The sequence below is a fragment of the Streptomyces sp. SID8352 genome (assembly GCF_009862265.1).
Classification (GTDB): Bacteria; Actinomycetota; Actinomycetes; order Streptomycetales; family Streptomycetaceae; genus Streptomyces.
The window spans coordinates 139786-196492 of record NZ_WWGX01000022.1 but is presented as its reverse complement, the minus strand read 5'-3'; the positions used below and the strand labels follow the sequence as shown (position 1 = coordinate 196492).

General features: G+C 74.9%; 48 protein-coding genes (2 of these 48 running past the window's edge). 30 read left to right on the top strand and 18 right to left on the bottom strand.

Annotated features, from left to right (window positions below; genetic code table 11):
- The 6 genes from GTY84_RS06225 to GTY84_RS06200 all read left to right on the top strand — a co-directional run.
- Positions 1–342, top strand: partial view of an arsenate reductase family protein gene (locus GTY84_RS06225; protein ID WP_161225083.1) — the 3' portion only. 18 nt of this gene lie to the left of the window's left edge; 342 of the gene's 360 nt are visible here — the last part of the coding sequence; its start codon lies beyond the left edge, outside the window; the stop codon is at positions 340–342.
- Between the two features lie 221 nt (positions 343–563).
- On the top strand, positions 564–1595 hold the full coding sequence (glnII, locus tag GTY84_RS06220) for a glutamine synthetase (protein WP_161225082.1): 1032 nt from the start codon (positions 564–566) through the stop codon (positions 1593–1595).
- Between the two features lie 518 nt (positions 1596–2113).
- The gene (locus GTY84_RS06215; RefSeq protein ID WP_161225081.1) at positions 2114–2698 is read left to right on the top strand and encodes a winged helix-turn-helix domain-containing protein; all 585 of its coding nucleotides are present in this window, start codon (positions 2114–2116) and stop codon (positions 2696–2698) included.
- A 263-nt stretch (positions 2699–2961) separates the two neighbouring features.
- The gene (locus GTY84_RS06210) at positions 2962–3975 is read left to right on the top strand and encodes an SDR family oxidoreductase (protein ID WP_161225080.1); all 1014 of its coding nucleotides are present in this window, start codon (positions 2962–2964) and stop codon (positions 3973–3975) included.
- A gap of 190 nt (positions 3976–4165) precedes the next feature.
- Complete coding sequence (locus GTY84_RS06205; protein ID WP_161225079.1) at positions 4166–6124, top strand: hypothetical protein; 1959 nt, start codon at positions 4166–4168, stop codon at positions 6122–6124.
- 293 nt (positions 6125–6417) lie between these two features.
- Positions 6418–7125 (top strand): TetR/AcrR family transcriptional regulator, encoded by a 708-nt coding sequence (locus GTY84_RS06200; protein WP_161225078.1) that lies wholly within the window; start codon positions 6418–6420, stop codon positions 7123–7125.
- Here the strand turns inward: GTY84_RS06200 and GTY84_RS06195 are convergent.
- Positions 7104–7466: an isomerase gene (locus GTY84_RS06195; protein WP_161225077.1), complete on the bottom strand. Its 363-nt coding sequence runs from the start codon at positions 7464–7466 to the stop codon at positions 7104–7106. The genes GTY84_RS06200 and GTY84_RS06195 overlap by 22 nt on opposite strands.
- A 308-nt stretch (positions 7467–7774) precedes the next feature.
- Positions 7775–9490, bottom strand: coding sequence for a glycoside hydrolase family 13 protein (locus tag GTY84_RS06190; protein ID WP_161225076.1), 1716 nt, complete (start codon positions 9488–9490; stop codon positions 7775–7777).
- A 531-nt stretch (positions 9491–10021) separates the two neighbouring features.
- On the opposite strand from GTY84_RS06190, the gene GTY84_RS06185 reads away from it, so the two are divergent.
- Together GTY84_RS06185 and GTY84_RS06180 are read left to right on the top strand one after the other, a co-directional pair.
- Complete coding sequence (locus GTY84_RS06185; protein WP_161225075.1) at positions 10022–11056, top strand: LacI family DNA-binding transcriptional regulator; 1035 nt, start codon at positions 10022–10024, stop codon at positions 11054–11056.
- A gap of 145 nt (positions 11057–11201) precedes the next feature.
- Complete coding sequence (locus GTY84_RS06180; RefSeq protein ID WP_161225074.1) at positions 11202–12071, top strand: phosphatase PAP2 family protein; 870 nt, start codon at positions 11202–11204, stop codon at positions 12069–12071.
- Between the two features lie 42 nt (positions 12072–12113).
- On the opposite strand, the gene GTY84_RS06175 is transcribed toward GTY84_RS06180, so the two are convergent.
- The 4 genes from GTY84_RS06175 to GTY84_RS06160 all read right to left on the bottom strand — a co-directional run bounded on the left by GTY84_RS06175 (position 12114) and on the right by GTY84_RS06160 (position 19422).
- Positions 12114–15107 carry a bifunctional [glutamine synthetase] adenylyltransferase/[glutamine synthetase]-adenylyl-L-tyrosine phosphorylase gene (locus tag GTY84_RS06175; RefSeq protein ID WP_161225073.1) on the bottom strand — a complete coding sequence of 998 codons (2994 nt, stop codon included), beginning with the start codon at positions 15105–15107 and terminating at the stop codon, positions 12114–12116.
- A gap of 455 nt (positions 15108–15562) precedes the next feature.
- Positions 15563–17317 (bottom strand): NAD+ synthase, encoded by a 1755-nt coding sequence (locus GTY84_RS06170; RefSeq protein WP_161225072.1) that lies wholly within the window; start codon positions 17315–17317, stop codon positions 15563–15565.
- Positions 17318–18118: 801 nt separating this feature from the next.
- Positions 18119–18751, bottom strand: a complete 633-nt coding sequence (locus tag GTY84_RS06165) for a DUF305 domain-containing protein (protein WP_161225071.1) — start codon at positions 18749–18751, stop codon at positions 18119–18121.
- Entirely contained in the window at positions 18748–19422 is a 675-nt protein-coding gene (locus GTY84_RS06160; RefSeq protein ID WP_161225070.1) for a DUF3105 domain-containing protein, read from the bottom strand. The genes GTY84_RS06165 and GTY84_RS06160 overlap by 4 nt, the downstream gene beginning before the upstream one ends.
- Before the next feature lie 292 nt (positions 19423–19714).
- Between GTY84_RS06160 and GTY84_RS06155 the strand changes: the two genes are divergently transcribed.
- Both GTY84_RS06155 and GTY84_RS06150 read left to right on the top strand, forming a co-directional pair.
- The gene (locus tag GTY84_RS06155) at positions 19715–21076 is read left to right on the top strand and encodes a glutamine synthetase family protein (protein WP_161225069.1); all 1362 of its coding nucleotides are present in this window, start codon (positions 19715–19717) and stop codon (positions 21074–21076) included.
- Between the two features lie 105 nt (positions 21077–21181).
- Positions 21182–21754, top strand: coding sequence for a hypothetical protein (locus GTY84_RS06150; protein WP_161225068.1), 573 nt, complete (start codon positions 21182–21184; stop codon positions 21752–21754).
- Positions 21755–21861: 107 nt separating this feature from the next.
- Here the strand turns inward: GTY84_RS06150 and GTY84_RS06145 are convergent, their stop codons facing one another.
- The 4 genes from GTY84_RS06145 to GTY84_RS06130 all read right to left on the bottom strand — a co-directional run bounded on the left by GTY84_RS06145 (position 21862) and on the right by GTY84_RS06130 (position 26150).
- Entirely contained in the window at positions 21862–22254 is a 393-nt protein-coding gene (locus GTY84_RS06145; protein ID WP_161225067.1) for a hypothetical protein, read from the bottom strand.
- A gap of 254 nt (positions 22255–22508) precedes the next feature.
- Entirely contained in the window at positions 22509–23549 is a 1041-nt protein-coding gene (locus GTY84_RS06140; RefSeq protein WP_161225066.1) for an endonuclease/exonuclease/phosphatase family protein, read from the bottom strand.
- A 299-nt stretch (positions 23550–23848) separates the two neighbouring features.
- Entirely contained in the window at positions 23849–24496 is a 648-nt protein-coding gene (locus GTY84_RS06135) for a TetR/AcrR family transcriptional regulator (RefSeq protein WP_345943353.1), read from the bottom strand.
- 61 nt (positions 24497–24557) lie between these two features.
- A complete protein-coding gene (locus GTY84_RS06130) occupies positions 24558–26150 on the bottom strand; it encodes an MFS transporter (RefSeq protein WP_161225065.1) in 1593 nt (530 codons plus the stop codon).
- A 277-nt stretch (positions 26151–26427) separates the two neighbouring features.
- On the opposite strand from GTY84_RS06130, the gene panB reads away from it, so the two are divergent.
- The 3 genes from panB (at position 26428) to GTY84_RS06115 (ending at position 29403) form a co-directional block, all read left to right on the top strand.
- Positions 26428–27303 carry a 3-methyl-2-oxobutanoate hydroxymethyltransferase gene (panB, locus tag GTY84_RS06125; RefSeq protein ID WP_161225064.1) on the top strand — a complete coding sequence of 292 codons (876 nt, stop codon included), beginning with the start codon at positions 26428–26430 and terminating at the stop codon, positions 27301–27303.
- Between the two features lie 244 nt (positions 27304–27547).
- The gene (locus GTY84_RS06120) at positions 27548–28576 is read left to right on the top strand and encodes an ATP-binding cassette domain-containing protein (RefSeq protein WP_161225063.1); all 1029 of its coding nucleotides are present in this window, start codon (positions 27548–27550) and stop codon (positions 28574–28576) included.
- Positions 28573–29403: an ABC transporter permease gene (locus GTY84_RS06115; RefSeq protein WP_202549981.1), complete on the top strand. Its 831-nt coding sequence runs from the start codon at positions 28573–28575 to the stop codon at positions 29401–29403. The genes GTY84_RS06120 and GTY84_RS06115 overlap by 4 nt, the downstream gene beginning before the upstream one ends.
- A gap of 19 nt (positions 29404–29422) precedes the next feature.
- Here the strand turns inward: GTY84_RS06115 and GTY84_RS06110 are convergent, their stop codons facing one another.
- A complete protein-coding gene (locus tag GTY84_RS06110; protein WP_161225062.1) occupies positions 29423–33067 on the bottom strand; it encodes a BTAD domain-containing putative transcriptional regulator in 3645 nt (1214 codons plus the stop codon).
- A 608-nt stretch (positions 33068–33675) separates the two neighbouring features.
- Positions 33676–34668 (bottom strand): LacI family DNA-binding transcriptional regulator, encoded by a 993-nt coding sequence (locus GTY84_RS06105; RefSeq protein WP_161225061.1) that lies wholly within the window; start codon positions 34666–34668, stop codon positions 33676–33678.
- A 124-nt stretch (positions 34669–34792) separates the two neighbouring features.
- Between GTY84_RS06105 and GTY84_RS06100 the strand changes: the two genes are divergently transcribed.
- The 6 genes from GTY84_RS06100 (at position 34793) to GTY84_RS06075 (ending at position 40160) form a co-directional block, all read left to right on the top strand.
- A complete protein-coding gene (locus GTY84_RS06100; RefSeq protein WP_161225060.1) occupies positions 34793–35713 on the top strand; it encodes a ribokinase in 921 nt (306 codons plus the stop codon).
- A gap of 45 nt (positions 35714–35758) precedes the next feature.
- A complete protein-coding gene (locus GTY84_RS06095; protein ID WP_161225059.1) occupies positions 35759–37105 on the top strand; it encodes an NtaA/DmoA family FMN-dependent monooxygenase in 1347 nt (448 codons plus the stop codon).
- A gap of 47 nt (positions 37106–37152) precedes the next feature.
- Positions 37153–37677, top strand: a complete 525-nt coding sequence (locus GTY84_RS06090; protein WP_161225058.1) for a flavin reductase family protein — start codon at positions 37153–37155, stop codon at positions 37675–37677.
- Positions 37670–38128 carry a riboflavin kinase gene (locus GTY84_RS06085; RefSeq protein WP_161225057.1) on the top strand — a complete coding sequence of 153 codons (459 nt, stop codon included), beginning with the start codon at positions 37670–37672 and terminating at the stop codon, positions 38126–38128. Before GTY84_RS06090 ends, GTY84_RS06085 begins: the two co-directional genes overlap by 8 nt.
- Positions 38129–38243: 115 nt before the next feature.
- Positions 38244–39017, top strand: coding sequence for a nicotinamide mononucleotide transporter family protein (locus GTY84_RS06080; RefSeq protein ID WP_161225056.1), 774 nt, complete (start codon positions 38244–38246; stop codon positions 39015–39017).
- Between the two features lie 345 nt (positions 39018–39362).
- The gene (locus tag GTY84_RS06075) at positions 39363–40160 is read left to right on the top strand and encodes a site-2 protease family protein (protein WP_161225055.1); all 798 of its coding nucleotides are present in this window, start codon (positions 39363–39365) and stop codon (positions 40158–40160) included.
- On the opposite strand, the gene GTY84_RS06070 is transcribed toward GTY84_RS06075, so the two are convergent.
- Positions 40150–40347 carry a hypothetical protein gene (locus GTY84_RS06070; RefSeq protein WP_161225054.1) on the bottom strand — a complete coding sequence of 66 codons (198 nt, stop codon included), beginning with the start codon at positions 40345–40347 and terminating at the stop codon, positions 40150–40152. The two genes, GTY84_RS06075 and GTY84_RS06070, sit on opposite strands and share 11 nt — an antisense overlap.
- Before the next feature lie 124 nt (positions 40348–40471).
- Positions 40472–41206, bottom strand: a complete 735-nt coding sequence (gene npdG, locus GTY84_RS06065; protein WP_161225053.1) for an NADPH-dependent F420 reductase — start codon at positions 41204–41206, stop codon at positions 40472–40474.
- Between the two features lie 182 nt (positions 41207–41388).
- Between npdG and GTY84_RS06060 the strand changes: the two genes are divergently transcribed.
- Both GTY84_RS06060 and GTY84_RS06055 read left to right on the top strand, forming a co-directional pair.
- Complete coding sequence (locus GTY84_RS06060; RefSeq protein ID WP_161225052.1) at positions 41389–41988, top strand: hypothetical protein; 600 nt, start codon at positions 41389–41391, stop codon at positions 41986–41988.
- A 535-nt stretch (positions 41989–42523) separates the two neighbouring features.
- Positions 42524–43792, top strand: a complete 1269-nt coding sequence (locus GTY84_RS06055) for an MFS transporter (RefSeq protein ID WP_161225393.1) — start codon at positions 42524–42526, stop codon at positions 43790–43792.
- 13 nt (positions 43793–43805) lie between these two features.
- Here GTY84_RS06055 and GTY84_RS06050 read toward each other — a convergent pair whose 3' ends face one another.
- Positions 43806–44042 carry a hypothetical protein gene (locus tag GTY84_RS06050; RefSeq protein WP_161225051.1) on the bottom strand — a complete coding sequence of 79 codons (237 nt, stop codon included), beginning with the start codon at positions 44040–44042 and terminating at the stop codon, positions 43806–43808.
- A gap of 56 nt (positions 44043–44098) precedes the next feature.
- On the opposite strand from GTY84_RS06050, the gene map reads away from it, so the two are divergent.
- Complete coding sequence (gene map / locus GTY84_RS06045) at positions 44099–44956, top strand: type I methionyl aminopeptidase (RefSeq protein ID WP_161225050.1); 858 nt, start codon at positions 44099–44101, stop codon at positions 44954–44956.
- Positions 44957–45165: 209 nt separating this feature from the next.
- A complete protein-coding gene (locus tag GTY84_RS06040; RefSeq protein ID WP_161225049.1) occupies positions 45166–45813 on the top strand; it encodes a biliverdin-producing heme oxygenase in 648 nt (215 codons plus the stop codon).
- A gap of 174 nt (positions 45814–45987) precedes the next feature.
- Here GTY84_RS06040 and GTY84_RS06035 read toward each other — a convergent pair whose 3' ends face one another.
- The 3 genes from GTY84_RS06035 to GTY84_RS06025 all read right to left on the bottom strand — a co-directional run bounded on the left by GTY84_RS06035 (position 45988) and on the right by GTY84_RS06025 (position 49996).
- Positions 45988–46632: a PhzF family phenazine biosynthesis protein gene (locus GTY84_RS06035; protein ID WP_161225048.1), complete on the bottom strand. Its 645-nt coding sequence runs from the start codon at positions 46630–46632 to the stop codon at positions 45988–45990.
- Between the two features lie 69 nt (positions 46633–46701).
- Positions 46702–48351: an HtaA domain-containing protein gene (locus GTY84_RS06030; RefSeq protein ID WP_161225047.1), complete on the bottom strand. Its 1650-nt coding sequence runs from the start codon at positions 48349–48351 to the stop codon at positions 46702–46704.
- Positions 48352–48421: 70 nt separating this feature from the next.
- Positions 48422–49996 (bottom strand): HtaA domain-containing protein, encoded by a 1575-nt coding sequence (locus GTY84_RS06025; RefSeq protein ID WP_161225046.1) that lies wholly within the window; start codon positions 49994–49996, stop codon positions 48422–48424.
- A 100-nt stretch (positions 49997–50096) separates the two neighbouring features.
- On the opposite strand from GTY84_RS06025, the gene GTY84_RS06020 reads away from it, so the two are divergent.
- The 7 genes from GTY84_RS06020 to GTY84_RS05990 form a co-directional block, all read left to right on the top strand.
- The gene (locus GTY84_RS06020; protein WP_161225045.1) at positions 50097–51107 is read left to right on the top strand and encodes a hemin ABC transporter substrate-binding protein; all 1011 of its coding nucleotides are present in this window, start codon (positions 50097–50099) and stop codon (positions 51105–51107) included.
- Positions 51107–52204, top strand: a complete 1098-nt coding sequence (locus GTY84_RS06015) for an iron ABC transporter permease (RefSeq protein WP_161225044.1) — start codon at positions 51107–51109, stop codon at positions 52202–52204. Before GTY84_RS06020 ends, GTY84_RS06015 begins: the two co-directional genes overlap by 1 nt.
- 149 nt (positions 52205–52353) lie before the next feature.
- Positions 52354–53187: a heme ABC transporter ATP-binding protein gene (locus tag GTY84_RS06010; protein WP_202549977.1), complete on the top strand. Its 834-nt coding sequence runs from the start codon at positions 52354–52356 to the stop codon at positions 53185–53187.
- Between the two features lie 187 nt (positions 53188–53374).
- A complete protein-coding gene (efeO, locus tag GTY84_RS06005) occupies positions 53375–54532 on the top strand; it encodes an iron uptake system protein EfeO (protein WP_161225042.1) in 1158 nt (385 codons plus the stop codon).
- An 18-nt stretch (positions 54533–54550) separates the two neighbouring features.
- Positions 54551–55810 carry an iron uptake transporter deferrochelatase/peroxidase subunit gene (gene efeB, locus GTY84_RS06000; RefSeq protein WP_161225041.1) on the top strand — a complete coding sequence of 420 codons (1260 nt, stop codon included), beginning with the start codon at positions 54551–54553 and terminating at the stop codon, positions 55808–55810.
- Positions 55811–55812: 2 nt separating this feature from the next.
- Entirely contained in the window at positions 55813–56685 is an 873-nt protein-coding gene (gene efeU, locus GTY84_RS05995; protein ID WP_161225040.1) for an iron uptake transporter permease EfeU, read from the top strand.
- A protein-coding gene (locus GTY84_RS05990; RefSeq protein WP_161225039.1) for a hypothetical protein crosses the window boundary here: on the top strand, positions 56645–56707 show its 5' end (the start). Its footprint extends 930 nt past the window's final position; 63 of the gene's 993 nt are visible here — the first part of the coding sequence; its start codon is at positions 56645–56647; its stop codon lies beyond the right edge, outside the window. Before efeU ends, GTY84_RS05990 begins: the two co-directional genes overlap by 41 nt.

Here is a 56707-nt window from a genome sequence, read left to right as displayed (position 1 = left end):
CCGGCCTGTTCGAAGTGCCGCAGCGCGCTGAGCCTGCTCGACGCCGAGGGCGCCGACTACACCGTGCGCCGCTATCTGGAGGACGTGCCGACCGCCGACGAGATCCGCGCGGTGCTCGGCCGGCTCGGACTCGAACCGTGGGACATCACCCGTACGGGCGAGGCGGTGGCCAAGGAACTGGGGATGGGGGACTGGCCCCGCGACGAGGCGGCGCGCGACCGCTGGGTCACCGCGCTGAGCGAGCACCCCCGGCTGATCCAACGGCCGATCATCACGGCGGAGGACGGGACGGCCGTCGTCGCCCGCACGGACGAGGCGGTACGGGACGCCCTGTCCCGGTAGGGACGCCGCGCTCCCGGCGGGGAGCCTCGCCCCGGCGGGAGCACCCGGCGCGGGGGCGTGAGGCCGGTCACACCGCCGCGCGGGTAACACGGGGTTCACATTCGGGCAACGGCCGGGAAATCGCGCGTTGGCAGGCTGCGGAGCAGTGGACGCGGCGACCGGCGCCGTGGCGGGCGCGGAGCGCGTCCGACCCGCAGACCCCTCCCAAGGAAGTGGCCCCCGTGACCTTCAAGGCCGAGTACATCTGGATCGACGGTACCGAGCCGACGGCCAAGCTCCGTTCCAAGACGAAGGTCATGGCGGGCTCCCCGGCCGGCCTGGAGGCCCTCCCGCTCTGGGGCTTCGACGGGTCCTCCACCAACCAGGCCGCCGGGCACACCTCGGACTGCGTGCTGCGGCCGGTCTTCGCCTGCCCCGACCCGATCCGCGGCGGCGAGGACCTCCTGGTGCTCTGCGAGGTGCTGGACACCGACCTCACCCCGCACCCGAGCAACACCCGCACCGAACTGGCCGCGGTGAGCGAGCGGTTCGCCGGTCAGGAGCCGGTCTTCGGCATCGAGCAGGAGTACACCTTCTTCAAGGGCTCCCGTCCGCTCGGCTTCCCCGAGGGCGGCTTCCCGGCCGCGCAGGGCGGCTACTACTGCGGGGTCGGCTCGGACGAGATCTTCGGGCGCGACGTCGTCGAGGCCCACCTGGACAACTGCCTGCGGGCCGGTCTCGGCATCTCCGGCATCAACGCCGAGGTCATGCCCGGCCAGTGGGAGTTCCAGGTCGGCCCGCTGTCGCCGCTGGAGGTCTCCGACCAGCTCTGGGTGGCCCGCTGGCTGCTCTACCGCACCGCCGAGGACTTCGGCGTCTCCGCCACCCTCGACCCCAAGCCGGTCAAGGGGGACTGGAACGGCGCCGGCGCGCACACCAACTTCTCCACCCGGGCGATGCGCGAGGGCTACGCGGCGATCATCACCGCCTGCGAGTCGCTCGGCGAGGGCTCCAAGCCGATGGACCACGTCAAGAACTACGGCGCGGGCATCGACGACCGCCTCACCGGCCTGCACGAGACCGCTCCGTGGAACGAGTACTCGTACGGCGTCGCGGACCGCGGTGCCTCGGTCCGCATCCCGTGGCAGGTCGAGCGGGACGGCAAGGGGTACATCGAGGACCGCCGCCCCAACGCCAACGTCGACCCGTACGTGGTGACCCGGCTGATCGTCGACACCTGCTGCGCCGCCCTGGAGAAGGCCGGCCAGGTCTGACCCCCGCCCGGATCCTCTTTCCGGGTCCTCCCGGGTCCGTCCCGCCGCGTCCCGTCCGAAGGGGTGCTCTCCGTCACGCCGGAGGGTGCCCCTTCGCCCCGTCCCCGGGCCCCGCTCCGGCCCCCGACCGGCCCCCGACCGGCCAGGGAGCCGTCAACAGGGCCGCCCGGAGGGCCCGTTGACACCGCGGGGTGTCCACGGAGTGGTCCGGTGCGCTGTCCACGCAGTGAGAAGGCGGCTACTGCCCGGTGCCGCCGTCTGCTTCAATGAGGGCATGGCCAGCTTCCGGAAGTACGCAGCGACGGGTCGCCACGACCTCGAGCCCTTCTGGCCTTCCCGTCAGCACCACGACTTCGACCGGGTGTGTTGCCGCGCGACGATCGCGCGAGCCGGCTAGAGCCGCACACCCACGGCCCCCGGCCCGGCGCGCACGACGTACGTCCCCGCGACGCCCCGACCACCATCTCGTGGCCGTCGCCCTCCTCGACGAACATCTCGCGCGAAAGAGCTGACGTCCCATGGCGACCCACCGTTCCCTGACCACCGTCCCCCTCGATCCCTCCGCCACCGCACCCGGCCACCCCTCCCCCGGCGCACGGCACCGGCTGCGCGCCGTCGGCCGGGACGACGTGGTGGACATGGCCGACCTCATCCCGCCGGGCGCCACCTGGCTGCCCGCTCCCCCGCACACCCTGCCCTCCCTGCCGGGCCGCCCGCCGATGGTCGGCTACCTCGTGCTGGTCCCCGCCGACCGGGACCGGACCCTGCCGGGCACGGCGGCGCCGGAGGCCACCGCCACCGGGGCGGCGGACCCGCTGGTGCGGATCGATCCCGCGCGGCGGACCGCCGCCGTCGACGGACGCGAACTCGACCTGACCTACCTGGAGTTCGAGCTGCTCGCCCATCTCGTCGCGCACCCCCACCGGGTGCACTCCCGCGACCACCTGGTCACCACCGTGTGGGGCTACGGGCACGTCGGCGACGGCCGCACCGTGGACGTGCACGTGGCGCGGCTGCGCCGGAAGCTGGGCGCGGAGCACCGGCGGACCATCCAGACCGTGCGCCGGGTCGGCTACAAGTACACGCCTCCGGTGAGCCGTTGACCCCACGGGACCGTCCGGGCCGCCGGGCTCACCCGGGCCGGCCGGGCCGTGGGTGTCGCCCGGGACTTCGGGGGCACCCGGACCACCCGTCAGCGGGGGCCGGCCCCGACCCCGGCCCCGGCTGACGGCCCCGGCCTCCGACCCGGACCACGCCCCCGGGCCACCCGCCCCGCCGCACCGGCGGCTCCGCGGCTCCACGCCCCGGCTCTGCCCTCGGCAGAGCGCCGTTCCCCGGGCCGACGCGGCCCGGCAGAGTGTCCGGCATGCGACTACTGGTGCTGGGCGGTACGGAGTTCGTGGGGCGGGCCGTGGTGGAGGCGGCACTGGGGCGCGGCTGGGAGGTGACCGTCCTGCACCGCGGACGGCACCCGGCACCGCCCGGCGCCCGCCCGCTGCGCGGTGACCGGACCGGGCCGGACGGGCTCGCCGCCCTCGCCGACGGCGGCGGCTGGGACGCGGTCGTCGACACCTGGGCGGGGGCGCCCCGCGCGGTGCGCGACGCGGCCCGGCTGCTGCGGGGGCGCGCCGGACGGTACGTGTACGTGTCGAGCCGCTCGGTGTACGCCTGGGCGCCGCCCGCCGGTCACACCGAGGACGCCCCGCTGGTCGAGGGCGCCTCGGCGGACGCGGAGCGGCTCGACTACGCGCGGGACAAGCGCGGCGGCGAACTGGCCGCCGTGGACGCCTTCGGCGCGGACCGCTCGGTACTGGTCCGCGCGGGGCTGATCCTCGGGCCGTACGAGAACGTCGGGCGGCTGCCCTGGTGGCTGGGCCGGATGGCGCGCGGCGGCCCGGTCCTGGCCCCCGGGCCCCGCGACCTGCCGTTGCAGTACGTCGACGTCCGCGACCTGGCCGACTGGGTGCTGGGGGCGGTGACGCGCGGGCTGAGCGGGCCGTACACCCTCGTCTCGCCCCGCGGCCACGCCACGACGGGCACCCTGCTGGACGCCTGCGCCCGGGTCACCGGCGGCGCGGCGGAACTCCGCTGGACGGCACCGGAGGTGATCACCGGCGCCGGGATCGAGCCGTGGACCGGGCTGCCGGTGTGGGTGCCGCCGGGCGGCGAGATGCATGACGCGCTGCACGGCGCGGACGTCTCCCGCGCCCTGGCCGCCGGTCTGGTCTGCCGACCGGTCGCCGACACCGTCGCCGACACCTGGGACTGGCTCCTCTCCCTCGACGGCGTGACCCCGCTGCGACCGGACCGTCCGGCGGTGGGCCTGGACCCGGAGACGGAGGCCCGGGTCCTGGGGATCGCGGGCGCCCCGGAGGTGTAGCCGGCACCACCGCCCGGTCCGGAGGCGGGGACCGGACCGCGACGCGCGCCCGGCGACGGAGAGGGAAGACCACAACGCGCGCGGGGCGGCACGAAAAGGAAGACCGCAACATGCGCGGGGCGGCACGGAAGGGAAGACCGCGACGCGCGCGGAGCGGTGACCAAGTGCCGGGTCGCTCGTTGCGCTGGGCGTGCAGTCACAGGATGTCGCCCAGCGCCCCGCGCCCTCCTCCGCCTCCTCCGACGCGGTCGTCGACGTCGAGCAGGCCGAGGCCGCGCTCGTCGAGCACTACCCGCGACTGGTCCGGCTGGCCTATCTGATCCTGCCGCCCGGCCTCGGCCGACGCCGCCGGGTCCTGACCGCGCACGCCCTCGTCCAGCGCGCGCTGCCCCGGAACCGCACCACCTCGCCGCTGATCCCCGCGCAGTCGGCCGGGCGCGGCGGCGACCCGGGGTACGCCCTGGTGCGGTTGCGCGTGGTGCGGACGGCGCTGGAGGCGGCCCGCCCGCTGCGGCGTCCGGCCCTGCCCCGCCGGTCCCAGCTCCCGCCGCTGCTGCCCCGGGTGCGGGGGCTCGTCCTCTACCCGCGTTCCGGCGGTGCCGACGAACTCGCCCTGGACCAGGAGCTGTCGGAGCTGTCGGCACCGGCCCGGGCCGCCCATGTGCTGCGCGGTCTGGAGCGGATGTCCGACGACGAGGTGGCGGAGCTGCTGGACGCCGCCGGTGCCCCGGACCCGGAGGACGCTCTTCTGGAGGCCGGTGAGGTCCCCGCCCGGTACCGGCTGCTGTCCTCGCCGGAGTTCGACGCCTGCTCGCTGCAGGCACGGCCGACCGATCTGCTGCGCCGGCGCCAGCACGGCCGTGCCGCGCTGGTCGCCGGGGCGGCCCTGGTGGTGTGCGGGGCGCTGCTGGGCCTGCCCGGCGACGGCTGGGGGCCGGACGGTCCGGCCGCACCGGCCTACGCGCGCAATCCGGCGGCCGAGGCGGCCCTCGACCCCGGCCGACTGACCAGGGCCGGGGCCGACGACTGGCGCACCGCCGCGCGGGCCGACCTCTCGGTGTGGCCGGTCCGCGGCGACCTCACCGGGGACCGGGAGTTGCTGCGCCGCGCCCTCGCGGTGTGGGCCCGGCCCGGCGAGGCGGTGTCCGTGTCGGCGACGCCCGGCACCGCGACCGGCGGTCCCTCCGGCCCGGCCCGGCTGCTCTACGCCGGGAACGTCGACAACGCGCGGGTGGTGATCCTGTTCGACGGGCTGCGCGTCGTCCGCTACGCCGAGCCGCGGGACGACACCCGGGGCGCGGCGCTGGACTTCGCGCGGACCGACGGCGACGGGCTGAGCGGCGCGGACGCGGTGGTGCTGGGCCGCGCCGACGGCAACGTGCGCTATCTGACGGCGCCCTGGGTGACATCGGCGGCGCAGCGGGACCTGACCGACGCCGGGGCGGAGCCGACCGCGCTGTCGCTGGCCGGCGGGGTGACCTCACCGCTGGCCGGTCCGGCGGCGCAGGCCCCCGGCGGCTGCGCCTCCTGGAACGTGCTCGCGCTGACCGAGGACGCCAACGGCGCCCCGGGGGACGGTGGTTCGCTCACCCGGGTGCTGACGGACCTCGGTGAACTGGTCCCGGCCCGTCTCACCACCGGGCGGCCCGGCGACCCCGGCGACCTCTCCGACGCGGAGGCGCTGGCCGACTGGGCGCCGTACGCCTGCTCGCTGGGCGCGGTGCGCGGGCAGGGGGTGCGGTCGGTGAACGCCTGGGAGTTCGCGGCGCAGCCGCTGCCCGACGGGACGGGCGCGGGCACCTGGGTGTGCACCCGGGCGGAGACCTGGCGGGGCGAGGGGGCGCGGGTGACGGCCCAGTTCCGTACGCCGGGCGGCACCGTGGGCGCGGTGACGGCGCGCGCCGAGGACGTACGGGCCTGCGGGGAACGCGATCCGCGGGTGCTGGCGGGGGTGCTGTGGAAGTCGTCCGGCGGGCACTGGTACCTGCTCGCGGCCGGCGGCGGGGACGTGGCGTCCATCGCGGCGAGCGGCGGCGTGACCGGCTCCGCCGAAGGCGGTCTGCTGACGGCGGCGGCGGAACAGGGCGCGCGGGCGGAGCTGAAGGGCACGCTGGAGGGCGGCGGGACCATCACCGGGCTGGGCGGCTGAGGCAGGTCCGACCGTTCCCGTCCGCCTCACGACCCCATGCACGCACTCCCGCCGCACCGGCCCCGGCACCAACCCCTGCCCCTGCCCCGGCCCCGGCCCCGGGTACATCCAGCACCAAGGCCCGGGGCCGGTGAACCGGGAGCACGCACCCGACGCCCCGCGGCCGCCCCACGGGTGACGACGGCAATCGTCGGACATGCCCTGACCAGTGCCGTGACCGCAGCGTGCCGGGTCCGCCGGCGCCGGCCCGGCCGGGTCCTCCGGGGTCCGGATCCGCTCGGTAGGGTGGGCACATGGCTATCGGGGCGCGTCGCAGGATGGGCGTCGAGGAGCGCCGGGAGCAGTTGATCGGCGTCGCCCTCGACCTGTTCGGCCGCCGCTCGCCCGATGAGGTCTCACTCGACGAGATAGCGTCGGCGGCGGGCATCTCGCGCCCGCTGGTCTACCACTACTTCCCCGGCAAACTCAGCCTGTACGAGGCCGCGCTGGGGCGTGCCGCGGAGGACCTGGCGGCGCGGTTCGAGGAGCCGCGAACGGGCCCGCTGGGGGCGCGGCTGCTGCGGGTGACCGGGCGCTGCCTGGACTTCGCCGACCGGCACGGTCCGGTCTTCTCCGCGCTGTTGCGCGGCGGTCCGGCCGTCGGCTCCGCCACGGAGAACGCCCTGGTCGACTCCGTGCGGCTGGCCGCCTACCGGCAGATCCTGGCGCATCTGGAGGTGGCCGACCCGCCCGCGCGGCTGGAGCTGGTGGTCCGGTCCTGGATCTCGCTGGCCGAGTCGAAGGCGCTGATCTGGCTGGAAGGGCGGCGGGTGCCGCGCGCCGAGCTGGAGACGCAGCTCGTGCACGACTTCGCCGCGCTGCTGGCGGTGGGCGCCGTCCAGGACGAGGGGACGGCCGCGCTGGTGCGGCGCGTGATGGCCGGCGAGCCGGCCGACGGCCCCTTCGCGGAGCTGGCCGGCCGGCTCACCGGACTGCTGGGTCAGCCCGTCGACTCGCGGTAGGAGTTCTCCCGGTCGCGGGACTCGGCCGACACGTGCAGCACCATGCCGGGAGGTGTCCGCACCCGCCGCCGCACCAGCTCCACCACCGCCCCGGTGAGGCGGCGCTGGACGTCGTCGGTGCGCCCGAACGGCAGGGCGATGCCGACGTGGACGAGGACCTGGCCCCGGCCCTGGTCGCCGGGGCCGACCACGACGTCCTCGACGGGACGGAAGCGGGTCCGGCACACCGCCGGTCCGGCATACGCGATTCCGGTGACGGCGCTGTGCAGTTCCCGCGCGAGGGCGGGGCGGTCGAAACCGTCCGCGAGTTCGACGGAGTAGTCGACGGTGATCTGCGGCATGGGCCCTCCTGTTCTCCGGACAGCGAGGCTCACCCTAACTTCCCTCCGCGAGAGGCGAGTTGGCCGGAGCAAACACGGTGACGGCGCGACCGGAACCGTTCGGTGCCCGTCGGCGGGGCGCCCTCGCGGCCTCCGGCGGGGCGGCAGGGCACCCTTTCGCGCAATCCTTGCGGCAAGAACGGTGAATGCGGAGGAAAGCGCTTGCGGACCGGCGGCCCCCGTACCGCCCCCGAGGCCCTCCGCCGGCGTACGGACGACGGCGGGGCCCGGGGGCGGCGACGGCCGGAAACCGTTCCCCCGCGGGCGGGTCAGGGGGCGTCCCACCAGAGCGTCGCGTCCGGGGGCAGCACCGTCTCCGGTCCTTCCGTCGCGGTGTCGGCGCTGGACAGGAGGAGGCGTCCGGGGGTGGGGAGGACCACCGGCTCGCGGGTGGTGTTGGCCGTGCAGACGAAGCGGCCCCGGCGCAGCGCGAGGACGCCCTCGGGCGCGGGGAGCCACTGGACGGCGTCGCCCGCGCCCAGGTCGGGGTGGGCGCGGCGGGCGGCCAGCGCGGCCCGGTACAGCTCCAGGGTGGAGCCGGGCACACCGGTCTGCGCCTCGACGCTCAGTGCGCCCCAGCCCTCCGGCTGCGGCAGCCAGCTCCCCCCGCCGCCGAAGCCGTACGAGGTGCCGCCGCGGGTCCACGGGAGAGGCACCCGGCAGCCGTCGCGGAAGCCGTCCTGGCCGTCGCCGCGGAAGTAGGCCGGGTCCTGGCGCACCGCGTCGGGCAGGTCGACGACGTCCGGCAGGCCGAGTTCCTCGCCCTGGTAGACGTAGGCCGATCCGGGCAGGGCCAGCATGAGGAGGGTGGCGGCGCGCGCCCGGCGCAGGCCCGTCCCGCGGTCCCCGGCGAGGCGGATCTGGGTGCCGAGGCCGGGCGGGTTGGCGAAGCGGGTGGCGTGCCGGGTGACGTCGTGGTTGGAGAGCACCCAGGTGGCGGGGGCACCGACCGGGCGCATGGCGTCCAGGGTCCGGTCGATGACGGAGCGCAGCTCGGCCGCGTCCCAGTGGGTGGTGAGGTACTGGAAGTTGAACGCCTGGTGCAGCTCGTCGGGGCGGACGTAGCGGGCGGTCCGCTCGACGGTGGGCGTCCAGGCCTCCGCGACGAAGATCCGCTCGCCGGGGTACTCGCCGAGGATCAGCCGCCACTGCCGGTAGATGGCGTGGACGCCGTCCTGGTCGAAGAAGGGCATGACGCCGCTGCCCAGCAGTTTGAGCTGCTCCCCCGACTCCAGGTCGGGCAGGCCCTCGGCCTTCACCATGCCGTGGGCGACGTCGACGCGGAACCCGTCGACGCCCCTGTCGAGCCAGAACCGCAGGATGGACCTGAACTCGTCGCCGACGGCGGGGTGTTCCCAGTTGAAGTCGGGCTGCTCGGGGGCGAAGAGGTGCAGGTACCACTCCCCCGGTGTGCCGTCCGGCTCGGTGACCCGGGTCCACGCGGGGCCGCCGAAGACGGACTCCCAGTCGTTGGGCGGCAGTTCCCCGCGGGGGCCCTTGCCGGGCCGGAAGTGGTAGCGGTCCCGGCAGGGCGATCCGGGGCCCTCGGCGAGGGCGCGCCGGAACCACTCGTGCCGGTCGGAGGAGTGGTTGGGTACGAGGTCGACGATGACGCGCAGGCCCAGCCCGTGGGCGTCGCGGATCAGCGCGTCGGCGTCGGCGAGGGTGCCGAAAACGGGGTCGACGGCCCGGTAGTCGGCGACGTCGTACCCGGCGTCGGCCTGCGGGGAGGCGTAGAAGGGGCTTAGCCACACGGCGTCCACCCCGAGGTCGCGCAGGTACGGCAGGCGGGTGCGGGCGCCTTCCAGGTCGCCCATCCCGTCGCCGTCGCTGTCGGCGAAGCTGCGGGGGTAGATCTGGTAGATGACCGCGTCCCGCCACCAGTCGCGGGGTGCGGCGGCGGGCCGGGCGGGGGTGGGGGCCACGGCCCGGGTGGGGGCCGGTGCGGGGGTGGGGACCGGGGCGGCGGTGTGCTGCTGGCTCATGGTGTCCTCGCGTACGGGGTCGGTCGGGGGGCACGGTGGCGGCGGGCCGGCGGCGGGGCGGCTCCGCGGTGACGGAGGGGTCCGGTGGGCACCGCTGCCGCCGCCCTCGCCACCGGGGCGCGGGGGCCGGCGGGACGGTGGCCGCCGTGCCACGCCGCATGAGTTCTCCTCGGGGTGAGGGCCCGGGTGTGCGGGCGGGCCCGTCCGCCGCGCCCGCCGCCGACCGCGCCGTTGCCGCCGCCGGGCGACGTGAACGTAACAGCGACGCGAGCCGGACGAAAGGACTTGCAGAAAAAAAGCGCAAGAGATCCGGTGAGTCGCCCCGGGCCGAGGCTCCGAGCGATCACGGGAAGCCGGTTGTTGTCGACGCCCGAGCGGTATCGGGCCGGTTGTGCAAGACTCCGCAAGCCCTTGCCACGACTTCTCCCAGGGACCGCGATGACGCAGCAGCCCGCGCCGGGGCGCCCGACGGACCGCGGGCGGCGGCCCGTCGGTGCGCAAAGGGATCTACGGCAGGTACAGTCCACCGGTGTGACCACACGGCTTGCCGACATCGCCGCCCAGGCGGGGGTGAGCGAAGCGACGGTCAGCCGGGTCCTCAACGGGAAGCCGGGCGTCGCCGCCGCCACCCGCCACTCCGTACTCGCCGCTCTCGACGTCCTCGGCTACGAGCGTCCCGTGCGGTTGCGGCAGCGCAGCGAGGGGCTGGTCGGACTGATCACCCCGGAGCTGGAGAACCCCATCTTCCCGGCGCTGGCCCAGGTCATCGGCCAGGCGCTGACCCGCCAGGGCTACACCCCCGTCCTCGCCACCCAGACACCGGGCGGCTCCACCGAGGACGAGCTGACCGAGATGCTGGTCGACCGGGGGGTCTCCGGCATCATCTACGTCTCCGGGCTGCACGCCGACACCACCGCCGACACCCAGCGCTACGAGCGGCTGCGGGCCCGGGGGGTGCCGTTCGTACTGGTCGACGGCTTCTCCCCGAAGGTGCAGGCGCCGTTCATCTCCCCCGACGACCGGGCCGCGATGCACCTCGCCGTCACCCACCTCGTCTCGCTGGGGCACACCCGGATCGGACTGGCCCTCGGGCCGAAGCGGTTCGTGCCGGTGCAGCGCAAGATCGAGGGCTTCCTGACCGTGATGCGCGAGCAACTCGGCCTGGACTCCGAGACCGTGGCGGAGGAGTTGATCCAGCACTCCCTGTACACGCTGGAGGGCGGCCAGGCGGCGGCGGGCGCGCTGATCGAGCGGGACTGCACCGCGGTGGTGTGCGCGAGCGACATGATGGCGCTGGGCGCGATACGCGCCGCCCGGCAGCGGGGCCTGGAGGTGCCCCGTGACGTCTCCGTCGTCGGTTTCGACGACTCCCCGCTGATCGCCTTCACCGACCCGCCGCTGACCACCGTGCGCAAGCCGGTCCCGGCGATGGGGCAGGCCGCGGTGCGGACGCTGCTGGAGGAGATCGGCGGAACGCCCGCCCCGCACAGCGAGTTCGTGTTCATGCCGGAACTGGTGGTGCGCGGTTCGACCGCCTCGGCGCCGGGCGATCGCGGACGGGGCTGAACACCCGCCGGACCAGGCACTTTCTCCCCTTTCCCGGCCCTTTTGGGGGCCCGCTCCGGGCGGTTCGCGGGGCCCTGCGTGTGCGCGCGTGGACCGGTGGGGGGATGATCGGGGAAAGAAGGCTTTTCTGGCAGACTCTGGACCTATGGGCGACGCGATCACGACGACTTCGGAAGGCCTCGGCGAGGCCCCCCGGCGCCCTGTCGCTGACGGGGCGTCGGGGCGGCGGCTCCTGCGCCGGATGCGCACCCCGCGGCGGCCCCGGCTGTGGTTCGAGGTCCTGCTGATCGCGGTGAGTTACTGGACGTACTCGATGGTCCGCAACGCCGTGCCGGAACAGCGGGGGAAGGCGCTGCGCAACGCCGACTGGATCTGGCAGACCCAGCAGCAACTCGGCATCGCCGTCGAGAAGTCGGTGAACCACGCGGTCAACTCCGTCACGTGGCTGATCGTCGGCATGAACTACTACTACGCGACACTGCACTTCGTGGTGACGCTGGGTGTCCTGGTGTGGCTCTACCGCTACCACCCGGGACGGTACGGGGCCACGCGGCTGGTGCTGTTCGCCACGACCGGCGCGGCGCTCGCCGGTTACTACTTGTATCCGCTCGCACCGCCCCGGTTGATGAACGGGGGCGGGTTCATCGACACCGTCCTGGTCCACGACACCTGGGGGTCGATGGCCTCCGGCGACCTGAAGAACATGTCCAACCAGTACGCCGCGATGCCGTCGATGCACATCGGGTGGTCGGTGTGGTGCGGGCTGACCCTGTTCGCGCTGGCCTCGGTGCCGTGGGCGCGGGTGCTGGGGCTGCTGTACCCGGTGCTGACGCTGGTGGTGATCGTGGCGACGGCCAACCACTTCTGGCTGGACGCGGTGGGCGGGCTGCTCTGCCTGGCCGCGGGGTTCGCGGTGGCGACGGCCTGGTACGGGCGGCTGCCGTACGCGCTGCCGAGGGTGCCGGAGCCGCTGCCGGAACGTTCCGGGGACGGGCGGAGCGTGCCCGCGCGCTGAGGCGGGCCCGGCGCGGGCCGCCGTGCGCGCCGGGCCGGCGGCCTATTCCGCGCCGTAGAAGAGGGATTCCACCACCGTCCTGGCCCGCCGGGTGGTGCGCCGGTAGGCGTCGAGCATGTCCCCGGCGTGACCGGAGCCGTAGCCGAGGTAGCGGCCCACCGCGGCCAGCTCGCGGGCGTCGGAGGGGAAGGTGTCGCCCGCCCTGCCCCGGACCAGCATGACCGCGTTGCGCACCCGGGTGGCCAGCACCCACGCCTCGTCCAGGACGGCCGCGTCCTCGGCACCGATCAGCCCGGCGCCGGTCGCGGCGGCCAGGGCCCGGCGGGTGCGGGTGGTGCGCAGTTCCGGCACCTCGTGGCCGTGCCGCAGCTGGAGGAGCTGCACCGTCCACTCCACGTCGGACAGCCCGCCCGGGCCCAGCTTGGCGTGCAGCTTGGGGTCGGAGCCGCGCGGCAGCCGCTCCGTCTCCATCCGGGCCTTCAGGCGCCGGATCTCCCGCGCCGCCTCCTCCGGCAGCCCTCCCGCCGGATAGCGCAGCGGGTCGGCCAGGGCGGTGAACCGCCGCCCCAGCTCCTCGTCCCCGGCCACGAACTCGGCCCGCAGCAGGGCGTGCGACTCCCAGGTCAGCGACCAGCGCCGGTAGTACGCCTCGTAGGAGCCCAGGGTGCGGGAGAGGGGCCCGGTGCGGCCCTCGGGGCGCAGGTCGGCGTCGATGACCAGCGGCGGGTCGGCGCTGGGGACCTGGAGCAGCCGGCGCATCTCGGTGACGACCCGGGTGGCGGCCGCGGCGGCCTCCCGCTCGTCGACGCCCTCGCGGGGCTCGTGCACGAAGAGGACGTCGGCGTCGGAGCCGTAGCCCAGCTCGTGGCCGCCGAAGCGGCCCATGCCGATGATCGCGAACCGGGCCGGCAGGGTGTCGCCCCACCCCTCGCGGACCACGGCGCGCAGGGTGCCCGCGAGGGTCGCGGCGGTGAGGTCGGAGACGGCGTCCCCGACCCGGTCGACCAGGGTGCCCTCGTCGCCCTCGGCGGGGCGGGCCTCGGTGCCGTAGGTGGCGATGATGTCGGCGGCGGCGGTGCGGAACAGCTCGCGGCGGCGCATGCCGCGGGCCGCGGTGACGGCCTGGACGGCGCCGTCGGCGCGGCGGACGGCGGCGAGCGCCTCCTGCTCCAGTTGCGCGCGGGCGCGCGGGGCCAGCCCGCCGCCGCCGTCGCCGAGCAGGGCGACCGCCTCGGGGGCCCGCATCAGCAGGTCGGGGGCGAGGCGCCCGGCGGACAGCACCCGGGCGAGGTTCTCGGCGGCGGCCCCCTCGTCGCGCAGCAGCCGCAGGTACCAGGGGGTCTTGCCGAGGGCGTCGGAGACCTTGCGGAAGTTCAGCAGCCCGGCGTCCGGGTCGGCGGAGTCCGCGAACCAGCCGAGCAGCACCGGCAGCAGGGTGCGCTGGATCGCGGCGGCGCGGGTGACGCCGGAGGCGAGGGCCTCCAGATGGCGCAGGGCGGCGGCGGGGTCGGCGTAGCCGAGGGCGACCAGGCGCTCCCGGGCGGCCTCCGGGCTGAGCCGGGACTCCCCCGGCGCGAGCTGGGCGACGGCGTCGAGCAGCGGCCGGTAGAAGATCTTCTCGTGGAGCCGGCGGACCACGGCCGCGTGCCGCCGCCAGGCGCGCAGCAGGGTGGTGACGGGCTCGTTGCGCAGGCCGAGGGAGCGGCCGAGGCGGCGCAGGTCGGCCTCGTCCTCGGGCACCAGATGGGTGCGGCGCAGCCGGTGGAGCTGGATGCGGTGCTCCATGGAGCGCAGGAAGCGGTACGCCTCGTCGAGCTGGGCGGCGTCGGCCCGGCCGACGTAGCCGCCGTCGGCGAGCGCGCGGAGCGCGTCCAGGGTGGTGCCGCTGCGCAGGGAGGTGTCGGCGCGGCCGTGCACGAGCTGGAGGAGCTGGACGGCGAACTCGACGTCCCGCAGGCCGCCGGGGCCCAGCTTGAGCTGGCGGTCGACCTCGGCGGCGGGGATGTTCTCCACCACCCGGCGGCGCATCTTCTGCACGTCGGGGACGAAGTTCTCGCGCTCGGCGGCCTGCCAGACCAGGGGCTGGAGGGCGGCGGTGTACGCGGCGCCCAGCTCCGGGTCGCCGGCGACCGGGCGGGCCTTGAGCAGGGCCTGGAACTCCCAGGTCTTGGCCCAGCGCTGGTAGTAGGCGAGATGGCTGCTGAGGGTGCGGACGAGGGGGCCGTTGCGGCCCTCGGGGCGCAGATTGGCGTCGACGGGCCAGATGGAGCCCTCGACGGTGGTCTCGGAGCAGATCCGCATCATGTGCGCGGCGAGCGAGGCGGCGGAGCGCATGGCCTTCGCCTCGTCGGTGTCCCCCGCGGGCTCGGCGACGAAGATGACGTCGACGTCGGAGACGTAGTTCAGCTCGTGGCCGCCGCACTTGCCCATGGCGATCACGGCGAGCCGGCACCGGGCGGCGTCCTCGGGGGCGGCGGCCGCGGCCAGGGCGAGCGCGGCGCGCAGGGTGGCGGTGGCGAGGTCGGCCAGTTCGGCGGCGGTCTCGGCGACGTCGATGGTGCCGCAGACGTCGCGGGCGGCGATGGAGAGCAGGCAGCGGCGGTAGGCGACGCGCAGCGAGACGGGGTCGGCGGCCCCGGCGAGGCCCTCCTCGAACTCCTCTATGCCGCGGTGCAGGTCGCGCGGCCCGTAGGTGACGAGGGACTGCCAGTCCGAGGAGTGCCGGGCGAGGTGGTCGGCCAGCGCCTCGGAGGCGCCGAGCACCCCGAGGAGGCGGTCGCGCAGCGGCTTGGCCGAGACGAGGGTGTCCAGGAGCCCTTGGCGGGCGGTGGCGTCGGGCTGGGCCTCCAGCAGCCGCACCAGCCCGGTCAGGGCGAGGTCGGGATCGGCGGTGGCGCCCAGGGCCTCCAGGAGCACGGGGTCCTCGCGCACGGCCGGGTCCACCCCGTCGAGGAGGCGCTCGGCGGCCGAGGGGTCGGTGAAGCCGTGCCGCAGCAGTCGGGTGAAGGTGCTGCTCCTGCGCCCCGGCGACGTCATTCCGGCCTCCCGCCGCACCATCGGATCGAACCCACGGGCCGAGCCTAAGGGCTGTGCGCCCCGGATCCGCGGCGGACCGGCCCCCGGCGGCGGCCCGGGTGCGTCGCGGAGCCGCCCGCCCCCGAATGTACGCGGGCGGCGGCCCTGGCCGCCGGGGGCCCTTCCGGGCGGGCGCCACCGCTCAGAGGCGCCCCGGGGACCCGGCCCGGCCGCGCCCTTCCCCGGGCTGCCCGCCGCACGCGCGACGGGCCGCCCGCCCCTGAGCCGCCGGTCTCCCCGGGCCGCCCCTGGGCCGCCGCCCCTCCCGGGCCGCCCGCCCCCGGGGCCCGCGGCTCCGGGGCGCGACGGACGGGGCCGGTTCGGTGGGGGCGTGGGCCTCACCCCGGAGCCGGTCCCGCCGCCGGTGAGCGGCGCCGGCCGGGACGGGGCCTCCACCGCGACCGTGGCGGTGCGCGTCAGCCCGTCTCGCGCCAGCGGTTGGTGATGGGCAGCCTGCGGTCCTTGCCGAAGCCCTTCGGCGAGATCTTGGTGCCCGGCGGGTACTGCCGCCGCTTGTACTCGGCGGTGTCGACCATCCGCAGCGTCCTGAGCACCAGCTCGCGGTCGTACCCGGCGGCGACGATCTCGTCGGCCCCGCGGTCCCGGTCGACGTACAGCTCCAGGATGGCGTCGAGCACCGGGTAGTCCGGCAGCGAGTCGGTGTCGACCTGGTCCGGGCGCAGCTCCGCGCTGGGCGGCTTGGTGATGGAGTTGCCGGGGATCGGAGGCGTCCCGCCGCGCTCCTCGGCCGCCCGGTTGCGCCACTCGGCGAGGCGGAACACGGTCGTCTTGTACACGTCCTTGATCGGCCCGTACGCGCCCACCGAGTCGCCGTAGAGCGTCGAGTAGCCGACCGCCAGCTCGGACTTGTTGCCGGGCGCCAGGACGATGTGGCCCTCCTGGTTGGAGATCGCCATCAGCAGGGTGCCGCGCAGCCGCGACTGGAGGTTCTCCTCGGCGAGCCCGGTCAGTCCCAGGGCGCCCATGTAGGCGTCGAACATGGGCTCGATGGAGACGGTCCGGTAGTGCAGTCCGGTGCGGCGGGCCAGGTCCGCCGCGTCGTCCCGGGAGTGCTGCGAGGAGTACTTGGACGGCATCGACACGCCGTACACGTTCTCCGCTCCGACCGCGTCGCAGGCGATGGCGGCGACCAGCGCCGAGTCGATGCCGCCGGACAGGCCGATCAGCACCGAGCGGAAGCCGTTCTTCTCGACGTACGCCCGCAGCCCCACGACCAGCGCGGAGTAGATCTCCTCCTCGTCGTCCAGCCGCTCGGCGCACCCTCCGGGCAGCTCCGGCCCGTAGGCGGGCACCGGCTCCTCGGAGAGCACGACCCGGTCGATGCGCAGCCCGTCGTCCACCACGCCGGACGGGGCGTCGGGGCCGGCCGCGGGCAGGTCGAGGTCGACGACCACGCAGCACTCGGAGAACTGCGGGGCCCGTGTCAGGACCCGGCCGTCCCTGTCGACGACGATGGAGTCGCCGTCGAAGACCAGCTCGTCCTGGCCGCCCGTCATGGCGAGGTAGGCGGTGGTGCAGCCGGCCTCCTGGGCGCGCTTGCGCACCAGTTCGAGACGGGTGTCGTCCTTGTCCCGCTCGTACGGCGAGGCGTTGACGGAGAGCAGCAGTCCGGCCCCCGCGGAGCGGGTGGCGGGCACCCGGCCGCCGTCCTGCCAGAGGTCCTCGCAGATGGCGAGGGCGACGTCGACGCCGCGCACGCGCACCACGGGCAGGGTGTCGCCGGGCACGAAGTAGCGGTACTCGTCGAAGACGCCGTAGTTGGGCAGGTGGTGCTTGGCGAAGGCCAGGGCCACCTCGCCGCCGTGCAGCACCGCCGCCGCGTTGCGCGGGGCGCCCGCGGGCCGGCCGTACACGGGCCGCGCGCTGTCGGCGCGGTCGAGGTAGCCGACGACCACCGGCAGCTCCCCGAGGCCCTCCTCGGCGAGGCGGGCGGCCAGCGCGCGCAGGGCCGTGCGGGAGGCCTCGACGAAGGACGACCTGAGGGCCAGGTCCTCGACGGGATACCCGGTCAGCACCATCTCCGGGAAGGCCACGAGGTGGGCCCCCTGCTCGGCGGAGTGCCGGGTCCAGCGGACGACCGAGTCCGCGTTGGCGGCGAGGTCGCCGACACGGGAGTCGATCTGGTTCAGGGCGAGTCGTAGTTGGGGCACGGCACCAGTGTAATCGTCAGACCGACGCGATGGGGTGGTGCGGCGGGTCCGGACCGCTCCCCCGCACGCGGGACGCGCCCGGCCCGGCCCCGATGGCGCGCGGACCGGCGGGCGGACCGGCGGGCGGGCGGACCGCGCCGGGCCCGGCGCCCGGCCCCGGGCGGGACCGCAGCCCCGCCGCCCCGGGCGCGGCCCCGGCCAGGTCCCGGTCCCCGCAAGGCACTGGACGGACGACGGGAGCACCCACGGCGCACCGGGCGCCTCTCCGCACGCACCGGGGCGGGCCCTGCCGGACGGGTGCCCGCGCGCCCGTCGCCGAGGTCCGGGGCCCCGCCCACGGCGCCGGACACCGGCCCGCCCGGGCGCGGGGCGGGGCGACGCGGGGCGCCCGAGGCGGGGCGGGCCTGAACCACACGGCACGAACCGGGGCCTGGTGGCCCGGGCCGGGGCCTGGTACCCCGGGCCGGAGCCGGGCGGCACCAGCCGGGGCCGGGACCGGGCGGCACGAGCCGGGACCGGGACCGGGCGGCACCAGCCGGGACCGGGACCGGGCGGCACCAGCCGGGGCCGGGACCGGGCGGCACCAGCCGGGACCGGGACCGGGCGGCACCAGCCGGAGCCGGGACCGGGCGGCACCAGCCGGGACCGGGACCGGGCGGCACGAGCCGGAGCCGGGGCCGGGCGGTACCAGCCGCCGCCGGGGCCCGGTGGCTCGGGCCGGAGCCGGGGCGCGGGCCGGAACCGACAGCCCGGGCCGGAACCGGGCGGCAGCGGCCGGAGACCGGCGCCCCGGTCCCGGGATCAGCCCCGCTGTCTGGCGCCCCGCTTGATCAGCAGGTCGACCATCAGCCGGATCTCCGACTGCTGCGACTCGACCATGCCCCGCGCCAGCCGCTTCTCCGCGTCCACCCCGCAGCGCTCCACACATCCCTCGGCCATGTGCACCCCGCCCCGGTGGTGCTCGATCATCAGTTGGAGGTAGAGGACCTCGGCCTTCTTCCCGCTGAGCCGGCCCAGCTCGGCCATCTCGGCGTTGGTGGCCATGCCCGGCATCAGCGAGCCGTCCCCGGCCGTGGGCGCGTCGCCCATGCCCATCCAGGTCATCGGCGGGTCGGGCGAGACCTTCGACAGGCCCCACAGGTCCAGCCAGCCGATCATCATGCCCCGCTGGTTGGCCTGGGTCTGCGCGATGTCGTAGGCGAGGCGGCGGATCTCCTCGTCGTCGGTGCGGTCGCGCAGGACGTACGACATCTCCACGGCCTGCTGGTGGTGCACCATCATGTCGCGCGCGAACCCGGCGTCGGCCGAGTCGGACGCCGGGACGGCCGGCGCCGCGGGGCCGTCGTCCCCCGCGACCGCGTAGGTGACGGCACCGGCCGCGACGAGCGCCGCCGTCACGGCCCCGGCGATCCAGCCGGCGGCGGCCCGTCTCACTGCGCCAGCCCGTTGGTGCAGGCCGCGCCCGGCTCGGGGGTCTGCTCGCCCTGGACGAACTTCCCGAAGAAGGCGTCCACGGCGGGGTCGTCGGCGCCGGTCACCGTGCGCTGGTGGCCCCAGGCGGAGAGCATGATCGGGTCCTTCTGCTTCCCGTCCGGGCTCATCAGGGAGTACGGCGTCTTCTTCACCTTCGCCGCGAGCGCCTCGACGTCGGCCTTGGGCGCCCGGTCGTTGTAGGTCACCCACACGGCGCCGTGCTCCAGGGAGTGGACGGCGTTCTCGTTGTTCAGCGGCTTGGTGTAGACGTCGCCGTTGCAGTTCATCCAGACCTGGTTGTGGTCACCGCCGACCGGGGGGTCGACCGGGTAGGTCACCTTGGTGGTGACGTGGTCGCGGCCGAGGGTGCCCTTCCAGGTGTTGACGCCGTCCGCGCCGGCCTCGAACCTGCCGGAGACCTTGGCCTTCGTCGCCGCCGTGTCGTCGGAGCCGCCGCCGTCGGACTGGGAGCGGACGAGGGCGACGCCGCCGGCGACGAGTCCGGCGACGACCACCACGGAGGCCGTGATCACGAGGACGCGGTTCCGTCGCTCACGTGCCTGCTCGGCACGGCGCATCCCGGCTATGCGGTCCTGGCGCGCCGTGTTGCTGCTCTTGTTGGCGGAACCCATGGGGTGTGCCCTTCTGGGAAACGGGAGGCGGTGAAAGTCCGCTGATCGTAGTGGTACGGACCAACTCTCCCGTAGAGAGATCACACGATCTGTCGCGCCGGGCACTCAGGAATGGCCCGATCGAACGGGCGGCCTCTACGCTGCGGGAGGAGCGGTGCGCCCGGGGTACGCGGCGCCGGCGGTGGGTCCGCGACGCGTACGACATGCCGTCATGGTGTGATGCTCAGGTGCCCGACCGCCTCCACCGTGCCGGAGACGGGCGGCCTGACCAGCAAGGATGGGGAAGCGGAAGATGGACAAGCAGCAGGAGTTCGTGATCCGGACGCTGGAGGAGCGCGACATCCGGTTCGTGCGGCTGTGGTTCACGGACGTGCTGGGCTTCCTGAAGTCCGTGGCCGTGGCCCCGGCCGAGCTGGAGCAGGCCTTCGACGAGGGCATCGGCTTCGACGGCTCGGCCATCGAGGGCTTCGCCCGGGTCTACGAGTCCGACATGATCGCCAAGCCGGACCCGTCCACGTTCCAGGTGCTGCCCTGGCGCGCGGAGGCCCCCGGCACGGCCCGCATGTTCTGCGACATCCTGATGCCGGACGGCTCCCCGTCCTTCGCGGACCCGCGCTACGTCCTCAAGCGGGCCCTGGCCCGCGCCTCCGACCAGGGGTTCACCTTCTACACCCACCCGGAGATCGAGTTCTTCCTGCTGAAGGACAAGCCGGTGGACGGCTCGGTGCCCACGCCCGCCGACAACTCCGGGTACTTCGACCACACCCCGCAGAACATCGGCATGGACTTCCGCCGCCAGGCCATCACCCAACTGGAGTCGATGGGCATCTCGGTGGAGTTCTCCCACCACGAGGGCGCCCCCGGCCAGCAGGAGATCGACCTGCGCTACGCCGACGCGCTCTCCACCGCCGACAACATCATGACGTTCCGCCTGGTCATGAAGCAGGTGGCGCTGGAGCAGGGCCTCCAGGCCACCTTCATGCCCAAGCCGTTCTCGGAGTACCCCGGTTCGGGCATGCACTCGCACCTGTCCCTGTTCGAGGGCGACCGCAACGCCTTCTACGAGTCCGGCGCCGAGTACCAGCTCTCCCGGGTCGGCCGCTCCTTCATCGCGGGGCTGCTGCGGCACGCGGCGGAGATCTCCGCCGTCACCAACCAGTGGGTCAACTCCTACAAGCGCATCTGGGGCGGCGCCGAGCGCACCGCCGGGGCGGGCGGCGAGGCACCGTCGTACATCTGCTGGGGCCACAACAACCGCTCGGCGCTGGTCCGGGTGCCCATGTACAAGCCGGGCAAGACCGGTTCGGCCCGGGTGGAGATCCGCTCGATCGACTCCGGCGCCAACCCGTACCTGACCTACGCCGTCCTGCTCGCCGCCGGCCTCAAGGGCATCGAGGAGGGCTACGAACTCCCGCCGGGCGCCGAGGACGACGTGTGGGCGCTGTCCGACGCGGAGCGGCGCGCCCTGGGCATCGAGCCGCTCCCGCAGAACCTCGGCGAGGCGCTGGCCCTGATGGAGCGCAGCGACCTCGTCGCCGAGACGCTGGGCGAGCACGTCTTCGACTTCTTCCTGCGCAACAAGCGCCAGGAGTGGGAGGAGTACCGCTCGCAGGTCACCGCGTTCGAGCTGAAGCGGTCCCTGCCGGTGCTGTAGGGCGGGCCGGGTCCGGGCGGGCGTCCCCAGGGTGTCGGCCCGGGGCGCCGGACCGGGCGCCGGGCGCCTCCCGCGCGGGTGTCCCGGGGCGCCTACGATGGCGGGATGGTGGTGCTGCTCAAGGTCGCGCGGGGCGACTCGGTGACCGGTTCCCGGCTGGGGGGCGATCCGCCGGGGGTTCTCGCCGGTCACCCCGTTCTGGACACGCACCACTACCTGTTCACCCTCGCCGCGGGCACCGCACCGTGGCAGGCGGACCGCGAGGTCTCCGTCCTCGTGCGGCGGGGGTACGCCGTCGGCGATCCCAACGACCGCCATCCGGACATCGCCCTGCGCGCGGTGCTGCACTCCCCGTCCCCGAGGTGCGCGCGGGCCCCCGGAGCCCATCCGTTCCTCGCGAGCCGGTCGCTTGAGGCCGGGGCTCCCGGGGCGCCGGACCCGGCGCTGATCCGGATCGCCGACGAGGCGCACCGGGTGCAGTGGGAGGAGTCGTCCGTGCGGCCCCTGCTGGATGCCGGCCTACGGTTCCTGTTCACCTTCGACGAGGACGGCTACCCGGTCGACGACGACGTGGTGACCGAGTACCAGTTCGGGTACGGGGCGGTCCACTTCTTCGGGCGGCTGGACGCGGACGGCCTGGCCGTGGACGTCGTCGCGGGCTTCGTCGAGAACTCCTGAGGAGCGGCCCGGACCGCCGACCGTGCCCCGGACGGGAGCGGTCAGGCGGGCACGGGTCTCCCGGCGGTCACGGTCAGGCGGGCACCGGCCTCCCCCGGCGGCCACGGTCAGGCGGGCGTGCCGCGCCGGGGCGCCTCCCGGGGGCCCGCGTCCCCCACCACGGGCTGCGCGGGGTCCGCCGCCTCCCCCGGAGCCGCGGCCTCCCGCGGAGCCGGGGCCGCCGGCTCGAACTCCGGCGCCCCGGGCCTCGGCGCGGGCGGTCCCGGTACGACGTCCGCGTCCGCCCGGGGCGGATCCGCCTCCGTCGGCCGCTCCGGGTCCCGCTCGCCCCGCTCGCCCCGGTCGCGCATCGCGCGCCGGGCGCGGTGGTAGGAGGCGAAGAACTCGGGCAGGTCGTCGAGGAATCCCTGCAGTTGCTTGAGGAAGCTCTGCAACGACCAGACGAAGATGGCCAGGACGCCGAAGCAGGCGAGTACGACGAGAATGATCGTGCTGTCCATGGGTACCTCCGCGGACTTGGCGCACACGGACAACGCGCCCCGCGAGACCTCCACGGGGGTCGCACGTGCCGGGTCCCTGTACCCGCGCGTGCGTAGGCGGTGTCTGTGTGGGTCGGGCCGCTCCCTACCGGGTCCGGAGTGATGGACAGCGCGAACCAGAATACCGCCCTCGCCCCGTCAAGTGAAGGCGTCGCGGCGGGTGTTGACCGTCGGGGCGGCGGTGGCCGGGGGCGGGCCCCGCGCCCCCGGACGGGTCAGGACCCGTCGGGGTGCAGGGTGAGCCGGGCGGCGAGCGGGAGGTGGTCGCTGCCGGTCGCCGGGAGGGTCCAACTGCTCCTCGGCTCCACGCCGGTGACGAGGATCTGGTCGATGCGGGCCATCGGGAAGGAGGCCGGCCAGCTGAAGCCGAATCCGTTGCCCGCCGCGCCCTGCGAGGAGCGCATCTGGGAGGTGACGGCGTTCAGCGACCGGTCGTTCATGGTGCCGTTGAGGTCGCCGAGCAGGATCTTGCGCGGGAGCGTCTCGTCGGCGATGGCCTCACCGAGGGCGTCGGCGCTCTTGTCCCGCTGGCGGGCGGTGAACCCGGCCTCCAACTTGACGCGCACGGAGGGCAGATGGGCGACGTACACCGCGACGGGCCCGTCCGGGGTGGTGACCGTGGCGCGCATCGCGCGCTTCCAGCCGAGCAGGATGTCCACGGCCCGGACCTCGCCCATCGGGTACTTGCTCCAGAGCCCCACCGTGCCCACCACCGCGTGGTGGCGGTACGTCGGCGCCAGGGCCTTCTCGTAGGTGGGGACCGCTGACGCCTTCAGCTCCTCCAGCGCCAGGATGTCCGCGCCGGAGGCGGCCACGGCACGGGCGGTGCCCTCCGGGTCGGCGTTGTCGGCGTTGACGTTGTGGGTGGCCACCATCAGGTCGCCGCCGGGGCCGGTCTTGTCGAAGAGCAGGCCGCCGAAGAGGTTGCACCACACGGTGGCCGGGAGCACCAGGGCGATCAGCGCAGTCAGCGACTTGCGGAGCAGGGCGACCAGCAGCAGCACCGGGACCAGCAGGCCGAACCAGGGCAGGAAGGTCTCCGTGAGGCTGCCGAGGTTGCCGATGGTGTTCGGGATCTGCGCGTGCGCCGCCATGACCGCGGCGAGGGCCAGGGCGACGGCGGCGGTGACCAGGCCCCGGCGCCAGACGCCCCGGTCGCCGCGCCATCCGCTGAACAGGCGCCGGAACCGGGCTCCTCGGCGCTCGGGTCCCGGGCCGCCGTTGTCCGTGTCCGCCATGTACGCCTGCTGCGCCATACCGCCGCCTCACTGCCTGCCGTGCCCACCGTCTCCCCGCGTCTCAGACCCTAGGGGATGAGCGGCTCCGTTCCCGCCGCCCCGCGGACGGCCGTACCGGCAGGATGACGAACGGGCCGCCGCGCGGAGTTCCGGAACGGGCCGGGAGGGCGCGCTCTGTGACAGAACCCGCACAATCGGCTCCCCTGCCGTACCGTCACCGGGCCCCGCCCCCGGTGCCACCCGGCCCTCCGCGCCCCACCGGTGCGGCCCGCGCGGTCGCCCTCCCCGTACCGTCGGGCTCCCGCCCCGAGGGGGCGTCACACGGGCGGCCCGGCGGCGGGTCGCGCGGCGACGGGCGGGCGCAGGCCCTCCAGGACGGTGTCCACGATTTGTTCGGCCAGCCCCTCGGGGAGCCCGGCCTCCGGGTGCAGGATGGCGCGCACCAGCATGGGGCCGACGAAGATGTCGTTGAGCACCTCCAGGTCGACGTCCGACCGGAGTTCGCCGTTGTCCCGGCCCCGGCGCAGGACCTCGATGCCGATCCTGCGCCGGGGTTCGACGACGGTGGTGTGGTAGGCGGCCCAGACCTTCGGGCTGCTCTTCATCTGCGAGTGCACGCTGTGCACCAGCGCGGACGAGCGGGCGGCCAGTCCGCGCCGCCGCAGCCACTCCAGCAGGACGACGAGGTCGTCGCGCATGGAGGTGCCGGGCAGCGGCGGGTCGGGGGGCTCGACGGCGCGCAGGACGTCGACGAACAGCTCGTCCTTGCCCCGCCAGCGCCGGTAGATCGCGGCCTTGCCGACGCCCGCGGTGCGGGCGATGCCCTCGATGGACAGCTCCGCGAGCGGGATGCCCTGCTCCAGCAGTTCCATCACGCCCTCGATGATGGCGCGTTCGACCGCCTCGCTGCGGGGTCGTCCCCGAGGGGGGCAGTCGCTCTCCGGGCGGTGGTCGGCGGGGCTCACGTCGCGGTGTCCTCTCCCTTGCTGGCGGGCACTGATTGTCCCCCGTCGCGGGGGCGCGGCGTCACTCCACCGCGCCCGCCGGTTCCGCCCCGGGCTCGCGGGACACGTCCGCCGGGACCCGGCCGGGCAGGAAGAGCGCCAGGACGACCACGCCGATCACGGCGACGCCCGCGCCCCAGACGGCGGTGATGTGCATGGCGTGCAGGAAGGCGTCGTTGGCGGGGCCGACCAGGGCCTCGCCCCGCGGTCCGAGCCCGGCGGCGACGCCGAGGGTGGCCTCGATGGACTCGCCGGCGGTGTGCCGCAGCGCGGCGGGGACCACGCCGAGGTCGCCCTCGATGCCGTCGCGGTAGGCGGTGGAGAGCACCGAACCGAGGACGGCGATGCCGAGGGCGCCGCCGACCTGGCGGAAGGTGTTGCTGAGCGCGGAGGCCGAGCCGGCCTTCTCCCGGGGCAGGGCCTGCATGATGACGACGCTGGTCGGGGTCATGATGTGCGCCATGCCGGTGCCCATCAGGAAGAAGTAGATCTCCAGCAGCCAGAGCGGCGTACCGGTGTCCAGGGTGGCGAACGCGGCCAGCATCAGGGCGACGAGGCCCATGCCCACGCTGGTGGTGGCCCGGTAGCCGAAGCGGTCGACGAGCAGGCGGGCACGGGGCGCGAAGACCAGTTGCGCGACGGCCAGCGGCAGCATCAGCAGACCGGTCTCCAGCGGGGTGTGGCCGAGCACGCTCTGCAGGTAGAAGACGGAGAAGAAGGTGACGCCCATCAGCGCGAAGAAGACCAGCGCGATGGCGGAGACGGCGGCGGAGAAGACCTTGTTCCGGAAGTGGCCGATGTCGATGGACGGATGGTCGCTGCGCTTCTCGAAGACGACGAAGACGACGAGGACCGCGAGTCCCGCGCCGCAGGTGGCGAGGACGGCGGGGTCGGTGAAGTCGGCGAGCTGGCCGCCCTTGATGATGCCGTAGACCAGCAGGACCAGGCCGACGACGGAGAGCAGGACGCCGATCGGGTCGAGGCGTCCGGGCCGGGGGTCGCGGGAGTCGGGGACCAGCCAGAGCATCAGCACGACGGCCAGCGCGACGATCGGCACGTTGACCAGGAAGACCGAGCCCCACCAGAAGTGGTCCAGCAGCAGGCCGCCGGTGATCGGGCCGATGGCGATGGCCAGGCCGACGCCGCCCGCCCACAGGCCGATGGCCTTGGGCTGCTCGTCGCGTTCGAAGACGTGCATGAGGACCGCGAGGGTGGCGGGCATGACGAAGGCGGCGCCGAGGCCCATCACCGCGCGGTAGGCGATCAGCTCGCCGGGCGAGCCGGAGAAGGCGGCCAGCGCGGAGCCCAGGCCGAACACCAGGAGTCCGCCGAGCAGCACCTTCTTGCGGCCCAGCCGGTCACCGAGCAGTCCGGCGGTGAAGAGCAGTCCGGCGAAGACGAGGGTGTAGGAGTTGATCGCCCATTCCAGCTCGCTCTGGCTGGCGCCGAGCCCGGTGGGTCCGGGCGTGGAGATGGTCTTGATGGCGACGTTCAGGATCGAGTTGTCGAGCACCACGATCAGCAGGGCCAGCATGAGCACACCGAGGATGGCCCAGCGGCGCCGGTGGACCTCTTCCGGTATGCGCCGGGAGGCCGGGGCGGCAGGAGTAGTCATGGGCCGAGCCTAGGGTATTTACAATACGAGACGGTTCCGTATCGGAAATCTTACCGAGCTTTTACGGTGCCGGAGCGGGTACCCGGCCGGAGCGGGCCGCCCGCCGTCCGGCGGAGGCGGGGGTGCCCCGGGGTCGTTCGTCCGGATCAGGCCCGCTCCCTGATCCGGCCTGATCCGGACGAGAGGCCCTAGCCATCCGGCGGACCCGGGTGCCACCATGGAAACGATCCGGGGACGCCGTCAGGGCGCCACGAGATGACATGAAGGAGCCGTTGCCATGACGCAGCCTTCCGCTGCCCAGACCCCCCAGCACCCGCCCGCCGGGGCCGGTCCCACGCTGTACGGGGGCAGGAGCAGCCGGCGCATCACCGTGCGGGACATCGCCGTCGCCAAGGAGCGGGGCGAGAGGTGGCCCATGCTCACCGCCTACGACGCCTCGACGGCGTCCGTCTTCGACGAGGCGGGCATCCCCGTGCTGCTCGTCGGGGACTCAGCGGGCAACTGTCACCTGGGCTACGAGACCACGGTGCCCGTGACGCTGGACGAGATGACGATGCTGACCGCGGCGGTCGTCCGGGGCACGAGCCGCGCCCTGGTCGTGGCCGACCTGCCGTTCGGCTCGTACCAGGAGGGGCCGGTGCAGGCGCTGCGCTCGGCCACCCGCCTGGTCAAGGAGGCCGGAGCCGGGGCGGTCAAGCTGGAGGGCGGCGAGCGCTCGCACCGGCAGATCGAGCTGCTGGTCGGGGCGGGCATCCCGGTGATGGCCCACATCGGGCTCACCCCGCAGTCGGTCAACGCGATGGGCTACCGCGTGCAGGGCCGGGGCGAGGAGGCTGCCCAGCAGTTGCTGCGCGACGCCAAGGCGGTGCAGGACGCCGGCGCCTTCGCGGTCGTCCTGGAGCTGGTCCCGGCGGAGCTGGCCGCCGAGGTGACGCGGACGCTGCACATCCCGACGGTGGGCATCGGCGCGGGCGCGGGGACGGACGCCCAGGTGCTGGTGTGGACCGACATGCTCGGACTGACCGGCGGGCGGGTGCCGAAGTTCGTGAAGCAGTACGCCGACCTGCGCGGGATCATCGGCGACGCGGCGAAGGCGTACGCCGAGGACGTCGTCGGCGGAACGTTCCCGCTGGAGGAGCACTCCGTCCACTAGGGAAGGCCCCGCCCGGGGCCACCGCGGCACCGCACCGGCCCCGTCGGCCACCCCGGTCGGCGGGGCCGGTCCCGTTGCCGGGGCCCCGCGGTGCCGTACGCGGGGGCGCGCCCTGCCGGGGCCCTCCCGCCCCGCCACCGGACGGTCCGACGTGTCGGCGGGATGTCGGCGGCCCGGCGGCGGCCCCCCGGGATGTCGGCGGCCTGTCGGAGGTTTGTCAGTGCCGCGTGGGAGCGTCTGGGGCATGAAGCGAAGCGATCGAAACGCCCCGGCCGCCGAGGGCGCGGTCACCGTACGGGGGCTGGTCAAGCACTACGGCGAGACCAAGGCGCTGGACGGCGTCGACCTGGATGTGCGGCCGGGCACCGTCATGGGGGTGCTGGGCCCCAACGGCGCCGGGAAGACCACCCTGGTCCGCGTGCTGTCCACACTGATCACGCCCGACTCCGGGGAGGCCCGCGTCGCCGGCTACGACGTCGTGCGGCAGCCCCGCCAGCTCCGCCGGGTGATAGGGCTCACCGGGCAGTACGCCTCCGTTGACGAGAAGCTCCCCGGCTGGGAGAACCTCTACCTCATCGGCCGGCTGCTCGACCTGCCCCGCAAGGAGGCCCGCGCGCGGGCCGACGAGCTGCTGGAGCGGTTCTCCCTCACCGAGGCCGCCCGGCGGCCCGCCGCCACCTACTCCGGCGGCATGCGGCGCCGCCTGGACCTGGCCGCGTCCATGATCGGCCGCCCGGCCGTCCTCTACCTGGACGAGCCCACCACCGGCCTGGACCCGCGCACCCGCAACGAGGTGTGGGACGAGGTCAAGAGCATGGTCGGCGACGGCGTCACCGTGCTGCTCACCACCCAGTACATGGAGGAGGCGGAGCAGCTCGCCTCCGAGCTGACCGTGGTGGACCGCGGCAGGGTCATCGCCCGGGGCGGCATCGAGGAGCTGAAGGCCAGGGTCGGCGGCCGGACCCTGCGCGTGCGCCCCGCCGATCCGGCGCAGACCCGCCCCCTGGCCGCGTTCCTGGACGAGCTGGGCATCACCGGCCTCGCCTCCTCCACCGTCGACGACGGGGCGGGCGCCGTGCTGGTGCCCATCCTCAGCGACGAGCAACTGACCGCGGTGGTCGGCGCGGTCACCGCGCGCGGCGTCACCATCGCCTCCATCACCACCGAACTGCCCAGCCTGGACGAGGTGTTCCTCTCCCTCACCGGCCACCACGCCTCCGGTGACCAGCAGGACGCCCCGGCCGCCGAGACCCGCGAGGAGGTCGCCGTATGAGCGCCGCCACCACCATGACGTCCGCCCCCGCGGCCCCGGCCGCCGACAGCCGGATCACGCTGCGCGGGCATCTGCGGCACACCGGCGCCCTGGTCCGCCGCAACCTGCTGTGGATCCGGCAGGACCCGGAGTCGATGTTCGACGCCATCCTCTTTCCGGTGATCTTCACCCTGCTGTTCGTCTACGTCTTCGGCGGCTCGATCGGCCAGTCCCTCGGCGGCGGGCAGCAGGAGTACGTGCAGTACGTGGTGCCCGGGCTGATGGCCATGATGGGCATGAACATGGCCCAGGGGGTCGGCACCGGCTTCAACCAGGACTTCAACTCCGGCGTGATGGACCGCTTCCGGTCCCTGCCGATCGGCCGCGGCTCGGTGCTGTTCGCCAAGATCGCGGTGGAGCTGCTGCGGATGCTGTTCGCCACCGTGGTGCTGCTGATCGTCGGCGTCCTGGTCGGCTTCGACATCACCAACTGGCCGGGTCTGGTGGCCTCCGTGGGCCTGTCGGTGCTGTTCGGCTCCGCGCTGATGTGGATCTTCCTCACCCTCGGGGTGACGATGAAGAACGCGCAGTCCGTGCAGGCGATGGGCTTTCTGGTGCTGATGCCGCTCCAGTTCGGCTCCTCGATCTTCGCGCCGACCGGTTCCATGCCGGGCTGGCTGCGCAACTTCACCGAGTACAACCCGCTGTCGAACCTGGCCGACGCCGCGCGCGGTCTGATGGTGGGCGGTCCGGTCGCCCACGGCCTGTGGATGACGCTGGCCTGGTCGGCGGGGATCACCGCGCTGATGGCACCGGTCGCCATCCACAAGTTCCGCACCAAGAGCTGACCGGCGGGCCGTCCGCGGCTCACACCAGGGCGGCGGCCTCCCCCAGGGAGAGACCGCCGCCCTCGGCGCGGGCGGCCGTCAGCGCGTCCTCGTCGAGGACCTCCCGGAGCCGCAGCAGGGCACGGTCGTGGCTCTCCCACTCCACGGCCGACCGCACATGGCCGGGGGGCAGCAGCGCGTCCGCGGCGCCCAGGCACCGGGCGGCGTCCACCGCCCGCCGGCCGCCGTCCAGCCGGGCCAGCGCCATCGCCGCGACGGTCAGGTAGACGGAGCCCATGTGCGGGGCGATGGCCGCGGACAGCGGGTCCTCGGCCCGCCGCAGCGCGTCGCGGACCATCGCCAGCGACTCCCCGTGCCGCCCCTCCAGCGTCTCGATCCAGCTCTCCGAGGCGAGGATGAAGCCGTCGAAGACGGCGAAGCTGGAGAGGGAGAACTCCTCGCGCAGCAGCCTGAGCTGCTCCCGGGCCTCCCCGGTGCGGCCGGTCAGCCCCAGATGGGCGGCGAGGCCGAGCCGGGCGGAGGGCGTCGCGCTGTGGTGGCCGCCGCCCTCGGCGCGGTCGATCACCCCGCGCAGGATCTCCTCGCCCCGTCCCGCGTCGGCCGGGTCCCCGGTCTGGAGCAGGACGCTGCCGAGCCGGGCGGCCAGGTTGTCGACCTGGACATGGGCGCCCAGCTCTTCGGCGCGCTCGGCGGCGGCCCGGTAGTCGGCGGCGGCGAGCCGGTAGTGGCCGGTGCGCTCCCGGGCCTCGGCGCGGGCGGCGAGGGCCTCGGCGACGCCCCAGCCGTCGCCGAGCCGCTCGTAGATCTCCAGCGCCTCGTCGGCGTCCCGGGTGGCGTCGCCCGCCCAGTGGGTGCGGTTGGCCAGCATGTTGGCGCGCATCTGGAGGCTCCCGGCCAGCTCCCACTCGAAGCCCGGGGTCTCGCGGCAGGTGCGCACCGCGGCGTCCATGATCTCGTGCAGCCGGTCCACCTGGCCGGTGAGCATCACCGCGAAGAACCAGAGCAGCCCGGGGCTGGTGCAGGTCTGCGGCATGCCGGGCTCGTAGGTGCGGGCGATGGTGGCGAGCTTGCGCTGGGCCGCCGGGTTCTGCCAGGCGTCCAGTTCGGTGTCCATACAGGCGAGATGGGCGAGGTGGACGCCGCGCCGGGCCTCGGCGAGCAGTTCGCCGCCCAGCGGCGGCGGCACGTCCGTGCACCGCTGCCAGACCGGCTCGGCGGGGCGCGCCGGCTCGGTGAAGGGGTCCGGGCCCAGCCCCATGACCTCACGGAGCCAGTTCCGGGCCTCCACCCGCAGATCGCGCATCTGCCAGTACCAGATCAGCGACAGGGAGAGGGACAGTGCCTCCTGCTCGTCCCGTTGGGCCACGGCGTGGCGCAGGGCGGTGCGGAGGTTCTCGTACTCGCGCTCCAGCCGTTCCACGGCGGCGAGCTGCCGGGGTCCGCGCAGCAACGGATCGGTGGTGCGGGCCAGTTCGCGGTAGTACGTGAGGTGCGCGCGCTCGGCCCCGGCCCGGCCGCCGGCCTCGTCGAGCCGTTCCCGGGCGTACTCCGCGACGGTCTCCAGCAGGCGGTAGCGCATCTCCCCGTCGCCCGAGGGGGCGGCGACGACCAGGGACTTGTCGACGAGGGAGCCGAGGGTGTCCAGGGCGGTGGGCCCGCAGACGGCCTCGGCCGCGGCGAGGTCGCAGCCGCCCGCGAAGACCGACAGCCGCCGCAGGGTGTCCCGCTCGTCCTCGTCGAGCAGGTCCCAGGACCAGTCGACGACCGCGCGCAGGGTCTGCTGGCGGGGCAGCACGGTGCGGCTGCCGGAGGTGAGCAGGCGGAAGCGGTCGTCGAGGCGGTCGGCGATCTGGCGGGGGGTGAGCATCCGCAGCCGGGCGGCGGCCAGTTCGATGGCGAGCGGCAGCCCGTCGAGGCGGCGGCAGATCTCCGCGCAGGCCGCGGCGGTCTCCTCGTCGGCGCCGGGGCGGAAGCCCGGCCGGGCGGCGGCGCCCCGGTCCGCGAGCAGCCGGAGCGCGGCGGGCTCCGGCAGCGGCTCCACCGGCCGCAGCGACTCCCCCGGAACGCCCAGGGGTTCGCGGCTGGTGGCGAGGACCGTGAGGTGCGGGCAGCGGGCGAGCAGCTCCTCGGCGAGGCGGGCGGCGGCGTCCACGACGTGCTCGCAGTTGTCGAGGACGATCAGCATGCGGCGCCGTCCGCAGTGCTCCACGAGGCGTTCGACGGCGGTGGCCCGGCGCTCGGCGACGGCCCTCAACTCCTCGGCGCCGGCGCCGTAGAGCACGGTCTCGCGGGCGCCGACGGCGGTCAGCACCGCCTCCGGCACGGCGTCCGGGTCGTCCACGGGGGCCAGTTCGGCCAGCCAGGCACCGTCCCGCGCGGCGTCCGCCGCCCCCTCGGCGGCCTCCAGCGACAGCCGGGTCTTCCCGGCCCCGCCGGGCCCGAGCAGGGTGACCAGCCGGGCGCCGGAGAGGTCCTCCCGCAGCGCCGCCAGATCGGCGTCCCGCCCGACGAAGGAGGTGAGCCGCGCCCGGAGGTTGCCGCGCGGACGGGCGGCCGGGGCGCCGGGGGCGGGGGCGGGACGCGGGCCCTGCGGCGCGGAGTCCGCCGGTGCCCGTGTCCCGGGCGCCGGGGCCGCCGGTGCGGGCGCCCGCGCGGGCCCGGGGGCCGCCGGCGCGGACGGCGCCGGGGCCGGGCGGGACGGCCCCGGGCGGCCGGGGCCGAGGGGGCGCTCCGCCGGGCCGGGGCGCGCCGGAGCCGGGTGCGGCGCGTCCGGGTGCGGCGCGTCCGGGTGCGGTACGTCCGGGTGCGGTACGTCAGGGTGCGGTACGTCAGGGCCCGGCGCGCCGGTGTCCGGTGGCCCGGTGCTCGGGGTGCCGCGAAGCGACGGGCCGGTGTACGACGCAGCCCCGGGGCGGGCAGGACCGGGGCCGGACCCGCCGGGGTCGAGCAGCCTCGCGTGCAGGGCGCGGAGTTCTGGCCCGGGGTCGGTGCCCAGCCGCTCCGCCAGCAGCCGCCGCACGTCCTCGTAGGCCGCCAGCGCCTCGGCGGCCCGGCCGGTGTCGCGCAGGGCGCGCAGCCGCAGCGCCTGGAGGGGTTCGTCGAGGGGGTGGCTGTCGCACAGGGCGGTCAGCTCGGGCAGCGACCGCTCGGCCCGGCCGAGGCCGAGGGCGGCGGTGTGCCGGGCACGCAGGGCATCCAGCCGCCGGGTGTCCCAGCGGGCGGCCTCGGAGGTGCGGTCGGGGAGATCGGCCAGGGCCGGGCCGCTCCAGAGGGCGAGGGCGTCGTCCAGGCACTCGGCCGCCTTGGCGGGGTCGCCGTCGGCCAGCGCCCGGGTGCCCTCGGCGGCGAGCCGGTCGAAGCGGTACAGGTCGATGTCGTCGGCCGCGGCGACGAGCCGGTAGCCGCCGCCCTCGGAGGCGATCGCGGCCGCCCCGAGCGCCCGGCGCAACCGCGCGACCAGCGCCTGCAGCGCGCCCGGCGCGTCACCGGGCGGTTCGTCCCCCCACACCTCCTCCACCAGCAGCCCCGCGGGCACCGCGCGGCCGGGTCGCAGGGCGAGCACGGTCAGCAGGGCACGCAGCCGCGCGCCGCCGACCGGGACGGCGGTGCCGTCGGGGCGGAGTGCCTGGGTGGGGCCGAGAATGCGATAGCGCACGTCCTCCATTGTCCCCGCTGCCGTCGCCGCGGGTCACCGGGTTTTGGCTCCCCGGCGCGTCACCCCCGACCCGCCCCTCCGGGGACCGTCGCCCCACCCCACCGGGGACCGTCGCTCCGCACCCCGGGGGACACCGCCCCGCGCGCTCCGCGGGCCCGGTCGGGACACCCCGCGGCAGGTCCCTCACCCTGTTGCCCAACCGGCGGCGGGGCCCCGGGTCCCGGGCCCCTTCAGGCCGCCCAGCCCCCGCCCCCGCCCGGACACCCTCGCCCTCGCACCCGACGCCCCGCCGCACCCGCGCGGGCACCCCGAACCGGCCCGTCCCGCCGCGCACGACCGGAGCAGGCACCCCGCCCCGCCGGAAGAGCCGGGACACCGCCCGGGCCATCCGCGCCCCGGGGCCCCAGGCCCCGTCCGCCCGCCTCCACCCCCGGCAGGCCGTCCTCAGCCGCACCGGGCCTCCACCGCAAGCGCCCCGCACTGCACCTCCCCGCACGACCGGGACCGGCACCCCGCCCCGTCGGACGGGCCGGGGCACCACCGGGACCGCCCGCGCCCGGGGGCCCCGGCGCCGGGCGCCCGGCGCTCGGCCTCCGCCGACTCGCCGCCGGGCGAGGTCAGTCGGCCAGTTCCGTGGAGGCGCGGACCACCAGTTCCGGGGCGAACCGCTCGACCCGTTCCGAGCGCTGCCGGGCCGGGCCGCCGAGCAGGGTCAGCGCGCGTTCGGCCATGGCGGGGAGCGGGTGCCTGATGGAGGTGATCGGCGGGTCGAGGAGTTCCAGGATCTCGGTGTCGTCGAAGCCGGTGACGGCGATCTGGCCGGGCACCGCGACGGCGGACCGGTGCAGGGTGCTGACCAGGCCCACCGCGAGGACGTCCGCGCCGCAGACGACGGCGTCGATCCGGTCGCCCTGCTCGATGATGCGGCGGCCCGCCAACCGCCCCGAATCGGTGGTGAAGTTGGGCAGCAGGACGGTGGTGGCGTCGGGGCCCTGCGCCGCCACGAAGGCGGCGAGGCGCTCGGCGCCGGAGGAGGACGCCTGGTCGGCGGCCACCAGGGCGATCCGGCTGCGCCCTATGCCCCGCAGATGCTCGACGAGGAGCCGGATCGCGGCGGCGTTGTCCAGGGTGACGGCGACCGTGCCGGAGCCCTCGGCCCAGCGGTCGAACAACACGACGGGACGGCGTTCCGCCGCCGCGCGGACGGCCGCCCCGGACCCGCCCGCCGAGACGGGGACCACGATCAGGCCGTCCACCGGGCCGCCGAGCAGGGCGTCTATCTGCTCGGCCTCGATCCGGGTGTCGTTGTCCGCGTCGGAGACCACCAGGGTGCCCCCGCCCGCCCGCACCCGCCGCGCCAGGGCGTCGGCGAGCTGGACGAAGTAGGGGTTGGCGAGCGAGGGGACGACGACGCCGACGGTGCCGGTGGTGCCGGTGCGCAGGGCCCGCGCGGAGTGGTTGGTCTGGTAGCCGAGCCGCTGGGCGGCCTCCTCCACGCGGCGCGCGAGATCGGGCGCGACGTTGCGGGGCGTACCCGCGAGTACGCGTGACGCGGTGGCACGGGAGACACCGGCCGCCTCGGCCACGTCGATGAGTCGGGGCGCTGTCACGTGGGCGTGTCCTTCTCGGTCGATGGACGGCTGCGGCGGTCGCCGGGAGATCTTGCCTGAGAGTACTTGACGGCGGGGAACCCCTGATACAGCATGTGGGAGATCGATCTCCCAAGGAGTGTCCATGTCGTCCATCACGGTCGTCGGTTCGGTGAACCGAGACTTCGTCCTGACCGTCCGGGACCTGCCACGCCCCGGCGAGACCGTTCTCAGCCGGCACTTCGTGGAGGGCACCGGCGGCAAGGGCGCCAACCAGGCCGTCGCCGCCGCCCGCCTCGGTTCGCGGGTGCGCCTCGTGGCCCGGGTCGGCGCGGACGGGACCGCCATCCTCGGCGCGCTCGCCGCCGAAGGGGTGGACATCGCCGACGTGCGGTCGGACGAGCGGGTCCCCACGGGGATCGCCGCGGTGGTCGTGGACAGCGACGGCGAGAACACCATCGTCGTGAACGCGGGGGCCAACGCCGAACTGGGCGTCGAGGACCTCCCGGCCCGCCTGGTCCGCTCGCCCGGCGAGGTCGTCCTCGTCCAGAACGAGATCGCCCAGGACGTGGTGGACGCCGCCGTCCGGAGCGGCCGTGAGCAGGGCGGACTCGTCGTCCTCAACCCGGCCCCCGCCCGTCCGGCGTCGCGGGAGACCCTCGCCGCCGTCGACGTCCTCGTCCCCAACCTGGGCGAACTCGCCACGCTGCTCGGAACCGAGCCGCCCACCACCCTCGACGGGGCGCGCGCGCTGCTGGCCGGTGCCGCGCTGCCGTGCCGGGCCGTGGTGGTGACACTCGGCGCGGACGGCGCCATCCTGAAGGAGGCGCACGATCCGACGATCACCCACGTTCCCGCGCCCGTCGTGAACGCCGTCGACACCGTGGGCGCAGGCGACACCTTCTGCGGCGCCCTCGCGGACGCCCTCGGCCGGGGCGGAAGCCTCGCGGCCGCGGTGGAACGCGCCGTGCGCGCCGCGTCCCACGCCGTCACCGGACTGGGCGCCCAGTCGTCCATGCCGTACGCGGCCCAGCTCGACGTACCCGCGGTCACCACCGCCTCCTGACCACCCCAACGCGGGTCACCCACCAGCACAACGGAGAACCACCCCATGAGGAACCTCAAGATCGGCGTCTTCGAGAACGCGCAGACCAACGCGAGCGGCACGGCCACCTGGCGCCACCCCGACAGCCAACGGCACCTCTTCGACACCCTTGAGTACTGGCGCGACCTCGCCGCGGTCTGCGAGGACGCGAAGCTGGACTTCCTCTTCCTCGCGGACGCCTGGGGCTGGTCCGAGATCAACGGCTCCCGGCCGCCCATCGCCACCGAGGAGACCCTCGACCTGCCGCGGCTCGACCCGATGGTCGTCGCCTCCGCGCTGCTGTCGACGACGAAGAACCTGGGTCTCGTCATGACCGGCTCCGTCCTGGTGGAACCGCCGTACGCGTTCGCCCGCCGCATGGCCACGATCGACCAGCTCTCCGGCGGCCGCATCGGCTGGAACGTCGTCACCACCGGCACCGCCGACACCGCCGTGAAGGCGTTCGGCATGGACATGGTGGCCCACGACGACCGCTACCGCATGGCCGAGGACTTCCTCGACCTCGTCTACAAGTACTGGGAGGGCGCCTGGGAGCCGGACGCCCTGGAGAAGGACAAGGACGGCCGGTTCGCCGACCCCGCCAAGGTCCACCTGGTCAAGCACGAGGGCCCGTTCTTCCGCTCCGAGGGCTACGGCAACACGGCCCGCTCCCCCCAGGGCACGCCCGTCCTCTTCCAGGCCGGCGCCTCCCCGGCCGGCCGCCGGGTCGGCGGACGGCACGGCGAGTGCATGTTCGTGGGCAGCGGCTCGGTCGAGCAGCTCGCCGGGCACACCGCGTCCATCCGCGAGGAGGCCGTCAAGGCGGGCCGCCGCGCCGACCAGGTGAAGGTCATGTCGGCGTTCTCCTGTGTCGTCGGCGCCACCACCGCCGACGCCGAGCGCCGCTACCGGAGCATCCTCGACGCCCAGCGCCCCGAGGTCACGCTCGCCAGCTACGCCATGTTCACCGGGCTCGACCTGTCGAAGTACGCCCCCGAGACGCCGATGACGGAGCTGTCCACCGAGATGTCGCAGACCCAGGTCGCGCGCTTCGCGGGCAAGACCGTCGGCGACGTCCTCGCCGACTGGCACACCCACGGCGTGGGCGCCCGGCCGGTGGTGGGCACCGCCGAGGAGATCGCGGACGAGATCTGCGCGCTCGCCGAGGGCGCCGACCTCGACGGCTTCCTGCTCTCCCCGGCCGTCCAGCCGGCCTCGACCACGGACTTCGTCGAGTCGGTGCTGCCGATCCTGCGGGCCCGCGGCGCCTTCCGCGGCGAGTACACGGAGGGCGAGAGCCTGCGCGAGCGGCTCACCGGCGCCCCCGGCAGCGCGCTGCCGGACACCCACCCCGCCGCCCGGTACCGGCACTGACCGGCGAAGCGCCCAGAACCCCCCGTGACGAGAGGAAGTCGAGCACCATGGTCACGTCCGTCCACCACCCGCCCGGTGCGCCCGTGCCCGCGGAGCTGACCGCGGCGACGCTGCGGCAGGCGTTCGGGGCCTACCCGACCGGCGTGGTCGCCATCGGCGCGCTGCGCGGTACCGAGCCCGTCGGGTTCGCGGCGAGTTCGTTCGTCTCGATCTCCCTCGAACCGCCGATGGTCGCGATCAGCGTGGCCCGCACCTCGACCACCTGGCCGCGGCTGGCGGAGGCGCCCGTCCTCGGGCTCAGCGTGCTCAGCCGCGACCAGGGGGGCCTGTGCCGCCGCCTGGCGTCCCGGGGCGTGGACCGCTTCGACGGCGTCACCTGGCGCGCCACCCCCGAGGGGGGCGTGCTGATCGACGACGCGGCGCTCTGGCTGACGGCCCGCGCGGGCGCCGTGTACGACGGCGGCGACCACGAGATCGTCCTGCTGGAGCTGCTCACCGCCGAGCTGTTCTCCGGTGTCGAGCCGCTCGTCTTCCACACCAGCCAGTTCCGGGAGCTCGCTCCCCATGCCTGACCGCCCGACCGCCCGCGCGCTCCTGACCGGCACCGTGGTGCACGGTGCCGGGCGGGGCCGCGGGCTCGGGTTCCCGACCGCCAACATCGCGGCCGACCCGGACTCACCGGTCCCGGCGCCCGCGATCTACAGCGGGTGGCTCGTCCGCCACACGACGGGTGCCGTTCACCGCGGCACGATCAGCATCGGGTCGAACCCGACCTTCTGCGACACGGCGGACATCCACATCGAGGTGTACTGCCACGACACGACGGACGAGTTCTACGGAGAGCGCGTCGGCGTGTGGTTCGTGGCACGGATCAGGGACACCGTGAAGTTCTCCTCGCCGGCCGCCATGGTGCACGCCGCGCGACGGGACGTCTCCCGCTCCGACGCCCTCCTCGCCTCCCCCTCCGGGAGACGGGCGCTGACCGCCGTGCACGCGCTGCACCGGCGGACCGCGTCCCTCTGAGCGGCCCCCCGCTCCCCCTCCGACGGCCCCGCGCCGCCGCCTCCGGCCCGTCACGGCCGCCAACGACACCTGGACCCCACGCCAGACCTGCTCCGACGAACAAAGGTGTTTAACAATGAGCGCATTCGAGTGGTTGAACACTCAGTTCGACCTGTTCGGAATCCCCGTGTACTGGTCGGACTTCCTGGGGAACATCCTGGCGCTTGCCACCGTGTGGCTGGCCCTGCGACGGTCCCTGACGGCCTGGCCGGTTCAGATCCTCGGCTCGGTGCTGCTGCTGATCGCGAGCCTCAATGTGCACCTGGGGGGCAACGCGGCCCGTCAGGTCGTGATCATAGCATCGGCCTCCTGGGGCTGGGCGACGTGGAAGCGCAGCCGCGAGAAGGAGGGCTCCATCAACGTCCGCTGGGCGATGGGGCGTGAGCGCGCGGTGCTCGTCGCCGCGATGGTGCTGGGCACCACCGGTTTCGCCGCCCTGCTGCGGGCCACCGACGCCTCGTTCTACCCGGGCGCCCCGATGTGGATGATCCTCGCGGACGCCTGGATCTTCGTCGGCTCGATCCTCGCGATGTACACGCAGGCCCGCCGGTACGTGGAGTTCTGGTTCGTCTGGCTGGCGGTCGACCTCGTCGGCGTGCCGCTCGCCATCCACTCCGAGCTGTACTTCTCCGGCATCGTCTACGCGATCTTCTTCGTGATGGTCCTCGTCGGCATCCGCGACTGGGCCGCGCACAGCCGCAACCAGGACGTCACCTCCCCGCTGGAGCCGGCCGTCGTGGTCGAGGGCCGGGACGACGTCCCGGCGGGCGCCGCCNCCCCGGCCGCCACGACCGCCACCGCGGAGCGGACGGCACCGGAGTCCGCCGGGGGCGGCCGGACCTCCGGCTGACCGGGCGGTCCCGGGGCCGCGGCCCCCGGAGGCGACACCGTCGCGCGCGTCCGGGGAGGGGCCGTACGAGGGGGATCGACCGGTGCGAGGCGCACCGCGGGCGAGGACGCCCGCGGTGCGCCTCGCGCGTGTCACGGGGCGGTGCGGCGGGACACCGGGGACACGGGCGCCCGCCCGGACGCGCGCGGTGTCCCCGGGACCGGCGCTCACGGTGTCCTCGCGGGGCGGGTGCTCACGGCGTCCCCGGGGCGGATGCTCGGGGTGGACGCGGGGCGGATGCTCGCGGTGGACGCGGGGCGCGGGATACCGTCGGACGGTCCCGTCCCCGAGCACGGTCGGAGTCCCATGGCCGGCGTCACCGTCCGTCCCGGCGAGCGGCGGATCAGCCCCGTCTTCCTGGGGATCGCCGCGGTGTCGGCGGCCGCCGGCTGGGCGGCGTGGACCGGGTTCGCGGAGCGGCCGGGCCTCGCGGTCTTCCTGTTCGTGACGGCGGCCTGGGTGGTGTCGCTGTGCCTGCACGAGTACGCGCACGCCCGCACCGCCCTGCACGCCGGCGACCTCACCGTCGGCGCCAGGGGCTACCTCACGCTGAACCCGGTGAAGTACACCCACGCGCTGCTGAGCGTCGTGCTCCCGGTGCTGTTCGTCGTCATGGGCGGGATCGGTCTGCCGGGCGGCGCGGTGTACATCGAGCGCTCCCGGATCCGGGGCCGCCTGCGGCACAGCCTGATCTCGGCCGCGGGCCCGCTGACGAACGTGCTGTTCGCCCTCGTCTGCACCGCCCCGTTCTGGCTGGGCGCGGCGGACGGCGTGCCGCGCGGCTTCCGGCAGGCGCTGGCCTTCCTCGCGCTGCTCCAGGTCACCGCGGCGATCCTGAACCTGCTGCCGGTGCCGGGCCTGGACGGCTACGGCGTCGTGGAGCCGTGGCTCTCGCGGGCGGTGCGGCGGCAGGCTGAGCCGCTGGCACCGTTCGGCCTGCTGATCGTGTTCGCGCTGCTGTGGCTGCCGTCGCTGAACGGGGCGTTCTTCGACGCGGTCCACACGGTCCTGCGGGGGCTGGGCGTCGGCGAGCCGGACACCTACTGCGGCTTCGAGCTGTACCGCTTCTGGCAGACCGACGACCTCTGCGCGGTCAGCCGGTAGCGGGCCCGCCGTCGCCGCCCCGGGCGGCCCGCCCGCGCTTCAGGTAGTACCAGCACATGTTGGACGACAGCCCCGCGAGCAGCACCCACACGACCCCGATCAGTACGCCGCCGCGGGCGAAGGAGACGACGGCGGCGGCCACGGCGAGCAGGCAGACGGCCAGGGTGTAGAGGGCGAGGCGGGGCATGGGGCTCTCCTGTCGGGGGACACGGGCGGGTGCCGGGGCACCGCGGGCGCCGCGCCGCCCCCGCCGCGCGGCGGACGGCCGCGCCCCGGGTGCTTCGCGGCAGCCACCAGTGTCCCCCATGACCTCATACGTCGGTGAGGCGGAGCCCCGCGTGCGCCCGGTAGCGGCGGTTGACCGAGATCAGGTTGGCGACCAGCGCCTCGACCTGGTGGGCGTTGCGCAGCCGCCCGGCGAAGACGCCGCGCATGCCGGGGATGCGCCCGGCGAGCGCCTGCACGATCTCCACGTCGGCCCGGTCCTCCCCGAGCACCATCACGTCGGTGTCGACCGAGACGGTGTCCGGGTCCTGGAGCAGCACCGCGGACAGGTGGTGGAAGGCGGCGGTGACCCGGCTGCCGGGCAGCAGGGCGGCGGCCTGCTCGGCGGCGCTGCCCTCCTCGGGCCGGAGCGCGTAGGCGCCCTTCTTGTCGAAGCCGAGCGGGTTGACGCAGTCCACGACGAGCTTGCCGGTGAGTTCCGCGCGCAGTGACTCCAGCGTCGCGGCGTGGCCCTCCCAGGGGACGGCGACGATGACGATGTCGCTGCGGCGGGCGGTGCCGGCGTTGTCGTCGCCCTCGACGCCGTACCCGATCTCCGAGGCGGCGGCGCGGGCGCGCTCGGCCGCGCGGGAGCCGACGATCAACCGCTGGCCGGCCCGGGCCAGGCGCTGGGCGAGCCCCCTGCCCTGGGGGCCGGTGCCGCCGAGGACGCCGACGACCAGGCCGGAGACGTCGGGCAGGTCCCAGGGGTCCTTGGCGGGGGTCCTGGCCGCGGGGCGGTCGGCGCCGTGGGGGCTGTCGGTGCGGTCCGTGGAGGTCATGGTGCGACCCTACGTCGCCCCGGCGGCGGCGGTGGCCCGACGGGAGCGGTGTGGCCGGGAGGCGCGGGGTGGCGCGGCCGGGGGCGCGGGGCGGCGGTGGGCGCGGTCCGCCGTCCCCGGGCCGGGTGAATCCGGGGCGAACCCCGCCTGCTGGCACCCCGGTTGCGGCAGGATGCGCCGGTATGGACGCCGTACGGGTAGCGCTGCTGCGGGAAGTGCTCGCCGGGACGGAGTGGCTGGGTGCCACCCGGAGGTTCGCGGGGGCGCTGCGGGGCTCGGTCGTGTCGCACGGCGGCGGGCTGCTGCTGGTGGGGACGGCGGCGCACGAACCGTGGCACCTGGCGGCGCACCTGGTCGACGAGGCCGCCTGGTCGGGGACGCCGGAGCTGGCGCCCACCCTGGTGCGGCACGCGGCGCGCCCCTCGGACCCGGCGCACCTGGCGGTGGGGCTGGGGCGGCTGGCGGCGGCCCGGCGCGGGGAGACCGTGCTGGTGGTGGCGCCCGGAGCGCCCGGCGCCCCGCTGCTGGAGCGGGTGCACGACGCCCGGCGGGCGGGGGCGACGGTGCTGTCACTGGGCGCGGGCGAACGGGAGCTGGTGGCGCTGGCGCACGAGGCGCTGACCGTGCCGGACGGCGCCGAGCTGGACCTGGACACGGTGCAGCACCTGGTCAGCGCGGCGGCCGGGGAGAACGCGGTGCCGCCCCGGGGCCACCACCGCTTCCGGGACCGGCTCTCCCGGCTGGCCGACCGGCTCACGGCCCCGCCCCCGCCGCGCTGGTGACGCCGGGCGGCACGGAAAACCGGTTGCCCGGGGTTTCCGCGCCGCCCCACGATGACCCCTCGTGACCGGAGAACCCGCCGCCGAGCCCACCGCACCGCCCACCGCCTCCTCCGGACCCGCCACCGGGCCGCCCGCCGGACCCGCCGACGGTTCCACCGGGTCCGCCGCCCGCCCCGCCGGTACGCCCGCCACCGCCCCGGGCGCTCCCCCCGCGCCGTCCGGCTCCCCCGGCACCGCCGCCGTGTCCGCGGAACCCTCCCCCGAGCCCGCCTCCCCGGCCCGCCCCGGGGCCGTCGCCGCTCCCTCCGCCGCCCCGGTCGCCGCTCCCGCCTCCGCCACCGCCCCCCTCACCGGTGCCGTCACCGGCGCTCCCCCCGCGCCGTCCGGCCTCCCCGGCGCCGCCACCGTGTCCGCGGAACCCGGTGCCCCCGCCGCGGCGACCGCCGCACCGTCCGCCGCTCCGGACGGGCCCGCGGAGCCCGCCCCGCCCCCGGCCGCTCCCGAATCCGCCGGAGCCCCCGCGCGGCGGGCGGGGCTGCGGGGGCTGCTGCCCGATCTGTCGCCCTGGCGGGCCTCCGCCGACTTCCGTCGGCTGTGGGTCTCCGGGCTGATCACCAACTTCGGGAGCTTCCTGACCTTCGTCGCCCTGCCGGTGCAGGTCAAGGAGCTGACCGGCTCCGCCGCGGCCGTCGGCGCGATCGGCGCCGTGGAACTGGTGCCGCTGGTGGTGTTCGGGCTGTACGGCGGTGCCCTGGCCGACGCCGCGGACAAGCGGCGGCTGATCCTCTGGACGGAGGCCGGCCAGGGCGTGCTCTGCGCGGTGCTGCTGGCCAACGCGCTGCTCCCGAGCCCGGCGGTGTGGCCGCTGTACCTCGTGGCCGCCCTCACCTCGGCGCTCGGCGGGGTGCAGCGGCCCGCGCTCGACTCGCTGATCCCGCGCATCGTGGCCCATGAGCACCTGCCCGCCGCCGCCGCGCTGACCTCGCTGCGCTGGCAGCTCGGCGGGGTCGCCGGTCCCGCGCTGGCCGGGGTGGTGGTCGCCTGGGCCGGGCTGGGCTGGGCGTACGCGGTGGACCTGCTGACGTTCGCCGTCTCGGTCGTCCTGGCCCTGGGGCTGGCCGCCTCCCCCGCCTCGCGGGAGGCGGTGCGGCCCTCGTGGTCGGCGATCGCGGAGGGCGCCCGGTACGCGTGGGGCCGCAAGGAACTGCTGGGCACCTACGCGGTCGACCTGGCGGCGATGTTCCTGGCCATGCCGCTGGCGGTGCTGCCGTTCCTGGCGGACGAGCTGGACGCGCCCTGGTCGCTGGGGCTGATGTACGCGGCGATCCCGGCCGGTTCACTGCTGGTGAGCCTGAGCAGCGGATGGACGTCGCGGGTGCGGCGGCACGGGCGGATGGTGGTGCTGGCGGCGGCCGGCTGGGGCGCGGCCATCGCCGCCGCGGGCGTCGCCGGGAACGTCTGGCTGGTGCTCCTGTGCCTGGCCGCGGGCGGCGCCTGCGACATGGTGAGCGGCGTCTTCCGCAGCGCGATGTGGAACCAGACGATCCCGGACGGGCTGCGCGGGCGGCTCGCCGGGATCGAGGTGCTGTCCTACTCGGTGGGTCCGCAGCTCGGCCAGGTCCGGGTGGGCGGCGCGGCGGCGCTGATGGGGGTACGGGCCTCGGTGTGGTCGGGCGGGCTGGTGTGCGCGGGCGCGGTGGGGCTGCTGGCGCTGTGCCTGCCCGCGATGATGGCCTACGACTCCCGGACCGACGAGCACGCGGTGCGGCTGCGCGCCGCGCGCGCAGCCGCCGCGGAGGACTGAGCGGCCCGGCCGCTCAGTCCGTGCCGTCCTCCGGGCGGCCGGCGGGGGCGTCGTGCCACTTGGGGTCGTTCTCCCACTCCAGGTTGCGCTCCCGGGCGGTGCGCATCGCCTGCTCGGCCTCGGCCCTGGAGGAGTACGGTCCGAAACGGTCCCTGGCCGGGCACTCCGGGCCCTCCTCCACCTTCTTGTGCTCCAGGCAGTAGTACCACTCGCCCGGTTTGCCCACCGTGCGCTTCTTGAACAGGGCCATGACCAGCTCCTCTCGTCCTCGTCATGTTCCCCCATCCGCTGGTTAGACTCGCTGTCATGTCTGGCCAGTCGCTGCTCGTTCCGGGGGAGCTGTCCCCCACCCGTCCCGTGCCCGGGAACATCCGCCGGCCCGAGTACGTCGGGCGGCCCGCCCCCGCCCCGTACACCGGGCCCGAGGTGCAGACCCCGGAGACCGTCGAGGCGATGCGCCTGGCCGGGCGGATCGCGGCGCGGGCGATGGCGGCGGCGGCCGAGCGGATCGCGCCCGGCGTGACCACGGACGAACTGGACCGGGTGGCGCACGAGTACATGTGCGACCACGGCGCCTACCCCTCGACGCTCGGCTACCGCGGCTACCCCAAGTCGCTGTGCACCTCGGTCAACGAGGTCATCTGCCACGGCATCCCGGACTCCACGGTGCTGCGCGACGGCGACATCGTGAACCTGGACGTGACCGCGTACATCGGCGGGGTGCACGGGGACAACAACGCCACCTACCTCGTCGGCGACGTGGACGAGGAGAGCCGCCTCCTGGTCGAGCGCACCCGGGAGTCGCTGGACCGCGCGATCAGGGCGGTGCGGCCGGGCCGCCAGATCAACATCATCGGCCGGGTGATCGAGTCCTACGCCAAGCGCTTCGGGTACGGGGTGGTGCGGGACTTCACCGGGCACGGGATCAGCTCCGCGTTCCACTCCGGGCTGATCGTCCCGCACTACGACAGCCCGCACGCGACGACCGTGATCCGGCCCGGGATGACGTTCACCATCGAGCCGATGCTGACCCTCGGGACGCACGAGTACGACATGTGGGACGACGGCTGGACGGTCCTCACCAAGGACCGCCGGCGGACCGCCCAGTTCGAGCACACGCTGGTGGTCACGGACTCGGGCGCGGAGATCCTCACCCTGCCCTGACCTCCCGGACCACCCGGTGCCGGCACCGGCGCCGGCACCGCGGAACCGGATCTTCCGGCCCGTGCGCACGGCCCGCCCCTCCCCGGGGGCGGGCCCTTTCGCGTTCCGGGGAAGTGCGGCACACTTTTCCGACGCCGTGTCGGAAACTTTACCGACGAACTGTCGGCAAAGGATTGACTTAGGCAAGCCTAACCATAGAAGATCACCCCATGGACTCCTTCTCGACCCTTATCCGCACGGCCTCGCACGAACAGCACGTCGAAGCGGAAACCTCGACGTTCATGAGCGATCTGCTCGGGGGCCGGCTCGGCGTGGACGCGTACGCGCGCTACACCGAGCAGCTCTGGTTCGTCTACGAAGCCCTGGAGGCCGCCGCCGACCGGCTGGCCTCCGATCCGCTCGCCGGACCGTTCATCCGCCCGGAGCTGATGCGGCTGCCGTCGCTGGAGCGGGACCTCGCCCATCTGCGCGGCGCCGACTGGCGTGCCGGGCTGTCCGCGCTGCCCGCCACCGAGGAGTACGCGGCCCGGGTCCGCGAGTGCGCCGAGGAGTGGCCGGGCGGCTATGTGGCGCACCACTACACCCGCTACCTCGGTGACCTCTCCGGCGGTCAGATCATCCGCGACAAGGCCGAGCGCACCTGGGGCTTCGACAAGAAGGGCGACGGGGTCCGCTTCTACGTCTTCGACGGGATCGGCAACCCGGCCGCCTTCAAGCGCGAGTACCGCGAGCTGCTGGACGGCATACGCACGGACGAGCTGGAGCAGCAGCGCGTGGTGGGCGAGTGCAAGCGGGCGTTCGCCCTGAACACCGCGGTCTTCCGGGCACTGGGCGAGGAGTTCCCGCTGTCCGCCTGACGGACCGGGCGGCCGAGGGGCCGGGACGGGGCGCTGTGGCGGCCTCCGTCCCGGCCCCTCGGCCGTCGCCGACGACGCACCGGTCCCCCGGCGATCCGTACGCCGGGGGACCGGTGCGTCGCGCTCGCGGGGACGGCCCGGCGGGCGCGCGGGCGGCGGGCGCGCGAGCGGCGGTCAGCGCTCCAGACGGACCCGGCCGCCGATCTCCACCCAGCCCCCGGGCTGCGGCGCGGTGAGGATCTGGGAGCCCGCCCCCTGGGTGATGTTGAGGGCGCGGCCGAGGCGTTCGGTCAGCAGCAGGGCCGCGGCCCCGGTCGCCTCGTCCTCCTCGATGCCGTCGCCGCGGCCCGGGAAGCCGCGGGCGCGGACGCGGCCCGCCGCCTCGTCCTCCCACGCCCAGGCGTAGACCCACTCCCCCGGCGGCGGCACCGCCAGGTCCTCGACCTCCGCGACGGTGGCGTACCGGCGCAGGGTGCGCGGCGGCGCCCACTCCGGGCGGGCCTCGATCCAGCTGAACTCCCCGTCCAGCCGGGCCCCCATCACCCCGGCCGGGGCGACCAGTTCGGGGACGTCGAGGAGCCAGGCCGTGCCGACGCAGGGGTGCCCGGCGAACGGCAGCCGCAGGGTGGGCGTGTAGATGTCGACGACGCCGCGCTCGGGATCGTCGACGAACACGGTCTCGCTGAAGCCGAGTCCGGCGGCGAACTCCTGCCGTCCCGCCGGGTCCGGCAGGTCGGAACCCTCGCGGACGACGCCGAGTTCATTGCCGTAGCCGCCGTTCGGGGCGCAGAAGACACGCAGTACGTCGTAGTCGGTCACCGGGGCATTCAAGCACCGCCGGGGCGGGGGCGCGGGCCCCCGCCCCGGCGAAGGGGCTTCCCGTGAGGGTCAGTTGCCCTCGGCCTCGCGGCGGCGGCGGGCGAAGTAGACCGCGCCCGCGCCGAGGACGACGGCGGCGCCGGCCGCGGTGCCGATCGCGGCGCCGGGCAGGTCCGAGCCGGTGGAGGCGAGGCTGCCGCCGCCGGTGGTGCCGAAGCCGCCGGTGGAGCCGCCGATGCCGCCCGTGCCGCCGGTGATCCCGCCGGAGCCGCCGAGTCCGCCGGTGGAGCCGGTGCCGCCGGTGGAGCCCGAACCGCCGTTGCCCGAGCCGCCGTTGCCCGTCCCGCCGGAGCCGTTGCCGTTGCCGTCGGGGAGCTGGGCGCCCTCGCTCAGCGCCACCGAGAGGTTGACGGTGTCGAGCGCGGTGCCCGCGGTGTAGAAGTCGCCGAAGGCGGTCGCTCCGGCCTCGGTGAGGGTGGCGGTCACGCCCTCGACGGTGATGACGTCGTCCTTGGCGGTGAGGGTGGTGCCCGGGGCCTTGAGGTCGGCCAGGACCACGTTCGCCGTGCGCTCACCGAGGCTGGAGACGTCGGCGGTCAGGGTGCCGCTGCCGCCGCTGAGACCGGCCCGCAGGTTGCTCAGGGTCAGGTCGAGGCCGTAACTGCCGCCGTCCTCGTGGCCCTTGAAGTTGACCGCGCCCTTGAAGGCGGCGCTCAGGGTGCCGGCCTTGGTGTCGTAGGTGCCGGTGGCGTCCTTGAAGGTGAAGACGCCGTTGCCCGCGGCCTGGACGGCACCGCCGGAGACGGTGACCCGGCCCTTGGCGACGGGGCCCACGACGTAGGCGCGGAAGGAGTCCTTGACACCCCAGCCGAGGGTGCCGTCGGCGATGTCGCCCTTGGCGGGGGCGGGGGTCCGGGTGGCGGTGGCCGACGGCGTGGCGGAGGGGGTGCCCGGCTGCGGGGACTGGGTGGCGGGGGGCGTGGTGGTCGCGGTGGCGGTCGGCTCCGGGGTGCCGGTGGGCTCCTCGGTCGGCTCCTTGGTGGGCTCCGGGGTGCCGGTCGGCTCCTCGGTCGGCTCCTTCGTCGGCTCCGGGGTGCCGGTCGGCTCCTTCGTCGGCTCCGGGGTGCCGGTCGGCTCCTCGGTCGGCTCCGGCTTCTTCTGGACCAGGGTCAGCGGGTCGCCGGCCGCGCCCTTGTAGGTGTCGCTGCCCAGGACGTCCGCCGCCTCGTCGGTCAGCGTGGTCGCCATGTCCTTCATGTCGCGGGTGACCGCGACGGTGGCCAGCGGCACGTCGTCCCGGGTGGTGCCGCCGGTGGTGACGTCGGCGGTGATCGCGCCCGCCTTGCTGTCGAACTTCACGTCGGAGAGCGTGAGCGCGAAGCCGTGCGCCTCGGACTTGATGCCCAGGCTGCCCTGGAAGCCCAGGTTCATGGTGTGCCCGACCGGGTCGTAGGTGCCCTTGCCGCCGGGGAAGGTGAAGGCGCCGTTGCCGTCGGCCTGGCTCGCGCCGCCGGCGGGGGTGAACTCGCCCTTGGCCCAGGTGGCGACGTAGGTGCGGTACGTCTGCTTGATGCCCCAGGTCAGTTCGTAACCCTGGAGGGGGACCTCGGCGGCCGAGGCGGTGCCCGCCCCGGCGGTGGCGAGGACGGTGGCGCCGAGCGCGGTCACGGTGGCCACGGCGGCGGCGAGGGCGGTGGAACGGCGTCGTCTGACTGACATGGCGGTTGTCTCCTTGAGTGGTGGGGCCGCCGGGGGGAACGGCGGCGGGCGGGGGCTCGGCCCGGTGCGGTCAGGCCGTGTCCCCGGGGGACCCGGGGGACGCCGGGGAGGCGGGGGGTTCCGGCGAACCGGCGGGGTCCGCCGGGGAGTCGGAGGGAGCCGCGGGCGAACCGGCGGCGGGGTCGGGGGAGTCGGCGGCCGAGGCGGCACCGGCGGCCGTCGCGGCGCGGCGGCGGCGGAGGGCGAGGGCGCCGAGACCGCCGGCCACCAGCAGCAGGGCACCGCCCGCGATGCCCACGGCCAGGGCGGGGAAGCCGCCGTCGCCGGAGGACGCCGCGACGGGCTCGGCGGAGGTCTCGGGCGCCGCCGACGGCTGCGGGGCGGCGGACGCGGTGGCGGGATCCCCGGCGGACTCGGTGGCCGCGCTGCCCAGGTCGGGCAGGGCGGGCAGTTCGGCGTCACCGGTCAGGGCGACGGCCAGGGAGACCGGGTCCATCTCGGTGCCGCCCCGGTACATGCCGCCGAATGCCTTGGCACCGCGCCCGGTGAGCTTCGCGGGGGCCTCGGTCACCGAGACCAGTCCGTCGGCGGGCTTGAGCTTCCCGGCGGCGAAGGTGACCAGCGCCACCTTCTTCGCCGTCAGCCCGGGGGCGGCCACGTCGGCGAACAGCGTGCCCTTCTCGCCCTTGACGGTGACCCGGACGGAGCTGAGGGCGAGGTCGAGCCCGTGGGCGCCGGTGAAGCGGAGCGTGCCGGTGAAGGAGGCGTCGAGGGCCCCGTCACGGAAGGTGCCCTTGCCGCCGGGGAAGCGGAAGAGGGCTCCGCCGTCCTGCGCCCCGCCGGTGAGGGTCCACTTGCCGTCGGCGATGTCGCCGGTGACGTACTCCCGGAAGGTGCGGCGCACGCCCCAGTCGACGGCGCCATCGCGCAGGGCGGTGCCCTCGTCGGACTTCTTCGGCTTCTTCTCGGTCTCGGGGGCCTTCTCGGTGGGCCGGGAGGTCTCGGTGGGCCGGGTGTCGGCCGCCGCCGGGCGGACGTCCGCCGCCAGGCTGACCGGGTCGAGGGGGGTGCCGGCGCCGTAGAACCCGGCGAACGCCTGGGCGCCCTGGGCGGTGAGGGTGGCGGGCAGGTTGTTGAGGACCACGGCGTTGCCGTCGCCCCGCATGTTGACGCCGCCCAGGGAGAGGGAGGCGAAGGGCACCTGACGGGCGGTCGTGACCGCCCCGGTCTCCTTGGACTTGCTGACGATGTCCACGAAGAGCGTCCCGCCGCCGCCGGATATGCGCACCGTGGGGCTGCTGACGGTCAGGTCGAGCTGATGGGAGCCGTCCGCCGCCCGGTGGCCGACGAAGCGCACGCCGCCGGCGAAGGCGGCGCCGAAGGCTCCGGTCGAACCGTCGTAGGAGCCCTTCGCGGAGTGGAAGCGGAACGTGCTGCCCCCGACGGTGGCGGCGCCGCCCGTCAGGGAGTAACCGCCCTTCGCCACGGGCCCGGTGACATAGCTCTGGAAGGAGGACTTGATGCCCCAGTCCAGCCGTCCGCCCTGCACGTTCCGGGCCTCGGCGTGTGCGGCGGAGAGAGGGAGCAGCGCCCCCAGGACGGCCGCGCACACGACGGTGACCAGGGCACGAAGGCGGGCAGGCATGAGAATTCCTCCGGGTCGACGACCGGTAGCGAGCGAGGTAAGGCTAACCTAAGCCACAACGGCCGATACCGGCAGGTGACGGAAAGGAACGGACGCGACCGTGCGACCCTTGCGAAGAAGACTGACGGGAGCGGCGCTGTCCGTGCTCGCCCTCGCCCTCACCGCGACCGGATGCGGGAGTTCCGGCGCGGCTCCGGCCCCGGCCGCGGCCCGGACCGAAACGGCCCCGGACCGGGTCGAACCGCTGCCGCAGAAACCGAAACCGGAACTTCCGGTAACCGTCCGCTCCGCGGGCGGGGGCGAGGTGACGGTGGAACGGGCCGAGCGGATCGTGCCGCTCTCCGGAAGCCTCAGCGAGATCGTCTTCACCCTGGGCCTCGGCGACCGCGTCGTCGCCCGGGACGTCACCGCCACCTTCGAGCAGGCCGCGAAGCTGCCCGTGGTCACCCGGGGCCACGACGTCTCCGCCGAGAGCGTGCTCTCGCTGCGCCCGGACCTCGTCATCGCGGAGACCACCACGGGCCCCGAGGAGGCCGTGGAGCAGATCCGCTCCGCGGGCGTCCCGGTGCTGTTCGTCGAGGCCGCCAAGAGCCTGGACGACGTGGGCCCCCGGATCGCGGCCGTCGCCGGGGCGCTCGGTGTGCCGGACGCCGGGAAGGATCTGACGCGGCGTTCCTCGGAGCGGATCGAGGCCGCCCGCGCAAGCGTGCCGAAGCACGCCGACACCCCGCGGGTCGCCTTCCTCTACCTGCGCGGCTCGGCCTCCGTCTATCTCCTCGGCGGCCGGGACTCCGGCGCCACCTCGCTGATCGAGGCCGCCGGGGGGCTCGACGCGGGCGCCGACTCCGGGCTCCGGAAGGACTTCACCGCGATCACCAGCGAGGCCCTGGTCAAGGCGGCGCCCGACGCCATCCTCGTGATGAGCAAGGGCCTGGAGTCGGTCGGCGGCGTCGACGGGCTGGTGGAGATACCCGGCGTCGCGCAGACCCCGGCCGGGATGGACCGGCGGATCGTCTCCGTGGAGGACGGCGTGCTCCTCAACTACGGCCCGCGCACCGACGAGGTCCTCGCCTCCGTCGTCGACCAGCTCTACGCGAAGGACGGCGCCTGATGACCGCGCCGGTGAAGCCGGCCCGCCCGGCGGCCCCCGCCCCTGCCCCGGACGCCGCCCCCCGGCGGCGGCGCGGCACCCCCTGGCTGCTGACCGCCGCCCTGCTGGCCGGGCTGCTCGTCCTCGTCCCGGTCGCGGCCGGCACCGGCGCCTACCCGATCCCGGTCGGCGACGTCGTCGGCTCCCTGCTGCACCACGCGGGGCTGGGCGGCGGCGAACTGGACCGGGTCGCCGAGTCGGTGCTGTGGAACGTGCGCCTGCCGCGGATCGTGCTGGCCCTCCTCGTCGGCGCCTCGCTGGGCTGCGCGGGCGCCCTGATGCAGGGCGTCTTCGGCAACCCGCTGGCGGAGCCGGGCACCATCGGCGTCTCCACCGGCGCGGCCGTCGGCGCGGTCGCCGCCATCGCGCTCGGCCTGGACTTCCTGGGCCGCTGGACCCTGCCCGCGATGGCCTTCGTCGCCGGTCTGGTCACCGTCCTGCTGGTGTACGCCATGGCGCGGGCGCGGGGGCGCACCGAGGTGGTGACGCTCATTCTCATGGGCATCGCCATCAACGCGTTCGCCGGTGCCCTGATCGGCCTGTTCGTCTTCCTGGCCGACTCGGCCGGGGTCAGCCAGATCACCTTCTGGCAGCTCGGCTCGCTGTCCCAGGCGACCTGGTCCAAGGTGCTCGCGGTGCTGCCCTGCGCCGCGGTCGGGCTGGCGCTCGCCCCGGCCTACGCCCGCCGGCTGGACCTGCTCTCCCTCGGCGACCGCCCGGCCCGGCACCTGGGCGTGGACGTGGAACGGCTGCGGATCGTGCTGATCCTCGTGGTGGCGCTGCTGACGGCCGCCGCGGTCAGCGTCTCGGGCGTCATCGGCTTCGTCGGCCTCGTCGTCCCGCACCTGATCCGGATGGCCGCGGGCCCGGGGCACCGGTTCCTGATCCCGGGCAGCGCGCTCGGCGGGGCGCTGGTGCTGCTCGGCGCCGACCTCGCGGCCCGCACCCTCGTGGCCCCCGCGGAGCTGCCGCTCGGGGTGCTGACGGCGCTGATCGGCAGCCCGTTCTTCTTCTGGCTGCTGCGCCGCACCCGGCGCCGGCAGGGAGGCTGGGCATGAGCCGCGCGCACGGCGGTCCGGCCACCCCGGCCCCCGCTCCGGCTCCAGCCCCGGCCTCGGCCCCCGCTCCGGCTCCGGCTCCGGCACCGGCACCGGCTCCGGCCGCCGCCCCCTCCCCCGTCCCCCCTGTCACGAAAGGCGCCAGGCTCTTGAGACTCCCGCGGCTGGTCCCGCCCCGTCCGCTGCCGCCTCCCCCGGCCACCCCCGGCGAGGTCCTCGCCGAGGCCGAGGGGCTGCGGGTCGACCTCGGCGGGCGGCGCGTCCTCGACGGCGTGGGCGTCGCGGTCCGCGCGGGCGAGGTCCTGGCCCTGGTGGGCCCCAACGGGGCGGGCAAGTCGACCCTGCTGGGCGCCCTGTCCGCGGACGTCCCGGCCGCCGGCGGGGTGGTGCGGGTGCACGGCAGACCGGTGGACGACTGGTCGGCGCCGGAGCTGGCGCTGCGCCGCGCGGTGCTGCCGCAGTCCGCCTCGCTGTCGTTCCCGTTCCCGGTGGAGGAGGTGGTCCGGATGGGCCGCGCCCCCTGGGCGGGCACCGACCGGGAGGACGAGGACGACGCGGTGGTGGCCGACGCGATGGCGCGCACGGAGGTGTCCGGCTTCGCCGGGCGGCCGTTCTCCGCGCTCAGCGGCGGTGAGCGGGCCCGGGTGGCGCTGGCCCGGGTGCTCGCGCAGCGCGCCCCGCTGCTGCTGCTCGACGAGCCGACCGCGGCGCTGGACCTGCGCCACCAGGAGCTGGTGCTGAGGCTGTGCCGTGAAAGGGCGCACGCCGGGGACGCGGTGGTCGTGGTGCTGCACGACCTGGGGCTGGCGGCGGCCTACGCGCACCGGGTGGCGATCCTGTGCGCCGGGCGTGTCAGGGCCGAGGGACCCCCGGCCGGCGTCTTCTCCGACGAACTGCTCTCCGAGGTGTACGACCAGCCGGTGGAGGTGCTGGCGCACCCGAGGACGGGAGCGGTGCTGGTGACCCCCCGGCGCGATTCTTGACACAGCTTTGACCGAGCCATGATCACCCTTTTTCATCACCGTGACTGATTCGTGTCACCACGCCCGCCGTGAGATCCGGATCACCGCATCGACGGGTATCAAGAGGGGGTTCCTTCGATATTTTTAGGCGAGCCTCACCTTCCCTGTGAGGACCGCCAGCCCTCACGGCCACCCCTTGGAGTCCCCCATGCGAGCCGCAAGACTCTCCGTCGCCACCGCCGTCGCCACCGCCGCGGCCCTGGCCGCCGTCACCGGCTGCACGGCGAAGGGCGGCTCGGGGGACGGGGACAACGTGATCGCCGTGACGTCGACCGACGACAAGTGCGAGGTCTCCCGGAAGGAGTTCCCCGCCGGGCACGTCGAACTCGCCATCGAGAACAAGGGATCCAAGGTCACCGAGGTCTATCTGCTCTTCCCCGACGACCGGGTGGTGACCGAGCGGGAGAACATAGGCCCCGGCACCAAGCAGCGGGTCACCGCCGAGGTGAAGGCGGGCGACTACCGGATCGCCTGCAAGCCCGGCATGAAGGGCAAGGGCATCCGCCAGGACGTCCGGGCCACCGGCGGCGGCACCACCGCCAAGCGGGACCCCCGCCTCGACGAGGCCGTGGCCAACTACCGCGAGTACGTGCAGGCGCAGGCCGACGAAACGCTGCCGAGGGCCGAGGCGTTCGCCAAGGCCGTCAAGGCGGGCGACGTGGCGGCGGCGAAGAAGGCGTACGCGCTCTCCCGCATCGGCTGGGAGCGCACCGAGCCGGTCGCGGAGTCCTTCGGCGACATCGACCCCAAGGTCGACGTCCGCGAGGACGGGCTGGAGGACGGCCAGGACCCGGAGACCGACTGGACCGGCTGGCACCGCCTGGAGAAGGCGCTGTGGCAGGACGGGAAGATCGGCGACCGGGAGAAGGAGCTGGCCGACCGGCTGATCACCGACCTGAAGGACTGGCAGAACCGGGTCGGCAAGGCCGACATCACCCCCACCTCCATGGCCAACGGCGCCAAGGAACTGCTCGACGAGGTCGCCACCGGCAAGGTCACCGGCGAGGAGGAGCGCTACTCGCACACCGACCTGGTCGACTTCAAGGCCAACGTCGAGGGCGCGGAGATGTCGTACCGGCTGCTCAAGCCGGTCGCCGCGGAGAACGACGCGGCGCTGACCAAGGAACTGGACCAGCAGTTCGCCGCGCTGGACAAGCTGCTCGACGCGTACCGCCCGGACACCAAGTCGTACGCCTTCACCTCCTACGACAAGGTCTCCGAGGCGGACCGCAAGAAGCTGTCCGACGCGGTCAACGCCCTGGCGGAGCCGCTGTCCAAGCTGGCCGCCGCCGTGGTCACGAAGTAGGCGGGGGAGCCGGCCACCATGACGGACACCGACCGCACCGAGCGGACCGGCCCCGACCGGCCCTCCCGCCGGGCCCTGCTCGGCTGGGGCGGCGCGGGCCTGGCGCTCGGTGCCGCCGCGGCCGGCGGCGCCATCGCCGCGGCCCGCACCGGGGACGACGTGGACCCGGCCGGCGCCGACACCGCCGTCCCCTTCCACGGCGCCCACCAGGCGGGCATCGCCACCCCGGTGCAGGACCGGCTGCACTTCGCCGCGTTCGACGTGACCACCGAGGACCGCGCCGCCTTCGTCGCGCTGCTCAAGGAGTGGACGGCGGCGGCCCGCCGGATGACCGCCGGGGACCCCGTCGGCGACGGCGCCTTCGGCGGGCTCGCCGAGGCCCCGCCGGACGACACCGGCGAGGCACTGGGCCTGCCGCCCTCGCGGCTGACCCTGACCATCGGCTTCGGGCCGTCGCTGTTCACGCGGTTCGGCCTGGCCGGGCAACGCCCCGCCGCCCTGGTCGACCTGCCGAAGTTCCCCGGCGACAACCTCGACCGCGACCGCAGCGGCGGCGACCTGTGCGTCCAGGCCTGCGCCGACGACCCCCAGGTCGCGGTGCACGCGATCCGCAACCTGGCCCGGATCGGCTTCGGCCGGGTCGTGGTGCGCTGGTCCCAGCTCGGCTTCGGCAAGACCTCGTCGACCACGCCCGACGCGCAGACCCCGCGCAACCTCTTCGGCTTCAAGGACGGCACCCGCAACATCTCGGGCACCGAGACCGGACGGCTGGACCGGTTCGTCTGGGTCGGCCGCGAGGACGGGCCGGAGTGGATGGCCGGCGGCTCCTACCTCGTCGCGCGGCGCATCCGGATGCACATCGAGACCTGGGACCGCGCCCCCCTCCAGGAACAGGAGGACCTGTTCGGCCGCAGCAAGGGCGAGGGCGCCCCGGTCGGCCGGGCCAAGGAGCACGACGAGCCGTTCCTGAAGGCCATGAAGCCGGACGCGCACGTCCGGCTCGCCCACCCGGACTCCAACGGCGGGGCGACACTGCTGCGCCGCGGCTACTCCTTCACCGACGGCACCGACGGGCTGGGCCGCCTGGACGCGGGACTGTTCTTCCTCGCCTACCAGCGCGACGTGGAGGGCGGCTTCGTCCGCGTCCAGCGCCGGCTGGCGAAGGACGCGCTCAACGAATACATCCAGCACGTGGGTTCGGCGGTCTTCGCCGTCCCGCCCGGCGTCCGGGACGCGGACGACTGGTGGGGCAGCACGCTGTTCGCCAAGGAGGCGTAACCGTGTTCTCCAACTACCTGATCGGACTGCGGGAGGGCCTGGAGGCCACCCTCGTCGTCTGCATCATCATCGCCTATCTGGTCAAGACCGGCCGCCGGGACGCCCTCCGGCCGATCTGGACCGGCATCGCCATCGCGGTGGCCCTGGCGCTCGCCTTCGGCTGCGTCCTCGAATTCGGCTCGCAGGAGCTGACGTTCACGGCGCAGGAGGCGCTCGGCGGCTCGCTGTCGATCATCGCCGTGGTCCTGGTGACCTGGATGGTGTTCTGGATGCGGCGCACCGCCCGGCACCTCAGGTCGGAGCTGCACGGGAAGCTGGACTCCGCCCTGCGGATGGGCACCGGCGCCCTGGTCGCCACCGCCTTCCTCGCGGTCGGCCGCGAGGGCCTGGAGACGTCCCTGTTCGTGTGGGCGTCGGTGCACGCGGCCGGCGACGGCACCCCGCGCCCGCTGATCGGCGTGGCTCTGGGGCTGGCCACCGCGGTGCTGCTGGGCGTGCTGTTCTACAGGGGCGCCCTGCGCATCAACCTGGCCAAGTTCTTCACCTGGACCGGCGGCATGCTGGTCGTCGTCGCCGCGGGCGTCCTCGCGTACGGCGTGCACGACCTCCAGGAGGCTGACCTGCTGCCGGGCCTGACCAACCTGGCCTTCGACATCAGCAACGTCATCGACCCGTCGAGCTGGTACGGCACGCTCCTCAAGGGCGTGTTCAACTTCCAGCCGGACCCGACGGTGCTTCAGGTCACGGTGTGGCTCCTGTACTTGGTCCCGGTGCTCGCGCTGTTCCTCTCCCCGGTAGGGTTCGCCTCCGGGAAGGGGAAGGGGACGGAACCGGATGAGCAGGGATCGCGGCCCGCGGAGGCCCCGCAGTCGTGACCGGGGCGCCTGGGCGGCCCTC

Excerpts from the sequence above, each read along its gene's own strand:
- GTY84_RS06215 (WP_161225081.1), top strand. The coding sequence starts at position 2,114 with ATGGCGACCCACCGTTCCCTGACCACCGTCCCCCTCGATCCCTCCGCC.
- GTY84_RS06210 (WP_161225080.1), top strand. The coding sequence starts at position 2,962 with ATGCGACTACTGGTGCTGGGCGGTACGGAGTTCGTGGGGCGGGCCGTG.
- GTY84_RS06200 (WP_161225078.1), top strand. The coding sequence starts at position 6,418 with ATGGCTATCGGGGCGCGTCGCAGGATGGGCGTCGAGGAGCGCCGGGAG.
- GTY84_RS06195 (WP_161225077.1), bottom strand. The coding sequence starts at position 7,466 with ATGCCGCAGATCACCGTCGACTACTCCGTCGAACTCGCGGACGGTTTC.
- GTY84_RS06190 (WP_161225076.1), bottom strand. The coding sequence starts at position 9,490 with ATGAGCCAGCAGCACACCGCCGCCCCGGTCCCCACCCCCGCACCGGCC.
- GTY84_RS06180 (WP_161225074.1), top strand. The coding sequence starts at position 11,202 with ATGGGCGACGCGATCACGACGACTTCGGAAGGCCTCGGCGAGGCCCCC.
- GTY84_RS06175 (WP_161225073.1), bottom strand. The coding sequence starts at position 15,107 with ATGACGTCGCCGGGGCGCAGGAGCAGCACCTTCACCCGACTGCTGCGG.
- GTY84_RS06160 (WP_161225070.1), bottom strand. The coding sequence starts at position 19,422 with ATGGGTTCCGCCAACAAGAGCAGCAACACGGCGCGCCAGGACCGCATA.
- GTY84_RS06155 (WP_161225069.1), top strand. The coding sequence starts at position 19,715 with ATGGACAAGCAGCAGGAGTTCGTGATCCGGACGCTGGAGGAGCGCGAC.
- GTY84_RS06150 (WP_161225068.1), top strand. The coding sequence starts at position 21,182 with ATGGTGGTGCTGCTCAAGGTCGCGCGGGGCGACTCGGTGACCGGTTCC.
- GTY84_RS06145 (WP_161225067.1), bottom strand. The coding sequence starts at position 22,254 with ATGGACAGCACGATCATTCTCGTCGTACTCGCCTGCTTCGGCGTCCTG.
- GTY84_RS06140 (WP_161225066.1), bottom strand. The coding sequence starts at position 23,549 with ATGGCGCAGCAGGCGTACATGGCGGACACGGACAACGGCGGCCCGGGA.
- GTY84_RS06130 (WP_161225065.1), bottom strand. The coding sequence starts at position 26,150 with ATGACTACTCCTGCCGCCCCGGCCTCCCGGCGCATACCGGAAGAGGTC.
- panB (WP_161225064.1), top strand. The coding sequence starts at position 26,428 with ATGACGCAGCCTTCCGCTGCCCAGACCCCCCAGCACCCGCCCGCCGGG.
- GTY84_RS06120 (WP_161225063.1), top strand. The coding sequence starts at position 27,548 with ATGAAGCGAAGCGATCGAAACGCCCCGGCCGCCGAGGGCGCGGTCACC.
- GTY84_RS06115 (WP_202549981.1), top strand. The coding sequence starts at position 28,573 with ATGAGCGCCGCCACCACCATGACGTCCGCCCCCGCGGCCCCGGCCGCC.
- GTY84_RS06110 (WP_161225062.1), bottom strand. The coding sequence starts at position 33,067 with ATGGAGGACGTGCGCTATCGCATTCTCGGCCCCACCCAGGCACTCCGC.
- GTY84_RS06100 (WP_161225060.1), top strand. The coding sequence starts at position 34,793 with ATGTCGTCCATCACGGTCGTCGGTTCGGTGAACCGAGACTTCGTCCTG.
- GTY84_RS06095 (WP_161225059.1), top strand. The coding sequence starts at position 35,759 with ATGAGGAACCTCAAGATCGGCGTCTTCGAGAACGCGCAGACCAACGCG.
- GTY84_RS06090 (WP_161225058.1), top strand. The coding sequence starts at position 37,153 with ATGGTCACGTCCGTCCACCACCCGCCCGGTGCGCCCGTGCCCGCGGAG.
- GTY84_RS06085 (WP_161225057.1), top strand. The coding sequence starts at position 37,670 with ATGCCTGACCGCCCGACCGCCCGCGCGCTCCTGACCGGCACCGTGGTG.
- GTY84_RS06075 (WP_161225055.1), top strand. The coding sequence starts at position 39,363 with ATGGCCGGCGTCACCGTCCGTCCCGGCGAGCGGCGGATCAGCCCCGTC.
- GTY84_RS06070 (WP_161225054.1), bottom strand. The coding sequence starts at position 40,347 with ATGCCCCGCCTCGCCCTCTACACCCTGGCCGTCTGCCTGCTCGCCGTG.
- npdG (WP_161225053.1), bottom strand. The coding sequence starts at position 41,206 with ATGACCTCCACGGACCGCACCGACAGCCCCCACGGCGCCGACCGCCCC.
- GTY84_RS06060 (WP_161225052.1), top strand. The coding sequence starts at position 41,389 with ATGGACGCCGTACGGGTAGCGCTGCTGCGGGAAGTGCTCGCCGGGACG.
- GTY84_RS06050 (WP_161225051.1), bottom strand. The coding sequence starts at position 44,042 with ATGGCCCTGTTCAAGAAGCGCACGGTGGGCAAACCGGGCGAGTGGTAC.
- map (WP_161225050.1), top strand. The coding sequence starts at position 44,099 with ATGTCTGGCCAGTCGCTGCTCGTTCCGGGGGAGCTGTCCCCCACCCGT.
- GTY84_RS06040 (WP_161225049.1), top strand. The coding sequence starts at position 45,166 with ATGGACTCCTTCTCGACCCTTATCCGCACGGCCTCGCACGAACAGCAC.
- GTY84_RS06030 (WP_161225047.1), bottom strand. The coding sequence starts at position 48,351 with ATGTCAGTCAGACGACGCCGTTCCACCGCCCTCGCCGCCGCCGTGGCC.
- GTY84_RS06025 (WP_161225046.1), bottom strand. The coding sequence starts at position 49,996 with ATGCCTGCCCGCCTTCGTGCCCTGGTCACCGTCGTGTGCGCGGCCGTC.
- GTY84_RS06015 (WP_161225044.1), top strand. The coding sequence starts at position 51,107 with ATGACCGCGCCGGTGAAGCCGGCCCGCCCGGCGGCCCCCGCCCCTGCC.
- efeO (WP_161225042.1), top strand. The coding sequence starts at position 53,375 with ATGCGAGCCGCAAGACTCTCCGTCGCCACCGCCGTCGCCACCGCCGCG.
- efeB (WP_161225041.1), top strand. The coding sequence starts at position 54,551 with ATGACGGACACCGACCGCACCGAGCGGACCGGCCCCGACCGGCCCTCC.